Source organism: Rhodospirillaceae bacterium (assembly GCA_002728255.1).
In the GTDB taxonomy this organism is placed as follows: Bacteria; Pseudomonadota; Alphaproteobacteria; order UBA7887; family UBA7887.
This window is the reverse complement of the sequence record PBWV01000027.1, coordinates 1-45,721: the sequence shown is the minus strand read 5'-3', so window position 1 is coordinate 45,721 and position 45,721 is coordinate 1. Positions and strand designations below refer to the sequence as shown.

At 46.3% G+C, this 45,721-nt stretch carries 36 protein-coding genes and 2 pseudogenes; 12 read left to right on the top strand and 26 right to left on the bottom strand.

What is annotated here, in order from left to right:
* From CMM32_07490 to CMM32_07480, 3 genes are all read right to left on the bottom strand, one after another.
* The coding region (locus tag CMM32_07490) for a 2-hydroxy-acid oxidase (GenBank protein MBT06742.1) at positions 1-651 on the bottom strand (651 nt) is incomplete at its 3' end.
* A 9-nt stretch (positions 652-660) separates the two neighbouring features.
* On the bottom strand, positions 661-2,148 hold the full coding sequence (locus CMM32_07485; GenBank protein ID MBT06741.1) for an FAD-binding oxidoreductase: 1,488 nt from the start codon (positions 2,146-2,148) through the stop codon (positions 661-663).
* A gap of 125 nt (positions 2,149-2,273) precedes the next feature.
* Positions 2,274-2,399: a 50S ribosomal protein L36 gene (locus tag CMM32_07480; protein MBT06740.1), complete on the bottom strand. Its 126-nt coding sequence runs from the start codon at positions 2,397-2,399 to the stop codon at positions 2,274-2,276.
* Between the two features lie 216 nt (positions 2,400-2,615).
* On the opposite strand from CMM32_07480, the gene CMM32_07475 reads away from it, so the two are divergent.
* Together CMM32_07475 and CMM32_07470 are read left to right on the top strand one after the other, a co-directional pair.
* A complete protein-coding gene (locus CMM32_07475; protein ID MBT06739.1) occupies positions 2,616-3,965 on the top strand; it encodes a secretion protein HylD in 1,350 nt (449 codons plus the stop codon).
* Positions 3,966-4,006: 41 nt separating this feature from the next.
* On the top strand, positions 4,007-8,293 hold the full coding sequence (locus CMM32_07470) for a hypothetical protein (GenBank protein MBT06738.1): 4,287 nt from the start codon (positions 4,007-4,009) through the stop codon (positions 8,291-8,293).
* A gap of 8 nt (positions 8,294-8,301) precedes the next feature.
* Here CMM32_07470 and CMM32_07465 read toward each other — a convergent pair whose 3' ends face one another.
* Positions 8,302-9,696 carry a hypothetical protein gene (locus CMM32_07465; GenBank protein ID MBT06737.1) on the bottom strand — a complete coding sequence of 465 codons (1,395 nt, stop codon included), beginning with the start codon at positions 9,694-9,696 and terminating at the stop codon, positions 8,302-8,304.
* Positions 9,697-9,928: 232 nt separating this feature from the next.
* Between CMM32_07465 and CMM32_07460 the strand changes: the two genes are divergently transcribed.
* The 4 genes from CMM32_07460 (at position 9,929) to CMM32_07445 (ending at position 16,320) form a co-directional block, all read left to right on the top strand.
* Positions 9,929-11,557: a hypothetical protein gene (locus CMM32_07460; protein ID MBT06736.1), complete on the top strand. Its 1,629-nt coding sequence runs from the start codon at positions 9,929-9,931 to the stop codon at positions 11,555-11,557.
* A 63-nt stretch (positions 11,558-11,620) separates the two neighbouring features.
* Positions 11,621-13,693, top strand: a complete 2,073-nt coding sequence (locus CMM32_07455) for a methylhydantoinase (GenBank protein MBT06735.1) — start codon at positions 11,621-11,623, stop codon at positions 13,691-13,693.
* Positions 13,694-13,714: 21 nt separating this feature from the next.
* Positions 13,715-15,403, top strand: a complete 1,689-nt coding sequence (locus tag CMM32_07450; protein MBT06734.1) for a 5-oxoprolinase — start codon at positions 13,715-13,717, stop codon at positions 15,401-15,403.
* Positions 15,404-15,534: 131 nt separating this feature from the next.
* Positions 15,535-16,320 carry a hypothetical protein gene (locus tag CMM32_07445; protein MBT06733.1) on the top strand — a complete coding sequence of 262 codons (786 nt, stop codon included), beginning with the start codon at positions 15,535-15,537 and terminating at the stop codon, positions 16,318-16,320.
* Between the two features lie 69 nt (positions 16,321-16,389).
* Here the strand turns inward: CMM32_07445 and CMM32_07440 are convergent, their stop codons facing one another.
* The 6 genes from CMM32_07440 to petA all read right to left on the bottom strand — a co-directional run bounded on the left by CMM32_07440 (position 16,390) and on the right by petA (position 20,831).
* Positions 16,390-16,980 (bottom strand): hypothetical protein, encoded by a 591-nt coding sequence (locus tag CMM32_07440; GenBank protein ID MBT06732.1) that lies wholly within the window; start codon positions 16,978-16,980, stop codon positions 16,390-16,392.
* Positions 16,832-17,296, bottom strand: coding sequence for a hypothetical protein (locus CMM32_07435; protein MBT06731.1), 465 nt, complete (start codon positions 17,294-17,296; stop codon positions 16,832-16,834). Before CMM32_07435 ends, CMM32_07440 begins: the two co-directional genes overlap by 149 nt.
* A 128-nt stretch (positions 17,297-17,424) precedes the next feature.
* Complete coding sequence (locus CMM32_07430; protein MBT06730.1) at positions 17,425-18,180, bottom strand: 2-hydroxycyclohexanecarboxyl-CoA dehydrogenase; 756 nt, start codon at positions 18,178-18,180, stop codon at positions 17,425-17,427.
* A 63-nt stretch (positions 18,181-18,243) separates the two neighbouring features.
* A complete protein-coding gene (locus tag CMM32_07425; protein MBT06729.1) occupies positions 18,244-19,020 on the bottom strand; it encodes a cytochrome c1 in 777 nt (258 codons plus the stop codon).
* Positions 19,017-20,276 carry a cytochrome b gene (locus CMM32_07420; protein ID MBT06728.1) on the bottom strand — a complete coding sequence of 420 codons (1,260 nt, stop codon included), beginning with the start codon at positions 20,274-20,276 and terminating at the stop codon, positions 19,017-19,019. The genes CMM32_07425 and CMM32_07420 overlap by 4 nt, the downstream gene beginning before the upstream one ends.
* Positions 20,277-20,288: 12 nt before the next feature.
* Positions 20,289-20,831 (bottom strand): ubiquinol-cytochrome c reductase iron-sulfur subunit, encoded by a 543-nt coding sequence (gene petA / locus CMM32_07415; GenBank protein MBT06727.1) that lies wholly within the window; start codon positions 20,829-20,831, stop codon positions 20,289-20,291.
* Between the two features lie 136 nt (positions 20,832-20,967).
* On the opposite strand from petA, the gene CMM32_07410 reads away from it, so the two are divergent.
* Positions 20,968-21,444 carry a tRNA methyltransferase gene (locus CMM32_07410; protein ID MBT06726.1) on the top strand — a complete coding sequence of 159 codons (477 nt, stop codon included), beginning with the start codon at positions 20,968-20,970 and terminating at the stop codon, positions 21,442-21,444.
* Between the two features lie 22 nt (positions 21,445-21,466).
* Positions 21,467-22,351: an oxygen-dependent coproporphyrinogen oxidase gene (locus CMM32_07405; protein MBT06725.1), complete on the top strand. Its 885-nt coding sequence runs from the start codon at positions 21,467-21,469 to the stop codon at positions 22,349-22,351.
* A gap of 21 nt (positions 22,352-22,372) precedes the next feature.
* Here CMM32_07405 and CMM32_07400 read toward each other — a convergent pair whose 3' ends face one another.
* The 7 genes from CMM32_07400 to hisN all read right to left on the bottom strand — a co-directional run bounded on the left by CMM32_07400 (position 22,373) and on the right by hisN (position 29,718).
* On the bottom strand, positions 22,373-23,248 hold the full coding sequence (locus CMM32_07400; protein MBT06724.1) for a spermidine synthase: 876 nt from the start codon (positions 23,246-23,248) through the stop codon (positions 22,373-22,375).
* A complete protein-coding gene (gene speD, locus CMM32_07395; GenBank protein MBT06723.1) occupies positions 23,248-23,673 on the bottom strand; it encodes an adenosylmethionine decarboxylase in 426 nt (141 codons plus the stop codon). The genes CMM32_07400 and speD overlap by 1 nt, the downstream gene beginning before the upstream one ends.
* A gap of 124 nt (positions 23,674-23,797) precedes the next feature.
* Positions 23,798-25,219 (bottom strand): mannose-1-phosphate guanylyltransferase/mannose-6-phosphate isomerase, encoded by a 1,422-nt coding sequence (locus CMM32_07390; protein MBT06722.1) that lies wholly within the window; start codon positions 25,217-25,219, stop codon positions 23,798-23,800.
* 128 nt (positions 25,220-25,347) lie between these two features.
* Positions 25,348-26,439 carry a sorbosone dehydrogenase gene (locus CMM32_07385; protein MBT06721.1) on the bottom strand — a complete coding sequence of 364 codons (1,092 nt, stop codon included), beginning with the start codon at positions 26,437-26,439 and terminating at the stop codon, positions 25,348-25,350.
* 67 nt (positions 26,440-26,506) lie between these two features.
* On the bottom strand, positions 26,507-26,971 hold the full coding sequence (locus CMM32_07380; GenBank protein MBT06720.1) for an ArsR family transcriptional regulator: 465 nt from the start codon (positions 26,969-26,971) through the stop codon (positions 26,507-26,509).
* 223 nt (positions 26,972-27,194) lie between these two features.
* Positions 27,195-28,826 (bottom strand): electron transfer flavoprotein-ubiquinone oxidoreductase, encoded by a 1,632-nt coding sequence (locus tag CMM32_07375; protein ID MBT06719.1) that lies wholly within the window; start codon positions 28,824-28,826, stop codon positions 27,195-27,197.
* Between the two features lie 94 nt (positions 28,827-28,920).
* On the bottom strand, positions 28,921-29,718 hold the full coding sequence (hisN, locus tag CMM32_07370) for a histidinol-phosphatase (GenBank protein MBT06718.1): 798 nt from the start codon (positions 29,716-29,718) through the stop codon (positions 28,921-28,923).
* A 293-nt stretch (positions 29,719-30,011) separates the two neighbouring features.
* Between hisN and CMM32_07365 the strand changes: the two genes are divergently transcribed.
* The 3 genes from CMM32_07365 to CMM32_07355 are packed head-to-tail and all read left to right on the top strand — an operon-like array spanning position 30,012 to position 34,610.
* Entirely contained in the window at positions 30,012-30,824 is an 813-nt protein-coding gene (locus CMM32_07365) for an outer membrane protein assembly factor BamD (GenBank protein MBT06717.1), read from the top strand.
* Positions 30,825-30,838: 14 nt separating this feature from the next.
* A complete protein-coding gene (recN, locus tag CMM32_07360; protein MBT06716.1) occupies positions 30,839-32,512 on the top strand; it encodes a DNA repair protein RecN in 1,674 nt (557 codons plus the stop codon).
* A 1-nt stretch (position 32,513) separates the two neighbouring features.
* Positions 32,514-34,610: a DNA ligase (NAD(+)) LigA gene (locus CMM32_07355; protein ID MBT06715.1), complete on the top strand. Its 2,097-nt coding sequence runs from the start codon at positions 32,514-32,516 to the stop codon at positions 34,608-34,610.
* Positions 34,611-34,700: 90 nt separating this feature from the next.
* Here the strand turns inward: CMM32_07355 and CMM32_07350 are convergent, their stop codons facing one another.
* Both CMM32_07350 and CMM32_07345 read right to left on the bottom strand, forming a co-directional pair.
* Positions 34,701-36,566 (bottom strand): X-Pro aminopeptidase, encoded by a 1,866-nt coding sequence (locus CMM32_07350; GenBank protein MBT06714.1) that lies wholly within the window; start codon positions 36,564-36,566, stop codon positions 34,701-34,703.
* 207 nt (positions 36,567-36,773) lie between these two features.
* Positions 36,774-37,646, bottom strand: coding sequence for a 50S ribosomal protein L11 methyltransferase (locus CMM32_07345; protein ID MBT06713.1), 873 nt, complete (start codon positions 37,644-37,646; stop codon positions 36,774-36,776).
* A gap of 71 nt (positions 37,647-37,717) precedes the next feature.
* Here CMM32_07345 and CMM32_07340 point away from each other — a divergent pair, with 71 nt between their 5' ends.
* The gene (locus tag CMM32_07340) at positions 37,718-38,782 is read left to right on the top strand and encodes a nitronate monooxygenase (protein MBT06712.1); all 1,065 of its coding nucleotides are present in this window, start codon (positions 37,718-37,720) and stop codon (positions 38,780-38,782) included.
* 10 nt (positions 38,783-38,792) lie between these two features.
* Here CMM32_07340 and CMM32_07335 read toward each other — a convergent pair whose 3' ends face one another.
* From CMM32_07335 to CMM32_07305, 7 genes and pseudogenes are all read right to left on the bottom strand, one after another.
* Positions 38,793-41,072: a DNA helicase II gene (locus CMM32_07335; GenBank protein ID MBT06711.1), complete on the bottom strand. Its 2,280-nt coding sequence runs from the start codon at positions 41,070-41,072 to the stop codon at positions 38,793-38,795.
* 6 nt (positions 41,073-41,078) lie between these two features.
* Positions 41,079-41,840, bottom strand: a complete 762-nt coding sequence (locus CMM32_07330) for a hypothetical protein (protein ID MBT06710.1) — start codon at positions 41,838-41,840, stop codon at positions 41,079-41,081.
* A 17-nt stretch (positions 41,841-41,857) separates the two neighbouring features.
* Complete coding sequence (locus CMM32_07325) at positions 41,858-42,643, bottom strand: aldolase (protein ID MBT06709.1); 786 nt, start codon at positions 42,641-42,643, stop codon at positions 41,858-41,860.
* A 138-nt stretch (positions 42,644-42,781) separates the two neighbouring features.
* A pseudogene (locus CMM32_07320) lies at positions 42,782-43,156 on the bottom strand (hypothetical protein).
* Entirely contained in the window at positions 43,149-43,925 is a 777-nt protein-coding gene (locus CMM32_07315) for a short-chain dehydrogenase (protein ID MBT06708.1), read from the bottom strand. Before CMM32_07315 ends, CMM32_07320 begins: the two are co-directional and overlap by 8 nt.
* A pseudogene (locus tag CMM32_07310) lies at positions 43,904-45,109 on the bottom strand (pimeloyl-CoA dehydrogenase small subunit). The gene CMM32_07315 and the pseudogene CMM32_07310 overlap by 22 nt, the downstream one beginning before the upstream one ends.
* A 36-nt stretch (positions 45,110-45,145) precedes the next feature.
* Complete coding sequence (locus CMM32_07305) at positions 45,146-45,703, bottom strand: hypothetical protein (protein ID MBT06707.1); 558 nt, start codon at positions 45,701-45,703, stop codon at positions 45,146-45,148.
* Positions 45,704-45,721 lie beyond the last annotated feature (18 nt).

Below are 45,721 nucleotides of genomic sequence, written 5' to 3'. Positions count from 1 at the left end.
AAGGGCAGTGGGTTCCAAGGGCCCTGCCATGATCTTTTGAAAAACTGATAAGGCAAATTGGTCCGTGAGGCCAGAGATCAGAATTGTACGCACCTTTTCGGATTTTGGGAGAACTTTGAAAGTTGTTTCAGTCATAAGGGCCAGAGTTCCGTATGATCCCGCGATGAGTTTACATAAATCGTAACCCGTCACGTTTTTAACTACCTTCCCACCAGCTTTGAAGATTTCAGCTCTGCCATTAACTGCCTGCATTCCCAGGAAGTGATCTCGCGCACCCCCAGCCCTAATCCGGCGTGGCCCCGATAGATTACAGGCTATTGTGCCTCCGAGCGTGGCCCTATCACTGTCTTCTCCGAAGAATGCTCCATAGTCGGGAGGTTCAAAAGCAAGTTCTTGCCCACGTTCTTCCAATGTCTCACGCACCTCTTTAAGAGTGGTGCCAGGTCTTGCGGTTAGCACCAATTCAGAGGGCTCATAGGTTATGATGCCCTTCAAATTCGATAAGTCGAGTGTGACATCAAGGTTGGTTAGCTGGCCTAGTAACCTCTTGGAGTTATTGCCAATAATTGCCATTGGGGTGGAAGAACTTAGCGCCCATTCTACGGCTTCTTTAACATCAACGGAACTAGACGGGCTAAAGGTTGAGCTCATCGACTCAGCCTAGAACCGGGGTAGGTCAGGAAAAGGTATGTCTCCTTTGTGTACGTGCATGTGACCTAACTCAGAGCAACGATGCAATGTTGGGAACACTTTCCCCGGGTTAAGCAAGCTCTCAGGATCAAAGGCACATTTGACGCGCTGTTGTTGTTTTAGATCTATATCGTTGAACATTTTTCCCATAAGGTCACGTTTTTCAACACCTACCCCGTGTTCGCCTGTTAGCACTCCGCCTACTTCAACACAAAGGCTGAGGATGTCCGCTCCGAATTCTTCAGCTTTTTGTAACTCTCCTGGCGCTCCCGCATCATAGAGTATCAACGGATGCAGATTTCCATCTCCTGCATGAAAGACGTTCGCTACCCGGAGACCATGCTTGTCGCACATATCGGTCATTTTTCTTAGAACTTCAGGCAGNCGAGCGCGAGGTATCGTCCCGTCGATGCAGTAATAGTCTGGAGAGATCCGGCCTACCGCAGGAAAGGCCGCTTTTCGCCCCGCCCAGAAGCTCAGTCTTTCTTCCTCAGTTTGGCTAACACGCGAACTATATGCGCCACACCTTTTTGATATCTCCGCCACGCGATCTATGAGATAGTCTACCTCTATATTTGGGCCATCCAGCTCTACGATGAGCAAAGATTCAGCATCCATAGGGTAGCCTGCATTGCAGAAAGCTTCTGCNGCATGAATGGCAGCTTTGTCCATCATTTCCATGCCTGCAGGAATTATACCTTCAGCGATAATATCTATTACACATTGCCCGGCGGCTTCGACAGTCGCAAAGCCTGTTAGCAGAGCTCGGGCGGATTCCGGGCGGGGAAGTATTTTTACAGTAACTTCAGTAATGACCCCCAGCAAACCCTCTGACCCTGNTATCACGCCCATTAGGTCGTATCCCGGCATTTCCAGATGCTTCCCTCCCAGGCGAACAATTTCGCCATTAATTAGAACAAGTTCTAGCCCCAAAATATTATTTGTAGTGACCCCGTACTTCAGGCAGTGCACGCCGCCCGAGTTCTCAGCAACGTTTCCACCAATGCTGCAAGCAATTTGACTAGAAGGGTCCGGAGCGTAATAAAATCCTTTTCCCTCTACGGCCTGACTAATTGCTAGGTTGGTAACGCCTGGCTGAACTGTTGCTGTGCGGTTAGCATAGTCAATGTCCAGTATTTCCTTAAATTTTGATAAGCCCACGGTAATGCCATCGGCTAAGGGCAAAGCGCCACCAGATAAGCCTGTTCCTGCACCTCTCGGTACTATTTTCACCCCTTCTTTCGTACATAATTTGAGCACCTCGCTCACTTCTTGCGTAGTTTCTGGCAGCACAACGAGCATAGGCACTTGGCCATATGCCGTAAGCCCATCATTTTTGTAAGCTTCCAACCCTTCCAAATCATCAATAACATTTTCCGGAGCTACTATACGGCGAAGGCGTTTTAGCAAGGTCGCCCGTTTTTTTAAGGTTACTTGGTCTGGTGGCGGCATTTTCATCTAGCAATTCCCCAACCATTCGCTAACAGGGCTAATAACCCAAATAGGCGGCTCCACTTGGTGGTTTGTTCCCCGAAATGCAACTCATTGTGGCCTCCTTCAGACCCCCATCAACGGCATAACTCCTACCCTTGGCGGGCCTTGAAGCGTCTGTTGGTCTTGTTGATAACCAGCACACGGCCCTTTCTCCGAATGACCTTACAATCCCTATGACGGGTTTTGGCAGAACGTAGGGATTTTAGCACTTTCATCGATTTATTTCCTTAGGGTGTACGCCATTTTTAACAGCTTGCGGAACATACGGCTACACTTAAGGAGTGTCAATGTTGGAACTGAGTTCTTCTTGTTTCGATATCGAACAATAGGCAATTTACGTTTGTTGCAGAGGTAAATTTGGTGCCTATTTTCTTGCCTCTTTCCTTGTTTGTATGGTGGGGAACCCGCTGGTACACTTGGTTTATGATTGATTGCGGTGTAGTAGCGGCCAGAAGGTCCAGAATGGGNCAAGCCTAGGGGACTTATTAGTGAGTAACTTTGAGATATATTTGCGCAGACGGGGCAACTTGCCCCATCGTGTTTTGCTGTTATTTCTATTAATATTAATCGCTAGCGGGCTGGCCTGGGCTCATCTAAGCTTCTTAGATATAACCACAGAAGCCTTCGGCAAGGTTGTTCCATCCAGCTACATACAATCGGTCCAGCATTTAGAGGGCGGCATTATCGAAACCGTGCACGTGCGCGAAGGAGATGAAGTGGTTACCAATGATCCTTTGATTACTTTGGAGGCGACTGCATCCGTCTCCGACTTTGAGCAGCTTCGGGTTAGGATGGTATCGCTTCGGGTCGATCTAACCAGGCTAGAGGGAGAAATTTCTGGGAGCAACGAAATTGCCTTTCCCAGTGAAATTAGTCTCGAACATCCGGACCTTGTGGAAGCGGGAGAAAGGCTTTTTGTTTCCAACGTTAGCCATATCAACAATTTGGTTTCTGCGCAGGCGGAAAACGTCCAGCAGCGAAAGGAGGAGCTCAGGCAGATCCGGGCTCGCATAGCTAAGAACTCGANTAACCTATTGTTATTAAGGGAGCAAATAAAGATTAGCGACGATTTGTTAGAGAATGATCTCACAAATAAGATGCTCCATCTAGATTTGTTAAAGGAAGAAAGTGAACTTGGTGGGTTGCTTGATGAGGACCAAGCTGCTTTAAGACGGGTGGAAGCTGTTTTGCGAGAAGCTAAAATCCGGATTTCTACCATAAAAGATAACTATATTTCTGAGGCTAGGACCGAGTTAGGTGAGAAATTGTCGCTGCTGGAGGAATTGTCGCAACAAGAGGCTAAGCTTAGGGATAATCTAAAGCGAGCCGTCCTCCGGGCGCCTGTTGATGGTATAGTTAAAACCCTTCATCAGTCTACTATTGCAGGGGTTGTTCGACCGGGGGATGTTATCGTTGAGTTGGTACCAAAAGGTGGTGGCCTTATTGTGGAGGCGCAATTTCCTATACACGAGATTGTGTATATTCAGACCGGTCAGGCTGCCAAGGTTAGGCTCCTGAATCCGGATACGTTTAGCTTTGGACAAATTATGGGAAGGGTTGCCAGTATTAGCCCTGACAGCATCAAGACGGAGGACGGGCTCCCTTTTTATAAGGTTATGGTGGAGCTCGAAAGGGACTTTTTCTTGCACAAGGAAAAGATGTATAACCTGATGCCTGGGATACAGGTTACTTGTAGTATTATTACTGGGAAGCGAACGGTCTTGGAGTACTTTTTGGAACCATTTATGGGGACGTTAGGGAAGGCTTTTTCAGAACGATGAAGCACTTAGTATGTAGTATAATTTTAGTTTAGTATCCTTTCATGGCGCTGACAGAAACAACTTTTGGGCCTCCGCTGGGGAGTTCTCGTGAAAGATTGGATACTAGAGAATCCGAGGTGTTGGATGCGGTGGCCAATAATGGGCCTTTATTGGTTCCCGGCGGAAATTTTCTATTGGAGGCGCAATATGATCGGTTGGGTCCGGACCTATTACTAAGTGGTAATGGCCAATCGGTCTTCATAAGGGGTTACTTTACTCATAGTGATGCCCCTGACCTTTACGCTGGGGACGGGGGTTCTGTAGTTTATGGCTCTTCAGTTTTACGTCTTGTTGGACCCCTAACTCCTGGACAGTTTGCCCAGGTTGAGGATGGTTCAGTTGTTGGTACGGCCGCGATTGGAATCGTCGATATTGCCCAAGGCAGGGTGCTCCTGTCGCGCACCGATGGCAATAATGTTTTGGCTGAAGCAGGCACGGAAATATTTTTTGGTGATGTTGTCGAGACAGATCCTGGAGCGAGTGTTGGTATTACATTTGTGGATAACTCAACATTTGCTTTAGGGGAGTCGGGTCGAATGGTTATTGACGAATTTGTCTTTGAGCCAGCCGAGGGTCTAGGCCAAAGCGTTTTTAACGTATTAAAAGGTGTTTTCTCATTTGTGTCAGGTGAAATCGCGGAGGGAAGCGACGACGCGATGACGGTGAATACTCCTGTCTTGTCTATTGGAGTTCGTGGCACGACAGTTGCTGGCCGCGCGGCTGCGGAGGGTTCCGAGAATACTGTCACACTATTGCCAGATGCAGGGGGTAGTGTAGGTGCAATTGCGGTGAGCAATCAGGCTGGTGTGCAGGTGATGTCTCAGCCATTTGCGACGACAACAGTTACTAGTTTATTCGAATCACCACCCATTCCCACGACNCTAGCGACATCNGAGATTCAGGACCTCTATGGTAANATCGCCCAAGCCCTTCCAGATGCTCCATTGCGAAGAGAGCAGGAGGGTGGAGCTGATCGTGGCGAGGATCAATCCGACCACCAACAGGGTCAGAGCGAACAACAAATTGAAGAAGAGCAGTCTGAGGCTGAGGATCAGGACGCTACAGAGGGAGGCGACGTAGATGAAGAAACTGGAGATCTTCAGGAGGGCGAGGACTTGGAAGAGGGCAGCGAAATTTTTGATGGAGAAGANCAAGGTTTGGCCGACGGGGAGGNTCCNANCGCCCAAGAGGGTTCTCTTGAAGAGAGGNAAGGTCCAGAGGGCAACATAGAAGAGTTCTCGGCGGTGTCGGATGCCGAAGATGCCAGTTATGANGAAACGGCATCTGGGCCAGATGATCAAGAGACGTTGGATGAATTTGAGGAGAGGGAGCCTCGAAGATTTGATACGGCACGGGATGCTTTTGATGATGCATTAGCTGAGGGAGCGACGGAGGAAGAGGCCTTTGCGGAGGCCGCCCGAGCTATGGGTCGTACCGAGGAAGAGTCTCTCGTTGCCCAAGAAGCTTATNCCCAGGCCTTGAGTGAAGGTCTATCGGAACGAGAGGCTATTTGGCAGGCAGAAAATGCGGTAATGGACGAGTTTGGAGCGGATTTTCGGGGGCCGGGGGAGGAGCAAATTGGCGCCGCTAGGGACGCTTTAACGGACGCAATCGAAGGTGGGGCAACTACAGANCAGGCATTGCGTTCTGTGCTTTCGTCTGATTCGACTTGGGAAGAGGTNGACGCTGCTAGAGAGGCTACATGGCAGTCTTTTGACGAAGCCTGGCAGGGCGGAGATACCAGTACTTTTGCTAAGTATGTGGAGGAGTCTGGCGTCGGTGGCCAGGGCATGGATTCGTTCATGGATGTTTTGGGGGAAGGCGGCTCGGCCGATGATGCATGGCGCATTGCGGAAACCCAATATATGGCAGATAGGTTGGGCGATCGAGCCAAAATTAATCAGGATGGGCATATAGAGGTAGATTGGTCGGATGGATTCGAATTTGATTGGTTGGGTAATTCTCTTTGGGCCCAAGGGTTTGATCCTCATTTGGCTGCAAGGGCTAAGGTGCAGGAAACCTTCAATGAGATCCTGATTAGCCAAAACCTTAGTGAGGGGACCATTAGTCGTTTTGGTGAGACTTTGGATCTTACTACTGGTGATGACAAGTTAGAGGGTAGCGACGCCAAAGACAGTCAGTTTGTCGCGAGCCAGGGTAGCACTCTGGGTGGAACCGATACTGTTAATGGCGGTGATGGACAGAATGAAATGAGTTTCACGGAGTTGGATAATATTCTAATGAGCTTCGATTTTGGCACCGATATCGGAACATATTCGACCTCTGATGGTACTATTACAGGCAGCATAACTCTCCTGAACATAGACCAATTTTTTGTGGATGACGGAGGGGAAGACAAGCAGCGATTATCCTTAGAAATCGATAGTGGCATTGGGGTGGTTTTAAGCGGAACATCATCAGCTAATACCATCAATTTAACAGCGGACCAGAGTTTTGGTTCGGGCAGCACCCAGGTGACGTTGGATGCGGACGCCAGTGCATTTTTTGGGTCTATTATTTTTGGCAAGGCTGGTAACGACGTTATTACTTCTTCGCAAGGCGAGGACCTTATTTTTGGCGGCTCTGGAGATGATACAATAAACAGCGGGGCGGACACAGATACCATACAAGCTGGGACAGGCGATGACACAGTTGTTATTTCCCAAACAAGTGACGTTAAAGATGGCGATGATTATGAGGAGATTAGTGGCGGGGACAACGGTAATACGGGGGATAGTTTGCAGATTGGAGACTCTAATACTACCAGCAGTCAATTAGAGTTTATTCTTGGAGATCAAACGACTTTCAATGGTGTTTCATTGTCAGGCTTTGAGAACCTCACCTTTTTCAAAGACAACACTACTTTGCAAGCCTTTGAAGAGGTGTTTGTGCAGTTTGACACTATCAAAGCCGTGGGGGGNNCCGCATTAAGTTCATTCGATGCCGACAGNGANGGAGTAGGTGTAACATTGGTTGGTGCGGGATCCACGTTAAATTTAAGCACCATTTCAACTGTCTCCGACGTTGTGACCAATCTCTCAGCTAAAAAGACCGAATTTGATAACGGTTACAATATAACTGATGCGGACGATTCTATAGGCCGTACCTTAACTGGGTCCGCGAAAAACGATACCTTGCGAGGTTTGGGAGGCAATGACACTTTTGTAATGGGTGGGGGACGTGATACTTTGATCGGTGGTGCGGGGGCAGATACTTTTAAGATTGCTGCGGACAGTGATATTACTAGTGGTGTGGAAATATCTGGTGGTGCTGGGACCGATACTCTCTCCATTTCGTCTACCTCTGTCACCGAATTAAATTTTCCGGATAATAATGTCAGTTTTGCTACGTTGGAGACCTTCAATATAACGGGAGGTGCTGCCGGAGGTGTGGCGGTTTCCATTGGAGCCAGAGATTTAGCTAATTTGACTACAGTCACTGCAGANGGCACAGCAGATTCCCTCAAAATTTTTAGCAGGAATGGGGAAAACAATGTTGACCTTCTGGGCAAGACCATAACGGATGTCGAGACGATTTCGATGACCGAGGCATCTTTTCAACAGAGAATGGAAATTAATGGAGATACGACCTTTACGGGTGTTACTACTATCACTGGTACGGTTGGTTCAGATAATACGGCTGATGATACAGTGGATTTCAATGGGGACCGGAACTTTTCTGGATTCACATTTACCAATGTGGATGCACTAAGACTGCAGGATGGAGATAGTAGTCAGCAGACCATCTCTCTCAGTTCAACAAGCTCACTGGGGTTAGCACAAGTGCAGAATTTTGCGGCTGGTTCTGCAAGTACAGCTGATATTTTTGACTACACCTCCGCAGTGAAATCTGGAGATGGTACTAGTGTTGGTGCTGGAACTAATCTTACGTTATCCACGGCAAGTTCCGGATCCAGTTCCGTGACAGCTATATCTGACAATAGTACGGGGCTCGTCAAGTTTGAAGACTCAGACCTCTCAACATTGGGAATTGATTTAGATTCATCTACTTCCGCTGCGATTTTGGATGGTGTTGAAACGCTACTTGAAAGTAGGGATGCAGGCACTCAGTTAACCGGTTCTTCCACACAAGTTACCCAAGGAGGAACCAATACGGATATGTTGTTGGTATTTTTTGAAGGTGGAAGTGAGGGAAGCGAGGCAGTTGTTGTTCGATATCAGGAGACCGGTACTTCCTCCAATAACTCGGCGGCCGATTACAATGATGAATTAAGCATAGTGGCCATCTTTGATGGAGAGTTTGACATCGTCAATGCCAATATCGTTTGAACTCTAGTCTACTCAATAATGACGGCCGCCACTTTCACAGAAGAGATCTCCAATTTCCCCAGTATGAACAGAAGGGTATAGGCCGTAATAGCAACCTGTGATTTTGCTGCTTCTGCATCGGAAAGCGCATTAATTTCTGCAGTCTCCCCGCTCAAAACGTCAATGAGGGAGCGCCTTCCCAATTGTCTTTCCTCGCGAGCCAGAGCAAGGAATTCACCTGCTATGTTGGCTTGATTTTCCAGGAACCCAGCGTTTTCTTGGGCCACCTGAAGCTGTTCAAAGGTATTCTTTGCTTGTTCCTCAATGAGGGTTCGTGCATCTTGCGTTTGATTGGAGGCTGCTAGATAATTTTGTTGGCTGGCTCTGTAGCTATTCATGGCAGACCCACCTACGTTAAAATTATATTTCATTTCTAGTTTAGCTATCCATTCAGTGGTGTCGCCCGTAATACCAGATACATTGCTCTTCCATTTCGAGTCTAGTATCAAGTTTAGGTCCGGCCGGAAAGAGGTTGCTCGAGTTTGTTTGATATTCGCTTTTGCAACTTGTTCACCATTTCGTACAGTTTGTATTTGGAAATTATTTTCCAAGGCCAGTTCAACACACTCTTCTTTCGTCCTGGGCAATTTATAAAGTGGAATATCCAGTATGGGTATGTCAGAAGCGGCAGGCGGCTCATGTCCAAAGACCGTTCGATATCGATTGATAGCTTGACGTAAAGCTCCCTTTGAAAGACTCAGTCGAGCTTCTGCGCCTGCCAGTTGGATCTTAGCCTGTAAAACATCAGTTGATAACCCAGCTCCTTTTGCAACCTTTGCATCCTCGAGTTGCGCTTGGGTCTTAATATTCGCAACAGAAGTACGAGCATAGCTTTCCACCAATGTTGCGGTTCTTAACCCAATGGTTGCTGTAATAGCTTCTAGCAAGATCGACTGAATGGTTTGTTCGAGGCCTAGTTGGCCTTGAGTATATTGAAGGCGAGCTATTTCGATGGCACTTCCTTTGGATTGCCAGAAGTCGATTGGCTGAGTGAGAGTTAGATCAAATTCGCTGATGGCTACGCCAGTATTGGCTGTGCCTTCTGCATTATTCCGGTTTTCACGTCCTTGGAGCGCCGTGACGCTAACTTCCGGCCATAGGTCTTTTTCAGAGATTCTTAGTCCCTCGGCAAGGGAATGGACAACGGCCTCAGTGGCAAGAATTCTCTTATGGGTTTCCAGCAATTCTTCGAGCTCCTCATGAAACGGGTTTGCTACGGCAACTCCGGCGTCCACGAGAAAAATTAAAGAGAATAGTGCTAATCGTCTCATGATGGCTTTGCGTCCATCGGCTCGCCCGCAACAAATTTGAAATCCCGAGTTTGCATCAGGCTTTCCTGAGCGAGCACTTTTGGGCGACCCCATGAGAGTGTTTTCGTCAGATTACCAGAACAGAGCGGCCAATGTATGCTTTTTTGTAGCAAATTACATCCATTTTTTTAATATACATGGCATAACACACATCGACATGCTACCGGATAGGTTTTCAAATACTAACGAATGACAGAAAATTAAATGACTCTCAAGGTAAATGCATAAGTACATTGTATAAGTTATGATCGCTTAACGGAAAAGGCTTTTTTTTTACGGACTTGCCATGGCGGAAACCCTAAGAATCTTGTTATCGAAGCCCATCGTCTTTGTTGAGATGATAATGTTGTCTGTCCTCGCGAATATCTTTGTATTGGTAACACCGGTTTTTGTTATCTTGGTCCTTAATAAATACATAAGTTCTGGGGTGGATGGCACACTGATCAGTCTTAGTGTGGGGGCTTTCTTGGCTGTCTGGTTCGAATTTCTGTTTAGGCGGCTGCGATACCAGTTTGCTGATCGCTTAACGGCAAATCGGTTTGTGGAGCAAGATAAGTCTGTTCACCAGACGTTAGCCCAGGCAAATTATCTACCCATTCTGTCATCTAATCGAACTACTTTACGATCATACTTCGGTATGGCAGAAACTTACAGGAATGTTTATTCTCCTCAAAATTTAACGTTGTTTCTTGATGTTCCATTTTCACTAGTTTTTGTTTTAGCTATTTATGTCTTAAGTCCCTCCTTGGCGGCAATTGTGGCAATCACAATTGGTTGCGCTTTCCTGATCGTCTATCTATCTCAATTCGGTCTTAGGAGGGCAGTCGAAGATGACAGAAAAATACGGAACGTAAGAGACCAATTAATTGATACCACTATAACCTTGCCGTCAACTATAAGGGCTTTTGATACAACGGCTACACAAAGTAGTGAGTGGAACAGTTCGGCGGAGGTGCGCCAGGGTATTGCAAGCTACGTAGCAAATAGAAAAGATAGAATACAAGCTCTAGTTCGAAGTTTAACCTCAGTTCTTACCATAGCAGTTATTGGACTTGGTGCTACTTTGGTAACGGATGGGAAATTACAAATTGGTGCACTCATTGGAGCAAATATTCTTGCTGCCCGTGCCTTATTGCCAATAATTTCACTATCACAACAAATTGAGAATTGGGCACGAGCCAAAAGTGCTAAAGCCAGTTTGTCGGCTTTGGCGAGAATTCCTCTGGTAAGCCCAGATGGCACAGGTATAAAGAAATCGGCCCTAAATATTGAGTGTCGAGAGGTCTCTTTCAGATACCCCCATAGCCATGCGCCTATACTGGATCGTCTGGATTTTTCCGTAAACGCNGGAGAAACACTCTGCGTCTATGGGGGGAATGGTGCAGGAAAATCTACTTTAGCTAAGGTTTTATGCAATCTTCTTCATCCAAGTGTNGGTACGATTCTGGTGGACGGAATTAATCTTGAACAGATATCCCCAGTTTGGTGGTTTAATAATATTGTCTACCTTCCCCAGGAGCCGAGCTTTATTAATGGTTCGATACGTTCGAATTTCCTATCTTTTAATCCTGATTTNAAGGCAAATGATATACACGCCCTCCTTGACAGAGTAGGACTATTAACGCTTGTTGATGAGAATCCTGAAGGTTTGGACCAGAGTATTCAGGGGGACGGGCATCGTTTTTCTGTTGGTGTTCGTCGGAGATTGGCTCTGGCCCGAGCTCTTTCGCGTGATGGTGCGGTTGCTATTTTAGATGAGCCAACCGAAGGTATGGATCCTGAAGGGGCTGCAGCTGTTTATAAGGTATTGAATGAGTTGGTAGAGAAAAACCGGACAATGGTTGTGTTTTCTCATGACCGAACCATTGTAAGAGGTGCGCACAAATTTTTGGATCTTGGGGGAGTAGCTAATTAGTAGCTTTAGTTTTAATTTGGTTCACTCAATTACTCACTTATATACTTTATGTGGTCTAGTAGGATGAAAAAATACGCTCGCCTAGGTATTGATATTGGGGGAACGTTTACTGATCTGGCTCTTGAAACATCTGACGGTCGATTCATAGAAAAAATTCTAACGACTCCCAAGGCTCCCGAAAAAGCTGTTGTTGAAGGAATTTGCAATATACTCCATGACGCAAAGATTGAAGCGAGTTCTCTTGATTTGATCATACATGGGACAACCTTAGCTACCAATGCCATCATCGAGAGAAAGGGGGCGCGGACGGCTCTTCTAGTAACGGAAGGGTTTCGGGATTCAGTGGAGATGGCTTACGAAAATCGGTTCGAACAGTATGATGTTAATGTGGAACGTCCTCCTGCACTTGTGCCGCGTCATTTACGGTGGCCAATCAGAGAACGGGTTGGTCCGGGAGGCGAAATATGGGAGCCTTTGAATGAGCAGGATATTGAAAATATCCTACCGTTAATCGAAACGGAAGAGATAGAGAGCATAGCTATAGGCTTTCTCCACGCCTACGCTAACAAGACGCATGAAGCCAGAGTTGCCGAGCTACTATCCGAATTTAGGCCCGATATATCACTCAGCCTATCCTCCGAGGTGTGTCCGGAAGTTAGAGAATACGAGAGATTATCAACAACATGCGCCAACGCGTATGTGCGGCCATTGATGGCGAGATATTTGGCTGCGCTAGATCAGGAATTCCGAGACATCGGTGTTTCCTGTCCTCTTTTGCTGATGATGTCTAGTGGTGGTCTGACCACTCTGGAGGTTGGGGTAAAATATCCTATTAGGCTTATCGACTCTGGGCCCGCGGGGGGCGCAATTCTAGCGGGACAAATTGCTTCAGCTTGTGGGGCTAAAGGGGCAATTTCATTTGATATGGGCGGAACCACAGCTAAGGTTTGTCTAATAGATGGTGGCAGGGCNCAAACATCTCGGGGTTTTGAAGTGGCTCGAGCGTATAGGCATACGAAGGGCAGCGGTCTGCCCATACGAATTCCCGTGGTCGAGATGGTAGAGATTGGTGCGGGAGGAGGCTCTTTAGTTCGCATTGATGGTATGGGTCGAGTAACGGTTGGCCCAGCTAGCGCGGGTGCAGTTCCAGGTCCTGCTTGTTACGCTAGAGGCGGTGAAANTGCTACGGTGACAGATGCTGACCTTCAATTAGGTCGAATAGATTCAACAGATTTCGCGGGCGGGGATATTATGCTGGATCCTGATTTGGGCCGTGCGGCCCTTCTTAAGGAGGTTGGACGAAGTCTTGAGGAAGACGCGGACCATGTGGCATGGATGGTATCTGAGATAGTAGATGAAAACATGGCTAATGCTGCTCGCGTGCATGCAGTGGAACGGGGTGAAAGCTTAGATGGTAGGACTATGATTGCTTTCGGAGGAGCTGCTCCTCTGCACGCTGTGCGGATGGCTGAGAAATTGGGGATCAAAGAAATAGTCATTCCAACTGGTGCCGGTGTTGGTTCGGCCATAGGGTTTTTGAGCGCACCAATTTCCTATGAAGTGGTACAAAGTTATTTTACTACCCTTTCAGAATGTGATGTTGGACGAGTTAATGAAATGTTAAAGCAAATGTCGATTGAGGCACGGAATATTGNTCAACTGGCTTCGAAGGATGGGGAGTTTCTCAATGTTTGTTCAGCTGATATGCGGTATGTGGGTCAAGGGCATGAGATTTCGGTTCCCATCCCATCCCACGAGTTGAAAAGGAAACATCTGAGTACTTTGAGGGAGCGGTTTGATGAAGTATATCGTAGGCAATATGGCCGAATTATTCCGGGTGTTGATGTTGAAGTTTTGAGTTGGACNGTCAGNGTTACACAGCCTTTGGAACACATTCCAGTTCTTAAAAAAATCAGTCCGAAGGAAGAAGTAGAGCCTAACAAATGGTGTAGAGTATGGGATGGAAAAAATGGAATGTTTGTTCAATGTGGGTCGGTTGCTCGAGAAAGTCTTCAGGAGTATAAGAAGCTAGTCGGGCCAGCCCTTATTACAGAAGAGCAGACAACTACTTATATTCCTTATGGGTATAGTGCTAGCGTTAATAGTTTGGGTTTCATAATAATTTCTTCTGATTGATAGAAAAACCCCAGGTTTGTAATGGCAAAAAAATCACTCAAGGACCAGATAATATGGGACCGGATGGTTGCTATCGTGGAGGAGCAGGCACAGACTCTTATTCGAACGGCATTTTCAAATACCGTTCGTGAGGCAGGGGACCTTTCGGCGGGNTTGTTCGATTTATCAGCTCGTATGATAACTCAGGCAGTTACCGGGACACCGGGGCATGTAAATGCCATGGCTGCATCGGTGAGTCATTTTATCGACAAATACCCGTTATCGGAGATGGCGGAAGGTGACGCATATATTACTAATGATCCGTGGCTAGCGACCGGACATTTACACGATTTTACTGTTGTTACGCCAGCCTTCTATAAAGGCAGCCCAGTAGCACTATTTGCTTCTACCTGTCACGTAGTTGATGTTGGCGGCCTTGGTTTTGGGCCCAATGCGCGTCAGGTTTACGAGGAGGGAATTAATCTTCCAATTCTTTCGTTGTTTAAGAAGGGCGTAGTCAACCAAACTTTATTGGATATAGTACGGGCAAATGTTAGAGAACCGCTTCTTCTTGAGGGAGATTTTTTTTCATTGGCCGCCTGTAACGAAACGGGTGTTAAGCGTCTCCGGGAGATGATGAAGGAGTTTGAGTTGACCAGTATTGGGTTGGCAGCAGATTTGATAGTGAGGCGCTCTGAGGAGGCAATGCTGGCCCGAATAAGAACACTCCCGTTTGGTGTCTACGAATATGTCATGAAAATAGACGGTTATGAACATGAGATTGACCTTGTTGCGAAAATGCAAATAGGAGAAACAGGTATTGACGTTGATTTTTCTGGGACTTCCCAAGTGTCAAGTTATGGAATCAATGTGCCTCTTCCATATACACAGGCGTACGCCTCGTTTGGTATACGATGCGTCGTGGGTTCAGAGATACCAAACAATGCTGGGTCTCTGGCCCCAGTGCGAGTTTGGGCCCCCGAGGGTTCTATTCTTAATGCTGCGCCGCCCTGTGCAGTAGCGGCACGGCATGCAATAGGGCAGATGTTGCCNGATGTTATGCTTGGTTGCCTGGATCAGGCCTGCCCCGACGTGGTGCCGGCTGAGGGCACCTCTTGTCTGTGGAATTTTGTTTTGTATGGTGGGCATGGTATCAGTGGAGGAGAGTTCGGAAACTCAACTCCTTTCACGGTTACCATGTTTCATAATGGAGGCACAGGGGCCAGGGTGGCNAAGGATGGTTTGTCTGCTACCGCTTTTCCGTCCGGTGTGAAAAATACCCCTGTTGAAATAAATGAAACAATAGCTCCCATACGGATATGGAAAAAAGAATATCGTACGGATTCGGGTGGTCCCGGAAAGTATCGAGGTGGATTGGGCCAAGTTATGGAAATAGGTAGCACGGAGGGCGCTCCATTTGCTTTATCTTCTATGTTTGACAGGGCGTATCATCCGGCTCGCGGAAGAGACGGAGGGAGACCGGGCGCTGCAGGGAGAGTAAGTCTTTCCTCTGGTAAGGTGCTTCCGCCCAAAGGTAGGACCTTAGTATCAAGTGGAGAGCGAGTAATTCTGGAAATGCCTGGGGGTGGTGGAAGGGGTAAGCCAGAAGAACGAAAGATATCTATGATCCAAGAGGATCTCAAAAATGGGTTTATAAGCGTCGAAAAGGCTAAATCAGATTACGGAGTAGCTGTTTCAAACGCTGATTTTCTTGTTTTCCGAGAGGATTAAATAGCCTCAACTCTTGCTATACAATCAGACTTTTCTCTGGTGCCAGCCTTGCACATTGTTAATCGCAACTGGTACGATTATGTTTTAGCGCGATAAGTTTTTGGGCTATTATAGTAAGAGGAGAAGAATTCATGTTAGATAGTTCTCTCGAACGTGCGGCACAGAGTCTTCTAAATATTAGGAACTCCCGTATCCCTCTGGAGGCTTTCCCAAATGACGGCGCGCCAAATTCTGTCGAAGATGCCTATAGTATTCAGGATGTCCTCGTGAGGAAGATAGAAGGTACATCAGTTGGCTGGAAAATTGGTTGTACTAGTAAAATGGCACAAAAATCCACAAATACGGATCAACCATTCTACGGAAGGATGTTTGCTAAAACAACATGTGTGAGCCCTGGGGAAGTTAGTTTTGAAAATGTATTTGCTCCAATTGTGGAGCCAGAGATAGCCTTCCGATTTGGGAAAGATTTAACACCTAAAAGTGGGTCGTTCTCCGCAGAAGATGTTAGTGGTGCCATCGAGTCTATTTGTCCTGCTTTCGAAGTAGTTGATTGTAGATATGCTAAAGGATGGCCAATTACCCTTCTCCCTACTATCGCTGACAATGGAGTCCATGCAGCATTTATTTTGGGCGAAGAGCTAAGAAACTGGCCTTCTATCGACCGGCCTGCCATCCAAGTTTCAGTCGAAGTTAATGGCAAGTTTGTAACTGATGGAACTGGTTCTAACGCTCTCGATGACCCTATGAACTGCTTGATTTGGTTAGTCAATTCTTGCACATCAAGAGGTCACAGTATACTGGCAGGCGACGTTGTTACCACAGGTAATACCGCTAACAAGGCTATCCATGCCCAGCGAGGTGACATCATTTCTGCTTCGTTTAGCGGCCTTGGCGAGGTTATGCTGACTTTTACTTGACACACCTAAGCTGCAAAAAAAACTGGGAGAATGGATTCCATTCCACAGGCTGGCACGGAGACAGACTCTTTACCAATTTTCCCGGAGGTCTCTCATATAGCCGGGCGGGCGCCATGGTTGCAGTCCTCGGATCGAGGCGTTTGGGTCAATCGTTAATTCATTGTGATAGATTGTAGCATCTGTCAATGACCCANCCAACAAGTTGACATGCATTGCCTCGATTCTTCCATTAAAATATCCCGCAATATCAATCTTTTCCGCTCTAATATGGCCGCTTACTTTTCCTGTTTCATTAATCAACACGGATCGCGCTGTTATAGTTCCTTCTACAACTCCGCTAATGGAAAGATCGCATCGATGACCCTCTATTGTTCCTGTAATTATCAATCCGGAGTTNAGGGCGCAGCTTCCCCTGGCTGATGGCACATGAACATATCTCTTGTTTTCTGCGACGGAATCCAAAGGAGCTAGTCGTATTGGCACTGTTGAACTCTTACGTTGAAATTTAATTTTACCCTGCTCTAGCTTCGGGATTTTCCTTGTTAGGTTTTTCATTACTAATTGGTGTAACTTTTGAGACTTGTTTGTCTCTGCGGCGAAGTTGCCCTTCAACGACAGCACCTTCATCGATACTGAGAACTTCGTATACAATATCACCATTGATATTGCCCGTCCGTGTTACACTTACGGATGAGGCGTTGACCTGTCCATCCACGTCACCCTGTAGTTGCGCTGTCGAGCACTCAATTGTTCCTTTCACCTTTGCGCCTTCGCTGACCGTAAGGCTTCGGCTGGTAATATCCCCCTCGACTGTTCCAGCTATCACCACATCGGAATTGCTTTGGAGATTTCCAACAATAGTTAGCCCTGCGCTAATCACAGAAGGCTCTGTGTTATTTGTAGTGTTAGGCTGCTGTGCTGTTCCTGTAGAAGTTCCTAAACCCGTTTGACTGCCCTCATCCTGCCTATTAAACATGGCGTTTCCCCTGTTTACACATTATATACAATTGCAAGCTCCATCATTATTGAGCCTAATTAGGGTCGCGGTCCACCAAAAAGTGAATGACGTAGGATTTTTTTGAGGCCAGCGAGAAGTTTTCTCTGCTAGCCGTGCATTGTCAACCCACCGGATATGCTAATCACTTGCCCCGTTATGTATTCTGCGTCTTCTGACGCTAGAAAGGCCACCATTCCCGGATAATCTTCAGGTTGTCCTAAACGCTTCATGGGAATAGCNTTTTCCAATGCAACCTGCAGTTTCCCTGTCTCGTCGACCCCTCGAAGAAAAGCAGTATCCGTGGGACCAGGGCAAATGGTGTTGACCGTGACCTTCCGACGTGCAAGCTCCCTNGCTAAGGTTTTTCCAAAAGCAATCACGGCTCCCTTGCATCCAGCGTAGACGGCTTCTCCCGATGACCCAACACGCCCTGCATCAGAGGAGATGTTTATTATTCTACCTCCGCCCCTTTCCGCCATGCCTTTGGCAATGATATGTGACATATTAAGAGGCCCGAAGTAGTTGATATTTACAACTTTATTCCAAAACTCGGGGTCTGAGTCCAGAAATCTAACGGCTTTATCCCATCCGGCATTGTTAACCAAAATATCAGTTGCACCATTACTTTCCTCTATTTTTGTTACGGCTTCTTTGATGTGGTCGTAATCAGAGATATCGCAGCGCTCTGCTGTAGCTTTGCCTCCAGTTTTTGTGATTCCAGCAACTATTTCCTTAGCCTTAGCTTGGTCCAAGTCCAGAATGCCGACAACAACACCCTCTCTAGCTAGGCGCATTGATATTGCCTGACCAATACCCCAGGCGCCGCCTGTTACAATTGCCTTTTTCCCGTCTAAGCCAAGCATACTTTGCCTTTCATATTTTGAAATAGAAAATCAGCATGGCAGAACTCCTATTTGGGGGACAACCTAATGTGCTATATCACTCCAAATTTTTCTCTTGCTCGCGTAAAGAAGTGCAGTTAGAGCGATTAGAAACAAGATAACCTTTAAGCCCATTCTTTTGCGGGCATTAAGGTTTGGTTCTGCCGCCCAGACGAGAAATGAAGTAACATCCTTTGCTTGCTGTTCTATCGAGGATTCAGTTCCATCTTGGTATTCTACGTCATCTCCGTACAGAGGTTGGGGCATAGCGATAGCTTGGCCCGGGAAAAATCTATTGAAGTAGAGGCCATCTGGGAGCTCATGTGGGCTATCTTCTTCATATCCGGTCAATATGGCGTAAATGTAGTCTGCCCCTCCTGGACGGGCCTTATAGATTAGCGATAGGTCTGGTGGCAGGGCTCCGTTATTCATGTATGCAGCTTCTTCGTCATTCGCATAGGGACTAGCAAAATAGTCGGAAGGCCGGCCTGGGCGTGTGAACATAGATCCTTCAGAGTCGGGGCCATCTTCTATTTCATATTGAGCAGCAATAGCCTTAATTTGTTGTTCTCCGTATCCAACTTCTGACAAGTTACGATAGGCTACATACTGTAGGCCATGGCAGTTTGCGCAAACTTCGAGGTAAACTTGTAAGCCTCGCTGTATAGAAGAGTTATCAAAACTACCGAATATTCCTGAAAAAGACCAAGTTTGTTTTGGAGGGGGAGTGTCATTCCCCGCAGCCACAGCATAATGGAGNGCCAACAAGCTACAGGTAATTAATGAAAGACCCAGGGTGAACCAACTCCTAAAGGCAGTCATGATCCGGNCTCCAAGTTTCTGGGTGTGCTGTTATCTAAAACAGGATCACCAATGCTACGCGGTAATGGCTTAGTTGGCTCAATACGGCTAAGCAGAGGTAGTAGGATTAGAAAGTGAATAAAATAGTACGCTGTAGCTAGGCGTCCTAGAATCAGCCATAGCCCTTCAGGCGGTTTGGCGCCAGCGACGCCCAGTACAATGACATCAATTACCAGTAACCAAAAGAACTGCTTGTACCAGGGTCTAAAGCGAGAACTTCGTACAGGGGAACTGTCCAGCCAGGGTAGCGCAAATAGGAGTAAGATGGAGGCAAACATTGCAATGACACCCGCAAGTTTAGCGTCCACAAACAAAATGTCGGGGACGGCGCGGAGAATGGCGTAGAATGGTAGGAAGTACCATTCTGGAACGATATGTGCCGGGGTCACCAGCGGGTTGGCCTTAATATAGTTATCTGGATGGCCTAGGTAGTTTGGAGCATAGAAGATAAACACGGAAAATATGATCAAAAACACGCCTACTCCAAAAAGGTCTTTGATAGTGTAGTAGGGATGGAATGGAATCGTGTCTTTGGGCCCTCGAGTGTCTATCCCCGTTGGATTATTGGAGCCGAATTTGTGAAGAGACCAAAGGTGCAAAAAGACCAAGCCTACAAGCACGAAGGGCAAGAGAAAGTGTAGGCTAAAAAAACGGTTAAGGGTTGGATTCCCCACGGCGAAGCCACCCCATAACCACGTCGTAATGCTTTCGCCAACCAGGGGTATAGCGGAAAATAAGTTGGTAATCACCGTGGCTCCCCAGAAGCTCATTTGGCCCCATGGAAGGACGTAACCCATAAACGCAGTAGCCATCATGATAAGTAGTATTACTAAGCCTAGCCACCAAAGTACCTCTCGGGGACTTTTGTAGGATCCAAAGTAGAGCCCCCGGAATATATGAATGAAAACCACAGCGAAAAATGCAGAGGCGCCATTCGCATGAATATATCTAATAAGCCAACCATAATTGACATCTCGCATGATTGCTTCCACGCTATCAAATGCGTGATCAACGTGCGGAGTGTAGTGCATGGCTAANACTATGCCCGTAACAATTTGGATAACCAAAATGATCCCCGCCAGTGAACCGAAGTTCCACCAGTAGTTAAGGTTTCTTGGGGTTGGGTAGCCAATGGTTGAGTGGTGAATAAATGTGAAGATAGGCAGTCTGTAGTCGAACCACTGTAATGCCCTCTTCCCTGCGGAAATGTTGCTCATTGGAATTTTGTCCTAGCCAATTCTTACTTTCAAATCATCAATAAATACATACTCAGGAACGGCCAAGTTAGCTGGTGCAGGTCCTTTCCGGATCCTTCCTGAAGTATCATAGTGAGAGCCATGGCACGGGCAGAACCAGCCCTCATATTCGCCAGTATGGCTTAGAGGAACACAGCCCAAATGGGTGCACACCCCTACCAATATCAGCCACTCGGCTTTTTGAACTCTCTCCGAATCGGCTTGTGGGTCAGGAAGGGATTCTAGGCTGGTCTCTTGGGCTTGAGAAATTTCTTTGGCAGTCCGGTGTCTGATAAATACTGGCTTCCCACGCCAAATCACGGTGATAGCTTGTCCTTGCTCGATAACTGAAAGATCGACCTCGGTGCTGGCAAGGGCCAATACTGCTGCGGAAGGGTTCATTTGGTGGATAAAGGGCCATGATGCGGCTGCGAACCCCACAGCGCCTAAGGTTCCTGTTGCTACATATAGGAAATCTCGCCGGTTGCCGCCCTCAGTCTGTCTGTCATTATCATGAGGCTTGGGTGATTTTGCCATTTAGTCCCCTATTCTTGGTGATATTCTCGCCAATGNGCTGCACGAGGTTGTGCCTCAAATGCNGCAGAATGTCTAGACTAGTTACCGGTTGTTGTTGTTTCATTTATACACCTTTTTNCGACAGGAGTAGTTAACATTGAGGATTGCCTTATATCAACCTGATATCGCTCCAAATGCCGGGGCTATTTTTCGTTTGGCATCGGTCCTTGGGGTGGAGGTCGATCTCATTGGTCCTGCNGGATTTGTTATGAGTGATAAAAAATTACGTCGTGTTGCTATGGATTATTTTGATCCCGCCAATATTTGTATGCATGATTCGTGGAGCGACTATCTTCTGTTTCGGGCATGTTCGTCTAAAGCCAATGGTCGTATCGTCTTGTTGACTACCTCGGCCGATAGCAACCATATAGATTTTTCCTATAGAGAAGCAGATACTCTGNTGGTTGGCCGTGAGACTGCTGGTGTTCCTCTTCAAGTGCATCAGCGATCTGACGCACGAGTACGGATCCCGATGGTCCAAGGACGAAGATCCTTAAATGTTGTTGTTGCTACGGCAATAGTAGCAGGGGAGGCTTTTCGCCAGACAGGCCTTTGGAATAATCTATCGAATTAACTTTTGGTGAGGAGAATTGCTGTTGAGTGAGTCTGATTCTGTCAGTTCAAGGGAAAGTAAAGGTGATCTAGCTAGGAATAAGGGGATTGCTCAAGATTGGTTTATAGAGTTGCGGGATCTCTTATGTCGGGAATTTGAATCGATTGAAGCCGACTTGGTGGAAGGTCCAAATGCTAGTTTAGCTCCGGGAAAATTTGAGAGAACGCCTTGGAAAAGAGACGGAGGTGGTGGCGGAGAGACGTCGATCATGCGTGGTCGAGTTTTTGAGAAAGTTGGGGTAAATGTGTCTACTGTCTTTGGTGCTTTTGACAAGAAATTTCAGGGAGCAATACCTGGAACTGAAACAAGCCCTCAATTTTGGGCTAGTGGGATTTCCGTGGTTGCTCACATGTGTTCGCCTCTTGTGCCTGCGGTCCATATGAACACCCGTCATATTGTGACGGCACGCTCTTGGTTTGGGGGCGGAAGTGACCTAACCCCTATGATCGAAAATAAACAGGATTCCAGAGATTTTCATAAAGCTATGGAAAGGACTTGTAATGCCCATGGGTTGGACTATTACGAGCGGTTTAGCAAGTGGTGTGACGACTATTTTTATTTGCCCCATAGAGGAGAGGCCCGGGGAATCGGCGGAATTTTTTTTGATAATTTAGAGAATGATTGGCGAAAAGATTTTTTATTTACTAAGGATGTTGGGTTGGCTTTCTTAGGAATTTTTCCAAAAATTGTTCGGCGGAATTTTTTGAAAGACTGGACTGAATCTCAAAGGGAGGAGCAACTCTTAAAAAGGGGGAGATATGTCGAGTTTAATCTTTTGTATGATCGTGGAACACAATTTGGGCTAAAAACTGGCGGCAATATTGATGCGATATTAATGTCGCTCCCGCCGGTTGTGAAGTGGCCCTAGTGTGCTTGTTCATGGTTGGTGTTATAGACCTTCACTTTGTAACTCCGAGTTACATAAGAGGCTGGAGATCCATTTTGGAGTTGTGAAACAGGAAAGATGGATCGCTGGATCGTAGTAGGAGGTGGTCAAGTCAGCCTTTACGAACCGGTGTTCGAGTTCGTCCAAGGATATTTTTCTTAATTCTGGGAAATTGCTCGCCCATCCAAATGCCATTGCTCCCCCTTGATATGTGGGAACCGCAGCAAGGTAAAAAGTAACATCGTGGAAGTTTTGCGATAATAGGTGAGCGCTGTTCAAAAGTTCAGCCCCTTGCACAAATGGAACCCCATTTTGGGTAACTAGAACACCGGTCTTTGACAATATTCGATTGCAATTTTGGTAGAATTGCGATGAAAATAGTTTAGCTGCTGGGCCCACAGGATCTGGTGAGTCTACGATAATAATATCGTAGCTGTGATCTGTTGACATCACATAATCATAGCCATCTCCTATTATTAGGTCGAGCCGTGGATCTTCAAATGCTCCTGCGCTAAGGCCCGGTAGATGTTTTTGGCAAATTTCAATTACCTTAGAATCGAGTTCTACTAGGATAACTTTTTCCACGGAGTGGTGTTTAAGAACTTGCCTCAATGTGCCGCCATCTCCCCCACCAACGACAAGCACTTTTCTTGGATCGCCATGAGCAATCATTGGTACATGGCAAAGCATTTCATGATAGATAAATTCATCAGCCTCTGTTGTTTGAACTATGCCATCAAGGGTTAATACCTTTCCTAGTAATTTATTTTTAAAAATAAGCAGNCGTTGGAATCGGGTTGTATGCTTGTAAATTACCTCATCGATCCGGATTCGTTGACCAAGATCTTCATTAAGAGTTTCGATAAACCATTCTGACATTATGGGACCCGACCTCTCTTGATAGTTTCGACTATAATCTGTTTAGTGAGAAAGGCCTCTTCCAAAACTGGTATGGCCAATTCCGGCTGGGTATCTCCACACATAAAAATGTCTACTGCGGCGTAGCTTCTTTCTGGCCAGGTATGGATAGAAATATGTGACTCGGCCAAAATGGCAATTCCCGAAATNCCGCCAGATGGTGTAAACCTGTGGAGGTGCACTTGAATCAGTGTAGCGCGCGAGATATTTGCCGCGTCGCAAAGGGCATTCTCTACTCTTTCCATTTCATCAAGTCCGCGAGCTTGCCAGATGTCGAGCAATAGATGAGTGCCAGCAAACGTCATGCCATGGATTTTCTTAAAGTGGTCAGGTAATGCAATCACTAAGCTGGTGTCTCTGCCATGGTTCAATTCNTCATTAGACATATTTATCTCAGTTTACATTAATCAGATTGGTAAATTTTGATGGCAAGTTTATTTTGGGAGATAAGCTATGCTAGCTAATTTGCGGAAAGTCTTTTATTTTTCGTTACAAGGATCCAGGCAAAACTTACCGACCATACGCATCTTCGTAGCGTTCTATATCATTCTCTGAAAGAGAATCTCCACACTGAACTTCAATAACCCTCAAAATATTTTCTGTACAATTTTCTAGACGATGAATTTCATGGGCAGCGATGTACGTAGATTGGTTGGTTTTAATAAATTCCACTGTATCCCCACGGGTGATTTTTGCCTCCCCCTCCACTACAACCCAGTGCTCTGTTCTGTGCTTATGGCTTTGGAGACTAAGCCGGCCTCCAGGCNCTATAACTAACTCTTTTATCTTAAAACTGGGAGAATCCATCAAAACTTGAAAAGATCCCCAAGGCCTTCTTTCCTTGAGATGTCTTGTGGTCTCCGGTCTTTGCTGTTTTTGAAGATCTTGGAAAATTTTCCGTAAGTCGTTATCACGTCCCAGTGCAGTTACGAGAACAGCATCCGCTGTTTCAATAACTGCTATGTTATCGAGCCCGGTTCCTACCAAAAGTCTATGTTCACTTCGTAGCAGACTGTTGCGGCAATTCTCTGTTACTGCGTCGCCTATTTTGGCTACGCCATGGTCATCTTTTTCACTGATTTCCCAGATTTGTTGCCAAGAACCCACGTCGGACCAACCCACGTCCATTGGGATCAAGGCGAGTTTTTGAGACTGCTCCATAAGCAATTTATCAATGGGAATTGATGGAATATTGGAATAATCTTTATGTTGAAAAACCATAACGTCATCCTGGTGCACAGCACTCCTTGATGCGTCTGCTATATTCTTTGTGACCGCATTAGCATACTTATTCATTTCCGAGAGTAATGTCCTTGCAGTCACCACAAATATTCCGCTATTCCAATATACTCTTTGTGTGGCAATCAATTTTCTTATGGTTTTTCTGTCAGGTTTTTCAAGAAAACTTTTTGTTTCAAATGAGTTCTCTGTCTGTGGAATTTTGTTGCCAATGGTAATGTAGCCATACTCGNTTTCTGGTCGAGTTGGTTCTATCCCCAAAGTGACTATGCGACCGCTATTAGCTAATTCAATTGCTGTTCCGAGCGCTTTCTGCAATCCTTGGGTATCCCGAATACAGTGATCTGCTGGCATGATTACAAGTGTCGAGTTAGGCTCTAAATTTTGGGCGTGTAATGCTGCGATGCCCACTGCGGCGGTCGTATTTCTTCCCTGTGGTTCAACAAGAAGGTTTTTCCCAAGCATTGGTTCCAGTTCTTGAAGTTGATCACGAATAGCTCGGTAGTGCGGACGGGTTGTCACTGTTATAACGTTTTCAGCTGGAGCAAGCTCCAGAGCACGTAGAGCAGTTTGTTGGAGTAGGGAGTTCTTTCCTAGCAGGCTCAATAATTGTTTAGGATAAATTTCTCTACTAAGTGGCCATAAACGAGCTCCTAGGCCACCAGCTAATAGCACAGGGTAACAATGCGACATGACTAGACTGCTCCACGCAGAACAAAGGGTCTAAGCTCAGAAGAGTATAGTGGTGCTATGTTAGAATTTCTATCAGAGGATTGGCAAGTGCGCGGGTTTTTGGAGTGTTACCAAGGAGGAGGAGAGGATCAGTTGGGTTGTGGCCCAACGTATGCTATCCGGTAGATGGCTCCTGCTTTGTCGTCTGATATCAGAAGTGAACCGTCATGTAAGACAAGAACATCGGCTGGCCTTCCCCATGCTCTTTGGTCTTGGAGCCAACCCTCTGCAAAAACTACATAAGACTTTGCTTTGCCCAAATGATCCAGCTGAACCAAAGTGATGCGGTAACCAAGTTTTTTGCTACGGTTCCAGGACCCGTGTTCCGCTATAAAGATAGCATTCTTATATTCCTGGGGGAACATATCTCCTTGATAGAATGTGATCCCCAACGGTGCAACATGAGGGCCAAGCAGTTGTTCGGGAGCTTGAGAGTCGTTGCAGCTACCGGTATGCCCGAACTTTGGGTCAGAAATAGATGCTCCGTGGCAGAAAGGAAAACCAAAATGTTGGCCAGGCCTATGTAAACGATTGAGCTCCCCCGGCGGACTATCGTCGCCAAGGTTGTCCCGACCATTGTCTGTAAACCAAAGTTCTTTTGTTTCGGGATGCCAGGCAAACCCAACCGAATTGCGCACTCCCCTAGCAATAATCTCAGTGTTTGACCCATTCCTGTTCATTTTCAATATAGTCGCGTACGGGTCGGAGCGAAGGCATACATTGCACGGAGCTCCAACTGGAACATACAAAGAGCCGTCTGGGCCAAAATCTATAAATTTCCACCCGTGATGACTTTCGTTTGGCAAGCGGTCAGTAACTACTATTGGAGATGAAGGTTTCTGCAGATTTTCTTCAATGTCGTCAAACCGAAGAATTTTATTTACTGCACTCACATATAACGACTGTTCCCACATTGCGACCCCAGCAGGGGCTCGTAAATTTTGCGCTATGACAAAAACATTGTCAGCTTTTTGGTCGTGGTCAGTGTCAACAATGCCGTAGACATTACCTTTTGACCGAGAGCCAACAAAGAGGGTCCCATTAGGGCCAACCGTCATGGCCCGAGCATCGGGCACTCCCTCAGCATATAATTTAATAGTAAATCCAGGAGGTAACTGAATAAGGGCTAATTTTTCTGCGAGATTCTCTCTATTATTACTCAATGCAGGGCCGCAACCCATTAGGAGTGAGATAGATAGGATAGTCACTCTCAGAGAGTACACCACTGCAGGCCAGGAAGTGGGGTGACTAAACATAATCAAGGGGGAGTGCAGTTGTCGATTTAATACATTCCATGGCAAAGCTTGAGCTGATATGGCTGTCTGGGATCATTCTGCTAATTTTTTTGTAAAAGTTATCATAGTGTTCCACGCTGGGTACAACCACTCTTAATAGATAATCTGTCGCACCGCTTAATCGATATACTTCCATTACCTCAGGCAAATTTGTGAGTACCGCTGAGAATTCTTGAAGCCACTTCGGATTGTGGTTGGTAGTTTGAATGGACACGAAAACCGCGACTCCAGCATTAATTAGGTTCTCATTCAGGAGAGCAACTCGTTTCCGGATGATGCCAGCTTGTTCAAGCTTCTGAATGCGGCGCCAGCATGGGGTGGCAGAAAGCCCAACAGATGAGGCAATCTCAGACAATTGCAGCGTTGCGTCGTTCTGTAACAATTTCAGTATCTTTTTGTCGGTCTGATCTAGTTTCATGTATTTTGTTAGAAATAATTACTAGTATGTATAAAAAAACAGCATTTAATTTCTGGCCAAGAGTAAGCTATAGGTGATTTTATCACCAAAAGCTAATCATATCGTCATTAAATATAACCGGAAGAAACTTCAGAAAAAATATATACTCGTAATTATTCTATTGGCTGTCGCTCTTAATAGAGGCAAGATCAAGCCCTATTGATAGAAGACGCTGCGGATAAAGTTACATGTTGGGATAATTGGGGCCGCCTCCGCCCTCCGGAGGAACCCAGTCAATGTTTTGGGTGGGATCTTTGATATCACATGTTTTGCAGTGAACACAGTTTTGTGAGTTAATTTGCAGTCTGGGTTTCCCGTCAGCTTGACCCTCTACTATTTCATAAACTCCAGCCGGACAAAAGCGTTGTTCGGGCGCATTGTATTTTGTCAAATTGATGGCAATGGCGGTATTGGTATCCTTTAATTTTAGGTGAGTGGGTTGATCCTCGGTGTGGTTGGTATTCGACAGGTATACCGAGGATAGTCGATCAAAACTGATTACTCCGTCTGGTTTTGGATACGCAATGGGCTGACATTCAGTAGAGAGTTTCAGTTGGATGTGGTCGGGTTTGTGCCGCAAAGTCCAAGGAGCTTTTCCCCGTAAAATATAGGTGTCAAAAGCGCCGTATAGTAGCGCAGGCCATAAGCCCCATCGAAAAGCGGGCCGGATATTCCTAACCTTCCGAAGTTCTTCCCAAATCCATGAAGATTTTAGTGAGCTCTCATAGGCTTTAATCTCGGTGGCCTTCAAAGAAATGTCTTCAGTTAGTAGATGGGAGGCTACTGCCTCCGCCGCTAGGATGCCGGACTTCATCGCGGTGTGGCTTCCTTTAATTTTTGGCACATTCATAAAACCTGCCGAACAGCCGACGAGTGCACCCCCGGGAAAGGTCAGCTTTGGGATGGATTGGAAGCCACCTTCATTCAGTGCTCTAGCCCCGTAAGCAAGTCTGGTGCCGCTCTCAAAAGTTTTGCGGATAGAGGGGTGTTGCTTAAAACGCTGGAATTCCATATAGGGGTCGAGATGCGGATTTTGATAATCGAGGCCTACGACAAATCCGACAGCTACTTGGTTATCTTCCAAATGATAAAGGAATGAGCCACCATATGTATCCGCCTTTAATGGCCACCCCACTGTATGTATTACTTCCCCTGGATTGTGCAATTCTGATGGGATCTCCCACAGTTCTTTGATTCCAATCCCAAAGGTTTGAGGGTCCGAGTTTTCGGTAAGGTTGAAGTGTTTGGAAAGGGTTTTAGTTAGTGATCCCCTGCATCCTTCGGCGAAGAGAGTTTGTTTTGCTCGCAGTTCCATTCCGGCCTGGTAGTTAGAACTCTTTTCTCCATTCTTATCGATTCCCATTTCTCCTGTTGCCACCCCGATGACAGTGTCTGTCTCATCGTAAAGAACTTCCGTAGCCGGAAATCCCGGATAGATCTCTACCCCTAGTGACTCTGCGTGTTCTGCCATCCATCGGCAAAAATTTCCCAATGAGATTATGTAGTTACCTTTATTTCTCATTTGCGGAGGAATGGTTGGAAACTTAAAGCTCCCACGTTCAGTCAGATGTATCAAACTTTCCTGAGTTACCAGGGTCTTGAGAGGTGCTCCTAAATCTTTCCAATTTGGAATGAGTTCATCTAATGCCCGCGTCTCGATGACTGCGCCAGACAGAATATGAGCGCCAACTTCTGAGCCTTTCTCCAAAACACAGACACTGAGATCCATGTCCGACTTTGTAGCTAATTGACGAAGCCGTATTGCTGCTGCTAGTCCGCTAGGGCCAGCTCCAACGATTACGACATCGTATTCCATTATTTCACGTTCCATATCTTATCCTGTTTCCTTGTCAGCCTATTTGGTGGCTCTTGTAAATGTAGAGGGTATTTATATGTATATCGGATTTTGACTAGTGATGAGCAAAATGGGGTAGCACATCAGAGTGAAGTTGTGTCTTACCGCAGGCCAACACATGGGGTGAATTTGTGGCAGATTCGCCGGACCAAGAGGTGATTATACCACCAGCTCCCTGAATAATTGGAATTAATGCAAAAGTGTCCCAGGGCTTCAGGTCATTCTCAACAATAATATCAATAGAGCCGGCAGCTAACATTGCATACGCATAGCAATTACCACCAAACTGAGTGATCCGTGTTAGGCGCATTAATTTGTGGAGAATTGCCTGCTGGGTGGCTCCAAGCATCATTCGTGGGTCTGTCGTAGCATATATCGCATTGGTCAGACTCAGGCAGTTACGCGTCCGAATCTTTTTACCATTAAGCGTACTTAAGGAACCTGCTCCAATAAATCGTTCTTTAAGTATGGGTTGGTCCAGAACGCCCAAGATCGGTTTGCCTTTATAGCCAAGGCCAATGAGGGTGCCGAACAGGGGGAGGCCCGCTATAAATGCCCGCGTACCATCAATTGGGTCGAGGACCCACGAGAGATCAGCCCCAGGGTTTATATCTTCGAATTCTTCTCCGATAATACCATGATCCGGATAACGGTGCGAGATTAGCTGTCGCATGGCGGTTTCCGCTTTTAAGTCGGCATCTGTAACAGGTTGGCCACTTGGGCTGTCTGTTAATTTTTCACTGACTGGGATTTGTTTTCGAAAATAGGGTAGGATGGCCTGCTGGGCTGCATCCGCTAATTCTTCTGCAAAGCTTTTTAGTTCATCAAGTTTTTTCGGGTCAAACTGAGGCATGGGGATTTGTTACTTTCCTAAATTACTCAAAGTGTCCGAGCTTTGTGTCGTTTTCTAGATGTTAAAATCGGCTGCTTTCAAGATGTGCCCGCCACTCTAGCAAAGCACTTATCAATAGCTTCTATATATATCGTGTTTGAGGTAAGCCAGCTCAAATTTTAGTTATTTTATTTTTTCAGCGAAATCCCTGCTGGTTACCTCCGAGTCGTGATATAGTAGGGTGGTCTTGTAAAAACAGCCCTTCGGCATCTGGCCAAAAAAAGCCAGTTGGAAGGCAAGGGGTTCCAATGGATATGGGCAAGAAAATCAGGGATTGGGGAAGTCTGTCTGTAGCTGTAATTCTTGGTTGTGTTGTGCTCGCTGGATGTGGCTCCACCCGACCAGAAATATACATAGAGCGGCCGGTTGAGGACATCTACAATATTGCCATGGATTACCTCCTAGACGGAGCCTACGAGGATGCAGCAAAGGCCTTCGAGGAGGTGGAGCGTCAACATCCATATTCAGTCTGGTCTACCAAGGCGCAGGTCATGGCAGCATATGCTTTTTACATGGACAATGATTATGATTCCGCAATAATCGCAGCTGAACGGTTCATTTCCCTTCATCCGGGAAATGAAGAGGCATCGTATGCGCTCTATTTGGTGGGGTTGAGCTATTATGAGCAGATTTCTGATGTTGGAAGGGACCAAGGGATGACAGAGTTGGCGCTGTCTTCCTTTGAAGCAGTAATTCGCCGGTTTCCGGAAACATCTTACGCAAAGGACTCTCGCTTAAAAATGGGGCTGGCCCGTGACCATTTGGCCGGTAAAGAGATGGAGATTGGCCGAACTTATCAAAGTCTAGACTTGTATGTTGCTGCAATTAATAGGTTTAGGCAGGTCGTGGAGAAATACCAGACCACAAGCCATGTTCCAGAGGCTCTGCACAGGCTTGCCGAATCTTACTTGGCCTTGGGCCTGACCGGAGAGGCAGAGTCGGCGGCAGCTGTGTTGGGTCATAATTTTGGTGGAAGCACTTGGTATCAATCTTCGTATCAGTTGCTCCGAAAAAGCAGCTTAGAGCCTCGTTTGTCCAACCAATCTTGGTTATCACGTCTTTTTTAATATGAAATAGTCAGATGTTGGTCCACCTTTCAGTTCATGATGTGGTTCTTATTGAGCAGCTTGAGTTAGAATTCGATAATGGGTTATGTGCGCTAACGGGGGAGACGGGTGCTGGGAAATCCATTCTTTTGGATGCTTTGGGATTGGTTCTGGGGAGACGGGCAGACGTTTCATTGGTTAGGAAAGGGGCGCAGCGGGCGGCTGTAGCTGCTACTTTTCGGTTTTCTTTGGGTCATCCAGCTCTAGTTTTTGTTGAGCAAATGGGGATTGAATCCGAGGGTGAAATCGTAATTCGAAGAACCATTAATCTGGAAGGCCGCAGTCGAGCTTTTGTAAATGATCAACCTGTCACTGTGGCTTATCTGGCAGATTTGGGTTCTTTGTTGGTGGAAGTCCACGGTCAGAATGATCGATTAGGGCTTCTAGATCAGCGTGTCCATCGAGCAGTTCTAGATATCGCCGGTAATCACGGAGACTTATGCGCCGAGGTTAAGTTGGCATATAAAAACTGGGCACATGCGAAGCAAAAACTAGATGCGGCTAGGGAACTTGCAGAAGAAGGTCGTCTCCAGGAAGAAGCGCTACGTAGGGACTTGTCAGAGCTTGAAGGGTTATCTCCCAAACCTGGGGAGGAGGAAGAGCTCACTAAGCTACGTTCTCTGTTGAAGGAATCGACGTCAATATCGGAGTCTTTGGCGGCCGCTCACGCTCAGCTAGGGGATGGAGAGGGGGGCTCAATCGAGGTCCGGGTGGCGATGGCCCGACGCGCTATCGATGCCAAGGCGGATGTTTCTGGAGGTTACTTAAATGAATTATTGCAGTCTCTGGATCGGTTATCGATAGAACTAACTGAAACATTGACTGTAATGGAAAGTGTTGGTGGCAAACTCGATGCGGATCCTCAGCGGCTTTCTGAGGTAGAAGAGCGTTTGTTCTTGCTTAAAGAACTTGCGGTTAAACACGCCGTGTCCATAGATGGTTTGGAGGAGGTTCAAATTCGTCTGGAGACTGAATTAAAGAAAATGGGTTCTGTGGATCAACAGGTCAAGGAGGAGGAGGCCAATGTAAAAGCAGGTGAGATCAGACTATCGAATTTAATCTCTAAACTCCATTTGGCTCGCATGAAGACTGGTCAAAAACTAGATCTTGGAGTTATGCAGGAGGTCCATGATCTCAAGATGGAAGGGGTTAAATTTAACACTTCCATTCAAGAGCTTCCTAAAGAGCAATGGTCTGAAAATGGTGGAGATAAAATTAGTTTTGAGGTTTCGACTGCGCCTGGCCTTGCTCCTGGCCCTATTTACAAGGTGGCTTCTGGTGGGGAGCTTTCTCGTTTTATGCTGGCGTTACGGGTTGTAATAGCGGATTCTGCGCCGATAAAAACCTTGGTCTTTGACGAAATTGACACCGGCATAGGGGGTGCAGTGGCAGACTCGGTTGGGCAACGATTATCTCGGTTGGCCGGTAATGTTCAGGTTTTGGTTGTCACCCACCAGCCACAAATCGCCGTTCAAGCGAGGCGGCATTTCAAGGTATTCAAAGATTTACATGGAGGGGAGGCGATAACAGGGGTAGAACAATTGACTGCTGCCGGATGCATTGAAGAAATCGCCCGGATGTTAGCAGGAGAGATGATTACCGAAGAGGCTAGAGCGGCAGCTAAACGTCTAATGCATGAGGCTCGGTAAGATGGGGCTAAACCGGAAGCCAGACGATGGGGTATTGAGCGAGGTGGCTGCAAAGGAAGAGTTGGCCAACCTGATAAAAAAGATTCGTCATAATGATGAGCTTTATTATTTGAAAGACTCACCAAGCTTGTCAGATGCGGAGTATGACCTACTTAGAGAACGTCTTCTCTTCCTTGAGAATAAATTCCCGCATCTGGTGTCTGTAGATAGTCCAAGCCGAACTGTCGGAGTGGCACCTGCTGAGGCATTTTCTAAAGTACGGCACTCCGAACCAATGCTGTCCCTGGGCAATGCTTTTTCCAAAGATGATGTTGTGAGTTTTGTTTCTAAAGTTAAGAGATTCATAGGTGTTGAAGAAGATAGTGAGGTGCAGTTTTTAGCTGAACCTAAGATTGATGGTTTGTCTGCCTCCCTCCGTTATGTAAATGGTGTCTTTGTTCAAGGGGCAACCCGCGGAGATGGCTTGGTAGGCGAGGATGTCACAGCGAATCTCGCGACTATCCCAGATATACCGCACAAATTACACGGTGATCTCAACTTGACGGTTGTTGAAGTCCGAGGGGAGGTATACATGGCCCGAGAAGATTTTCTGCAATTGAACGTTGAGCGAGAAAAAAATGGGGAAGGACAATTTGCCAATCCGCGTAATGCGGCGGCAGGGGGGCTGCGTCAGCTTGATTCAAAAATAACTGCTCAGCGTAAACTCAAGTTTTTTGCGTATGGTTATGGTGAGTTAAGAAAGGGTGATGGAGACCTTTCTCTCGGCACAACTTTGGCAGAGGTGCGACAGAGGATTTCTGAATTTGGATTTGTCCTTAACGAGCCCTGCCGACTGAGCGCTAGCATCGAGGAACTCGTGGAGCACTACAATAAAATAGTTGTGGAGAGGCCTTTCTTGCCGATGGACTTGGACGGCGTGGTGTATAAAGTTAATGACCTTGCGCTTCAGGCGCGACTCGGGGCGGTCACGCGGAGTCCACGCTGGGCTATTGCTCATAAATTTGCTGCCGAGCAATGTACTACAATTGTAAGGGGGATATCTGTCCAGGTTGGTCGAACCGGAGCATTGACGCCAGTTGCTGAACTTTCGCCTGTGACCGTTGGCGGTGTGGTGATTTCTCGTGCAACTTTACACAATGAGGGTGAGATTATTCGTAAGGACGTGCGTAAGGGGGACACAGTAGTTGTGCAACGTGCGGGCGATGTAATACCTCAAATTGTAAAAGTTGAGTTTAGCGATCGGCCAGCCGCCTCACAGCCTTATGTTTTTCCCTCTCATTGCCCTGCTTGCGGCAATAAGGCGGTTCGAGACTCAGGCGCAGCAGTTTGGCGTTGTCCCGGCGGACTCTCTTGTTCTGCCCAAGCGATAGAGCGATTATGCCATTTTGTTGGGCGTGATGCCTTTGATATTGAGGGAGTTGGCGAGAAGCAATTGAAGGAATTTTGGGCCTCGAATATGGTTCGTACTCCAGCTGACTTATTCAAGTTACGGAAATTTGAAGAGCAAATCGAAAATAGTGAGGGATGGGGTGGAACATCTGTCAGAAATTTGTTGGCGGCTATAGATGAAAGACGAAAGATTTCTCTTGATCGGTTCATTTATTCTTTGGGCATAAGGCTGGTTGGCCAAACGACCGCTAAATTATTAGCGCAAGCTTATCTTTCGTATCCGATATTCCAAGAGGCCATGCAAGCTGTGCAGACTGAAGAAAGCAATTCATGCAAGATGTTGGTTGGGATTGATGGCATCGGGCCAAAGGTTGCGTCGGAATTAGTGGGTTTCTTTGCTGCCGATTATAATCTTAAAATGATTTCTGTATTGTTGGAAGAAGTTGAGATTGCTTCGTTTCAAGAGGTTAAGAATGATTTGCCGTTGGCAGGTAAAGTCGTTGTTTTTACAGGAACTCTTGAAGAGATGACCCGGTCTGAGGCCAAGGCGCGCGCGCAGACACTAGGTGCTGCAGTTGGGGCCTCTATTTCACAGCGAACCGACTATATGGTTGTTGGTTCTGCGCCCGGGAGCAAACTTAAGAAGGCGAAGGACCTCAACGTAAAAATACTTTCAGAGGCGGATTGGAAAGCCCTCACAAATTTATGAGGGATTGTGCAAAATAACTTTTGCATGTGGCCGGTCAGAAAATTTTCTCTAAACTCTTGAGAACCTAAAAGTTGACAAAAATGGTCAGTGTTATATTGGCGATGTTACATCCTTTAACCAATGACAAATATCTGATTCTAAATATCTTGCTAGTTGTGCGTGAACGCGCCCATGATAATCATTCAACCACTCTTTTTCTCTAGTGTTTAGCATGCTTTTGACAATAAGGGTGCGGTCAATTGGTGCCAGGGTTAGGGTGTCAAATTCTAAAAATCCCTGTTTTAAGCCTCCGTCGATAGTTGCTTCAATAACTACAAGCAGATTTTCGATTCTGATGCCATAGCAGTCGGTTTTATAGTACCCGGGCTCGTTGGAAATGATCATTCCAGGCCTGAGTGCCACACTTGCAAGGCTTTTTGAAATACGCTGAGGGCCTTCGTGGACACTCAAGAAACTGCCCACTCCATGTCCTGTGCCATGCTGGAAATCTATGCCGGCTTCCCATAAGCTTCGTCGAGCTAGCGTATCTAACTGGCCACCACTAGTCCCAGATGGAAAGCGGGCGGTGGCGATAGCAATATGCCCCTTCAATACCCGAGTAAATCGATCTCGCATTTCTCCGCTTGGCTTGCCCACAGTAATTGTCCGAGTAACATCAGTCGTTCCATCGAGATACTGTGCTCCGGAATCTACGAGATAAAGGTCTCCAGGCTTTATGGTCCTATTACTCTTTGTATTGGCTCTATAGTGGACAATAGCACCATTAGGCCCAGTACCTGTTATTGTTGGAAAGCTAAGGCCGCGAAAGTTCTGACCACACGATCGAAACCTTTCCAGTATATTTGCCGCGTCAATCTCTGTAACTCTCCCTTGACCTGCGTTTTTATGCATCCAGTGTAGGAATTTTGTAAGGGCTATTCCGTCGCGGAGGTGTGCATCTTTCGTTCCTGTCAGTTCGACATTGTTTTTTATGGCTTTGGCTAAAATACAGGGGTCTTCTTGTTCCACAATTTGAGCATCTCCACCAAGTGATTGGAATATCCAGTCACTGGCAGTATGGGGATCAACTTGAATTCTTTTTCCAGCCGCAGAAAGTTGTTGAAGGGAAGCTGGAAATTCCGAATGTTGTCTAATTGTGACTGTACTTCCCAAGTGCTTTCGTGCTTCATTAGTGAGTTTTCTATTATCAACAAACAATTCCGCAGAAGAGTCTTTGTGTAAAATGGCATATGCTAATGACACTGGTGTAAATTCGACATCGGCTCCTCGAATATTGAACAGCCAACAAATAGAGTCCGTTAATGTGAGAATAGCTACGTCGGCTCCTGCTGCAGTGATGCGGGCCGCACATTGGCGGCATTTTTCCTGCAGATTTTGACCCGAAAATTGGAGGGCATGGGGGATTAGTGGCGAGAGAGGAGGAGGTGGTTGATCTTGCCAAATAGAGTCGATCGGATTAGGGCTAGTGGGTGCCAAAGAGCTTTTTCTAGATTTACAGGCGATGGAAAGGCCTCTCACTGCTGACAGGGAGTGGAGCTGTGGGTCGTACGCCAATCGGCCATTTGAGGGGAAGTTTTTTTGAATCCATTCTTTCACAGATACTTTAGCGAGCTCCACCACTTCGAAGAGGCTTTCATCAACCTCCTCGCTAGCTTGCAGAGTATAACGTCCATCTACAAATACTAATGCTTTATCTTTCATTATTAACGCGGTTCCCGCGGAACCGGTAAATCCAGTTAGCCATCTAAGGCGTTCAGCGTAGGCTGATACGTATTCACTTTGGTACTCATCAGTACGGGGGATCAAGAAGCCGTCCAAATTTTCTTTACGTAGGTAATCTCTTAATTCGGAAAGGTTATATTGGGGTTCTGTGCTAGATTTTTGGGGCTTAAGTAGACTGAGCCGGAGTTCTTCTAGTTCTTGTTCAAGATCGGAGTTTAATTGGACGCCCAACATGTTCAGCCAGGCCCGTTCATCAAAACCGGCTGGAGCAGCCGCAGCCCCTCGCACAAGATTAATAATTTCATTTTCGTCTTGCGCTATTCCTGATTGCTCCAGGAGGTGGGCTAATTTAGATTTAGACATCAATATCCATCTTTAGAGTGGGTAATTCTAGTAAATAAGCAGCCTATTATTGCAAGAGGCAAGATACAAGACGGGTTGCTATTCCTGGATAGATTTATTTCTGATTAATACAAGGGTGGTCCACCCATCCAGGGAATAAGTAGATTGAAGCTTAAATCCCTGAGTTCTATATGCGGAGAGAACCTGGTTGCTCTGTTGATCGAGGAGACCGGAAAGAATGATCGTGGTCCCGGGCTTCGAGTGGGAACGCATGGGTTTGGCAAGCCGCTGCAAAGGTCTTGAAAGAATATTGGCAATAATAAGGTCGAAAGGGCCTAACTGTTTAAGTTTTATAGATTCAAAGCCATTGCTGGTCAGACCTTTGATGGATCTATGGACTTTGTTAGTGCGGCTATTTTCTATAGTAACTCTTACCGCAGTGCGGTCGATATCACTTGCTACTGGCTTTAGTTTCCAGAGCTTGGCTGTTGCTATAGCCAGGATTCCGGTCCCGCATCCTAGATCTAGCATGCGGGCTCGGGGTTTGGGTCTCTTCATGGCACTCAGTGCCAGCAGGCAGCCTTTTGTGCTTCCATGATGTCCCGTCCCAAAAGCTTCCCCTGCATCAACTTGGAGAGGGATTAGCTTAGAGTTTTTGGGTTTTTCGTTATAGCTCCCGTAAATCACGAACCGTCCCACCGAAATTGGGTCTAGGCCCTTTAGGCCTTCTGTGACCCAGTTAGTATTTGGTGTTAGTTCTATGGTTAAGTGGGGGTAAGCGATATTTGTTAGTTTTGCAGCTTCAGAAATGATGGTTTCCAAAAAGCCCACTTTTGGCTCTGCAGTTGTGTAGGCCCTAATCAACCAATTGTTGAGATGCCGCTTCATGCTGATCGCTTCAACAAATGGTTCTATACATTTACCAAAAAAATTTGCAGTTTTTTCGGGAACAAAGAAACTAATCTGCCACATAATTGATATCTTTGACCTCGGCAAACGTATATCCTAAATTTTCTCCAAACTAACTGTCGAAATTATATGACATGATGACGAATGATTTGATCAACAGATTTGGAACTAAGCTCCCCATTATACAAGCCCCTATGGCTAGTGCCACTACTCCTGACATGGTAGTTGCTGCTGCCCACGCGGGGGCATTGGGTTCTCTGGGTGCAGCATATATGGCCCCCGAGGAAATCTCATCGGCAATTCGCGATATTAGAGCCCAGATTAATGTGCCCTTCCAGGTGAATTTGTTTTCACCCAGCTCTGAAAAAACAATAGCTGACCACGACGTTTCTCAGGCTAGTCAGCGTCTTACTCCAATTCAAGCTAACCTGGGTTTGGCGAATGTGAATGAACTACCGGAGGTTAAAAACAATTTCGGTGAGCAGCTTGAAGTGGTGCTTCGGGAAAAGGTGCCCATAGTGGGCTTCCATTTTGGATTTCCCGAAGCCTGTTTTATTGAGAAGGTTAAGTCTTCCGGGGCACTTATTGTTGGCTGTGCGACTAGCCCTGTTGATGCCGTCGCCCTAGAGACAGAGGGGGCTGATGCTATTGTTGCCCAAGGGTTTGAGGCGGGTGGCCATCAGGGTACTTTCAACCCAGAAGAGAAACCTTCTATGCTCGGGCTTATGGCGTTGGTTCCGCAGGTGGTTGACGTTGTATCAGTACCAGTAATAGCTGCTGGGGGAATGATGGATGGCCGAGGAATAGCGGCAGCCTTAAAACTGGGGGCTAGCGCGGCCCAGCTTGGTACCGCTTTTTTAGCCACGCCAGAAAGTAAGGCTCACCAGAAGCATAAAGAAATTTTGCTAAGTGGTAACTATATCAGCACTCGCATCACCAGAGCATTTTCTGGGCGGCCTGCTCGCGGCATAATTAACTCTATGATGAATTATCTTGATGACACTCCAGAAAATATTCTTCCGTTTCCCTACCAACATTCTTTAACTAGTAAAATTCGCCTTGAAGCAGCCCGGCAGGGCAAGTCGGAATATTTTTCTATGTGGGCCGGGCAGGGGGCTTCAATGGCCCGCGGGCAGAATACGGGGGAAATAATAGCAGCTCTGGCTAGAGAACTCGATTTAGCCCTGGCCGTAGACTAGTGGCAGGGGATTAGGTAGGCTGGACGTAGCTTCCCATTACCTTTTTCGTGCCCGCTTTTTCAAACGACACCTCCAACTTGTTTCCTTCTATATTTAAGATTTTTCCATACCCAAATTTTTGATGGAATATGCGTAATCCAATGCGAAAGGCATTGGGGGTGGGGTCTGGCGGCGTTTCTGGAAAGTTAGATTTTTGTTGAGAGGATTGTGAGAGGCGTTTCCAATTGCTAGGCCTCCTGCCTAGTTTGGGTCGATTCCAATCGCTGACGTCTTCATTGATCTCTTCTACGCCACCTGAAGCGAGGATCTCACTAGTTTCCACAATATTTTCATCGGGAAGTTCACGTAAGAACCTAGACGGTAAGGCGGATTTCCATTGGCCAAACACATTGCGATTCGCAACATGTGAAATCATAACGTTGTGTTTAGCGCGTGTCAGGCCTACGTACGCTAGTCTACGTTCTTCTTCCAAGCCCTTCAGGCCGCCTTCGTCTAGTGCCCTCTGATGGGGGAACAAGCCTTCCTCCCATCCAGGCAAAAAAACCGTATCGAATTCCAAGCCCTTGGCTCCATGGAGGGTCATAATATTGACCATGTCGCCTTCCACCCTCTCAGAGTTATCGATGACGAGACTAATGTGCTCCAAGAACGCTGAAAGGGTGTCGAATTCATGCAAGGCGTTAATTAGTTCATTTAGGTTTTCAATCCGACCTGGGGCTTGTATAGACTTGTCTTTCTTCCACATTTCAAGATAGCCTGAATTTTCGAGAACTTTCTGAGCGAGAATAGGTAATTCCGTCTCTTTCCGGTGCAATTCACGCCATTGGTCAATCAATTGGATAAGATCTTGAAGTCCAGTTTTAGCTCGGCCGCGAAGTTCATCCGATTCTATGAGGTCTCTAGCTGCTTGTATCAGAGGATAATCAGCTGAGCGGGCTACGACATGGAGTTTTTCGAGAGTCGAATTTCCTACGCCACGTTTTGGTTGGTTGATTATTCTTTCAAAGGCAAGGTCATCAGAATCCTGGGCGATAACTCTCAGATAAGCAATGGCATCTCTAATTTCTAATCTTTCATAGAAACGCATTATGCCGACCAGCCGAAATGGTAATCCAGTGCGCAGGAAACGTTCCTCTAATGGCCTTGTCTGGTGACTGGCTCGGACAAGAATGGCTATTTCATTCAACGAATGCCCGTTTAGTTGTTGGTCTGAAATTGTATCTAAAAGTAGTTGGGATTCAGCTTCTCCATCCCAGAGACCATTAACACGGACTTTTTCCCCCCCATTTACGTCAGTCCATAATGTCTTACCCAACCGGTTTTCATTGTGAGCGATTAAGTTTGATGCAGCTCCCAGTATATGAGATGTGGACCTATAGTTTCTTTCAAGCCGCACAACTTTGGCTCCTGGGAAATCTTTCTCAAAATTTAGGATGTTATTTACTTCGGCGCCTCTCCATGCATAGATGGATTGGTCATCATCGCCCACGCAACAAATATTTAAGTGCTTTTGTGCAAGGAGCCGCAGCCATAAGTATTGGGAAATATTAGTATCTTGGTATTCGTCTACCAATATGTATCGGAATCTCTGTTGGTACTCCTCTAAAATTTGCTCTTCATTTTGAAAAATGGTTAGGTTGTGGAGCAGTAAGTCTCCGAAATCAGCTGCATTGAGTTTGCATAGCCGCATTTGGTAATCACGGTAGAGATAACTAGCTATTGTATCAGCAAATGCTACCTCTTCAGTTGGAGTTATCTGATCCGGCCCAAGTCCCCGATCCTTCCATTTGTTAATAATAGTGCTTAACGAACGTGCGGGGCAGCGTTTCTCATCCAGGTCATGTGACTCAATAATTTGCTTTAATAATCGTAGCTGGTCATCAGTATCCAGGATTAAAAAATCTGATTTTAGTCCTACTACCTCAGCATGCCTTCTTAAAATACGCGCTGCAACAGAGTGAAAGGTCCCTAGAAACCAACCCTCCAAAGGGTGTTTCAGGATTCTTTCTACCCTGCTTTTCATTTCTCTTGCTGCTTTATTAGTGAAGGTAACGGTTAGTGTTTCGCCAGGATGGGCATGGCCTGAATTCAGAATATGGGCCAATCGGGTTGTTAGGACTCGCGTCTTTCCTGTCCCAGCTCCTGCCAAAACCAGCACAGCTCCTTCAACAGTTTCCACAGCGTCCGCTTGTTCTTCGTTGAGTGCTGTAAGATAGGAAGGCCCATCTGGTCGCGGTTTAACAGAATCGGAATTAGAGGTGCTATCTGAAAGATCGAATGGATCGCTCATCTAGGGCTACGATAACAAGTTAAAATAAATACCGTTAATATGCACACTGTTTTCATCAATATCGCATCCTATAATCCTGGCGCGACGGAGCAACTCATTCCTATCATTCACCTTGATATCTAATGCCCTAAGTCCTTCGCCGCGTGCATCTTTATTTTGAGTAAAGCGAAGAGAAGCATTTTCTAATTGCAGGCTGTAAGTTTTATCTCTTTGCAGAAGGGGTACCTCGAGAACCTCGGACCATCGTGACGCAAGTCTATCGGGCTCATCTGATTGAAGTTCGGCCGCAGCCAAAGAAGAAACTATTTTTGTTGCGACGAAATTTTTCCAGTCATCGCCAGCTGGTGTCCAGGGGCTTGCTGGATCGCTCCCTCTTTTATCCAGGCCCGTTTCCATTATGGCTCCTCCAGTATCTTTAGGGTGCATTTGGATCGCATGATGGGGTTCATTGTCTATCACGGTTACCAGACGTACGCCCAGATTCTTCATCCTTTTTTTACGCCTTTCTACATCGTCACACTGCATGATAACCATGTAGCCTCCTGGTCCGTTTCGGCGCTGTAAATAACGCTCAGCTGTAGTTCCATCCTGGAATGGAGCCACGATTTCTATGAAATTTGTGCCTATTGGTAGCAATGCGTTCTTTAATCCAAATCGTTCAACACCAGGATCATGAAAACATGTCTTTAGACCTAGAACCGACTCAAGATGGGCGACTGATCTAGTTAATTCTGGCGCAACTAGGCAGATTTGGCGGAGGCGAAGCATTTTGGGTTTTCCTTTAATTAGGCAATAGGTACAGGCAGGCTTCTTAGAAAACTAGCTCTCTCTGTGGCACCCTGCATCATAATGGCTAGATCCTGGGTAGACAAAATAAACTGCATGCCCATGCCAATATATTTTTGTTGTAAGTTCGGCCCATACACTCCCCCTAGGCCAGGATATTTGCCATTTTCCTTGCATGCTGAAATTATTTTTTGCATGGCCTCAACTATTAGGGGGTTATCGATTTGGCCGGGAATTCCCATTTCCATGCAAAGATCGTTAGTCCCAATTAGGATGACATCCACCCCGTTGACCTTCGCTATTTCATTTACATTATGCACCCCCTCAGGTGATTCTATCATTACCACGACTAAAGTGGTTTCGTTAACCGATTGTGCCATTTCAGCCATCGGCAAGGTTTGAAAATTGACTTGTGGTATGGCTCCGACTACCGAGCGGTGTCCAATTGGCGGATAGCGGCAAAAACTAACCAACTTTTCTGCAATTTCTGCGTTGTCGACGTGTGGGAATACAATCCCTTGTGCACCTGCATCTAGAACTCGGGTCGCGTGGAAGTGTTGAAAACCAGGCACACGCACAATGGGAGTTATCCCAGCATCTGCTGCTGCGATGCTAATTTGCGCTGTGGTATCAACCGACATGGAGCCATGTTCCATATCAATAAATATCCAGTCATAGCCGCAACTTTTCATTATTCTTCCAATATCCACGCTTCTAGCCTGGCGAAGGCCAATCCCAAGAGCTAGTTCCCCAGATTTTAGTCGCGATAGAGCTGTATTTTGAATTTCAACCATATAATTCTCCAAGTCAATTTAAGGGAGTGAGCAAATTTTACTAACTCGTTGATGAAGAGTGGACAATAGGCCTCTCTCGTCCAACCGATGCGCCTACCCTTATGGAGGCTGGGCTGATTGAGGTAAGGGTCAATAATCTTGGAGGCTGATATTGTCTTCTTTGTTGGCTAACGCTTCTATAGTGTCAGTTACTCCTTGGGATCTCTCCTCGGCCAGGTAAAAATGGACTAAAAAGCCAATCGCAAGGCCACCATAGGCCGGAGCCAAGAGTCGGTACCACCAACTTAATTTCTTGGCGGTTTGATAAACCGTTTCCGATTCTGCTCCATAAACAAAAGTCGTAGGGCATCGATCCGAAATANAAACNCTATNGCGCNGTAAGCTCCAGNGATGCCCACNNCTATGGNTNGTATNNTGAGCACAANNTGTCTGTTGGTGGANGATTCCNGCCNGNNGGGNCTTGNGCCGNTTNTGTTTCNTGAGGNNGNTTTNCNGCTTAGCCATCTCCNCCAAAAATAGTTGATCCGCCNTCTACTACTATAGTNTGGCCNGTGATAAANCTTCCCGCTTTNGCTGATAACATNACGGAAATNCCTCCNACNTCNTCTGGTTCNCCTATNCGGTGTAAGGCATAGTTTTTCACAGCTCTTTCATAGATTTCAGGGTTTTCCCAAAGAGCNCGGGCGAAGTCTGTTCTGATAATGGCAGGATTTATGCAGTTAGCTCTAATATTTTCACCACCCCATTCCACGGCTATATTCCGAGCCAATGCGACGTCAGCCGCTTTAGACAGGCCATAAGTACCAAGCTTAGCACTTCCAATTAGCGCTGCTACTGATGATACAATGATTACAGTACCGCCACCTACTTTGATCATGTGCGGAATTACCATGCTAGTTAGCCATACATTGCTTTTTACATTCGTGTTCATAATTTTGTCATATGCATCATCAGGGATCTCTGTCAGAGAGCCATAAAATGGGTTTACAGCTGCGTTGCAGACGAGGCTATCTATCCGACCCCAAGTAGACAGTGTTTCATCTACAAGATTTTGGAGTTGGTCTTTGTGGGAACAGTGGCAGGGGATTACTATCGCTTCCCCGCCGTTGCCACGAATTCCTTCGGCAACTTCTTCGCATTTGTCGGCTTTTCTACTAGAGACCACCACCTTAGCCCCNTGAGCTGCCATAGCTTCAGCAGTNGCGCGNCCGATGCCTCGACTNGANCCCGTTACTATTGCNACTTTTCCAGTTAAATCAAATAAGTCTGACATTTNCTNCCCCTATGAAAAATAAAAATCNANTNCTTTNGNTANNANTTTNAANAATGCGCTACAGAGGCAAATCGCTCTAAATGAAAGTCTGTGTTNCCAAACAAAGTGTCAATCATGGTGAGACGNTTAAAGTANTGGCCAATCGCTANNTCATCAGTCATCCCCATTCCGCCATGCATTTGGACAGATTCCTGCCCAACTAACCGGCCTGCTTTTCCTATATGAGATTTTGCCGCGGATACGGCTTTAATACGTTCCTCCCGATTTTTGCTCAGGGATAGGGTGGCCAGGTAAACCATTGAACGTGCTTCTTGGCAAGCTACAAACATGTCCACAGATCTGTGTTGTAAGGCCTGAAATTTNCCTAATTTCGTCCCAAATTGTTCCCGGGTATTTAAATATTCTAAGGTTTGCTCATGAAGGGAGTCCATTATTCCCAATGCTTCTGCGCATGCGGCGGTTATGGCTTGGTCCACTGCAGTTTCGATTGCAGGGAAACTAGCTCCTTCTTCTCCAATTAGGGCAGCGCTATCAACTTCTNCCTCATCTAAGATGACTTCAGCGGCTTTGAGTCCGTCTATGGTCGGATAGGGCCTTTTCGTTATTCCCGATTGGGTCGAGTCTAGAAGAAATAGCGATATTCCTTTTTCATCTGTTTGTTCTCCCCTGGTTCTTGCTGAAATGATAAAGTGGTCAGCAGATGCCCCATGGAACACAACAGCTTTATGTCCCGATATTTTGTAGCCCTGTGAAGTCTTGGAGGCCATCGTGCTAACATTGGAGAGATCGTATCGTGCCTGTGGCTCAACGTGGGCAAAGGTCAGCAGTCTTTCACCAGTGATTATGTTGGGTAAAATTTTGTCCTTGGTTTCCTTATTGCCGAGAGCCTCAATAAGTGAGGCTGCTGTCACAATTACGTGCAGGTAAGGTTCAACAACTAAATTTCTTCCAAATGCCTCCATCAACACCATAGTTTCTACCGGCCCGCCACCTAATCCTCCATTATCTTCTGCAAAGGGCATAGCTAGCCATCCCAAATCACCAAATGTCTTCCAGTTCTCGCGGCTAAACCCGTCTTCCGTTTTTATCAGAGTACGTCTTTTATCCAGGCTATACTCATCTTGTAAAAAACGATCNACGCTGTCTTTAAGTAAGGTCTGNTCTTCACTTAGTTTAAAATCCACTATTCTACCCTTATTTGTAATTCGGTAATGTTAAATCTATAAGCCGAGAACCATCTTTGAAATAATATTTTTTTGTATTTCATTTGATCNTGCATAAATGGAAGATTTACGCCAATTAAAATATTCAGGAGCTATGCTGGCAGCATAATCAGGTCCAATGGGTTCTTCGTTCCATCCTGGCTCACGCGAATCTGGAACATAGGGATTTGCATAATATCCTACAGCTTCCACCAGAAGCTCACTTATAGTTTGTTGCATCTCGCTCCCACGTATTTTGAGTAAATTAACCTCAGTACCGGGGGCCTCGCCCTGGTTGGCAGCTGATACAGCTCTCAATTCCGTGTATTCTAGNGCCAAAAGGTCTATCTCAGCCCGAGATATTTTGTCTCTAAAGCGGGCCTCTTCAATCAGGGGCTTCCCGTTTGCTTGTTCAGCCTTAGCTATTTCTTTTAGCCGTCGAAGTTGTCTCTTTTGCGATCCTATTGCGGCTATTCCAGCTCGTTCATGCTTCAATAGGAACTTGGCGTATGTCCATCCTTTGTTTTCTTTTCCCACTAAATTGGCGACCGGGACTTTAACATCTTGAAAAAACACTTGATTGACTTCGTGGCC

Coding starts and splice junctions, on each gene's coding strand:
- CMM32_07480 (MBT06740.1), bottom strand. CDS start 2,399: ATGAAAGTGCTAAAATCCCTACGTTCTGCCAAAACCCGTCATAGGGAT.
- CMM32_07465 (MBT06737.1), bottom strand. CDS start 9,696: ATGGGGTCGCCCAAAAGTGCTCGCTCAGGAAAGCCTGATGCAAACTCG.
- CMM32_07445 (MBT06733.1), top strand. CDS start 15,535: ATGTTAGATAGTTCTCTCGAACGTGCGGCACAGAGTCTTCTAAATATT.
- CMM32_07435 (MBT06731.1), bottom strand. CDS start 17,296: ATGTTTAATAGGCAGGATGAGGGCAGTCAAACGGGTTTAGGAACTTCT.
- petA (MBT06727.1), bottom strand. CDS start 20,831: ATGGCAAAATCACCCAAGCCTCATGATAATGACAGACAGACTGAGGGC.
- CMM32_07385 (MBT06721.1), bottom strand. CDS start 26,439: ATGGGTTGCGGCCCTGCATTGAGTAATAATAGAGAGAATCTCGCAGAA.
- CMM32_07380 (MBT06720.1), bottom strand. CDS start 26,971: ATGAAACTAGATCAGACCGACAAAAAGATACTGAAATTGTTACAGAAC.
- CMM32_07375 (MBT06719.1), bottom strand. CDS start 28,826: ATGGAATACGATGTCGTAATCGTTGGAGCTGGCCCTAGCGGACTAGCA.
- hisN (MBT06718.1), bottom strand. CDS start 29,718: ATGCCTCAGTTTGACCCGAAAAAACTTGATGAACTAAAAAGCTTTGCA.
- CMM32_07365 (MBT06717.1), top strand. CDS start 30,012: ATGGGCAAGAAAATCAGGGATTGGGGAAGTCTGTCTGTAGCTGTAATT.
- recN (MBT06716.1), top strand. CDS start 30,839: ATGTTGGTCCACCTTTCAGTTCATGATGTGGTTCTTATTGAGCAGCTT.
- CMM32_07355 (MBT06715.1), top strand. CDS start 32,514: ATGGGGCTAAACCGGAAGCCAGACGATGGGGTATTGAGCGAGGTGGCT.
- CMM32_07350 (MBT06714.1), bottom strand. CDS start 36,566: ATGTTGGGCGTCCAATTAAACTCCGATCTTGAACAAGAACTAGAAGAA.
- CMM32_07345 (MBT06713.1), bottom strand. CDS start 37,646: ATGTGGCAGATTAGTTTCTTTGTTCCCGAAAAAACTGCAAATTTTTTT.
- CMM32_07340 (MBT06712.1), top strand. CDS start 37,718: ATGATGACGAATGATTTGATCAACAGATTTGGAACTAAGCTCCCCATT.
- CMM32_07335 (MBT06711.1), bottom strand. CDS start 41,072: ATGAGCGATCCATTCGATCTTTCAGATAGCACCTCTAATTCCGATTCT.
- CMM32_07330 (MBT06710.1), bottom strand. CDS start 41,840: ATGCTTCGCCTCCGCCAAATCTGCCTAGTTGCGCCAGAATTAACTAGA.